Source organism: Bradyrhizobium sediminis, from assembly GCF_018736105.1.
Lineage (GTDB): Bacteria > Pseudomonadota > Alphaproteobacteria > Rhizobiales > Xanthobacteraceae > Bradyrhizobium.
In genome coordinates this window covers 5,339,028-5,396,698 of sequence record NZ_CP076135.1, presented here as the reverse complement: position 1 = coordinate 5,396,698, position 57,671 = coordinate 5,339,028, and the positions used below count along the sequence as shown (strand labels likewise).

General features: G+C 64.1%; 47 protein-coding genes (2 of these 47 cut by a window edge). 26 read left to right on the top strand and 21 right to left on the bottom strand.

Annotated elements, in window-relative coordinates:
* From KMZ68_RS25640 to KMZ68_RS25625, 4 genes are all read right to left on the bottom strand, one after another.
* On the bottom strand, window positions 1–1,622 hold the 5' portion of the coding sequence (locus tag KMZ68_RS25640) for an acyl CoA:acetate/3-ketoacid CoA transferase (protein WP_249779477.1). 424 nt of this gene lie to the left of the window's left edge; only the first 1,622 of its 2,046 coding nucleotides appear in the window; the start codon lies at window positions 1,620–1,622; its stop codon lies off the left edge, out of view.
* Window positions 1,623–1,817: 195 nt separating this feature from the next.
* Complete coding sequence (locus tag KMZ68_RS25635; protein WP_215613863.1) at window positions 1,818–3,263, bottom strand: sigma-54 interaction domain-containing protein; 1,446 nt, start codon at window positions 3,261–3,263, stop codon at window positions 1,818–1,820.
* Window positions 3,264–3,534: 271 nt separating this feature from the next.
* On the bottom strand, window positions 3,535–5,217 hold the full coding sequence (locus tag KMZ68_RS25630) for a putative bifunctional diguanylate cyclase/phosphodiesterase (protein ID WP_249779476.1): 1,683 nt from the start codon (window positions 5,215–5,217) through the stop codon (window positions 3,535–3,537).
* 462 nt (window positions 5,218–5,679) lie between these two features.
* Window positions 5,680–6,642, bottom strand: a complete 963-nt coding sequence (locus KMZ68_RS25625; RefSeq protein WP_215613861.1) for a sensor histidine kinase — start codon at window positions 6,640–6,642, stop codon at window positions 5,680–5,682.
* A 188-nt stretch (window positions 6,643–6,830) separates the two neighbouring features.
* On the opposite strand from KMZ68_RS25625, the gene KMZ68_RS25620 reads away from it, so the two are divergent.
* On the top strand, window positions 6,831–7,673 hold the full coding sequence (locus tag KMZ68_RS25620) for an SDR family NAD(P)-dependent oxidoreductase (protein ID WP_215604081.1): 843 nt from the start codon (window positions 6,831–6,833) through the stop codon (window positions 7,671–7,673).
* Between the two features lie 77 nt (window positions 7,674–7,750).
* Window positions 7,751–8,254, top strand: coding sequence for a cupin domain-containing protein (locus KMZ68_RS25615; protein WP_215613860.1), 504 nt, complete (start codon window positions 7,751–7,753; stop codon window positions 8,252–8,254).
* A 16-nt stretch (window positions 8,255–8,270) separates the two neighbouring features.
* On the opposite strand, the gene KMZ68_RS25610 is transcribed toward KMZ68_RS25615, so the two are convergent.
* From KMZ68_RS25610 to KMZ68_RS25600, 3 genes are all read right to left on the bottom strand, one after another.
* Window positions 8,271–9,647: a cytochrome P450 gene (locus KMZ68_RS25610; protein WP_215613859.1), complete on the bottom strand. Its 1,377-nt coding sequence runs from the start codon at window positions 9,645–9,647 to the stop codon at window positions 8,271–8,273.
* A gap of 212 nt (window positions 9,648–9,859) precedes the next feature.
* Window positions 9,860–11,101 carry an LLM class flavin-dependent oxidoreductase gene (locus tag KMZ68_RS25605; protein ID WP_215613858.1) on the bottom strand — a complete coding sequence of 414 codons (1,242 nt, stop codon included), beginning with the start codon at window positions 11,099–11,101 and terminating at the stop codon, window positions 9,860–9,862.
* Between the two features lie 312 nt (window positions 11,102–11,413).
* Entirely contained in the window at window positions 11,414–11,896 is a 483-nt protein-coding gene (locus tag KMZ68_RS25600; protein ID WP_249779475.1) for an Lrp/AsnC family transcriptional regulator, read from the bottom strand.
* A gap of 211 nt (window positions 11,897–12,107) precedes the next feature.
* Between KMZ68_RS25600 and KMZ68_RS25595 the strand changes: the two genes are divergently transcribed.
* Window positions 12,108–14,366 carry an outer membrane protein gene (locus tag KMZ68_RS25595; RefSeq protein ID WP_215613857.1) on the top strand — a complete coding sequence of 753 codons (2,259 nt, stop codon included), beginning with the start codon at window positions 12,108–12,110 and terminating at the stop codon, window positions 14,364–14,366.
* A gap of 22 nt (window positions 14,367–14,388) precedes the next feature.
* Here the strand turns inward: KMZ68_RS25595 and KMZ68_RS25590 are convergent, their stop codons facing one another.
* Window positions 14,389–15,360, bottom strand: a complete 972-nt coding sequence (locus KMZ68_RS25590) for a formylglycine-generating enzyme family protein (protein ID WP_249779474.1) — start codon at window positions 15,358–15,360, stop codon at window positions 14,389–14,391.
* Window positions 15,361–15,681: 321 nt separating this feature from the next.
* Between KMZ68_RS25590 and KMZ68_RS25585 the strand changes: the two genes are divergently transcribed.
* Complete coding sequence (locus KMZ68_RS25585; RefSeq protein WP_215613856.1) at window positions 15,682–16,905, top strand: extracellular catalytic domain type 1 short-chain-length polyhydroxyalkanoate depolymerase; 1,224 nt, start codon at window positions 15,682–15,684, stop codon at window positions 16,903–16,905.
* 75 nt (window positions 16,906–16,980) lie between these two features.
* Here KMZ68_RS25585 and KMZ68_RS25580 read toward each other — a convergent pair whose 3' ends face one another.
* From KMZ68_RS25580 to KMZ68_RS25570, 3 genes are all read right to left on the bottom strand, one after another.
* A complete protein-coding gene (locus tag KMZ68_RS25580; RefSeq protein WP_215613855.1) occupies window positions 16,981–17,649 on the bottom strand; it encodes an MBL fold metallo-hydrolase in 669 nt (222 codons plus the stop codon).
* A gap of 94 nt (window positions 17,650–17,743) precedes the next feature.
* The gene (lpxD, locus tag KMZ68_RS25575) at window positions 17,744–18,811 is read right to left on the bottom strand and encodes a UDP-3-O-(3-hydroxymyristoyl)glucosamine N-acyltransferase (protein WP_215613854.1); all 1,068 of its coding nucleotides are present in this window, start codon (window positions 18,809–18,811) and stop codon (window positions 17,744–17,746) included.
* A gap of 131 nt (window positions 18,812–18,942) precedes the next feature.
* Window positions 18,943–20,070, bottom strand: a complete 1,128-nt coding sequence (locus KMZ68_RS25570) for a vWA domain-containing protein (RefSeq protein WP_215613853.1) — start codon at window positions 20,068–20,070, stop codon at window positions 18,943–18,945.
* Between the two features lie 158 nt (window positions 20,071–20,228).
* Between KMZ68_RS25570 and KMZ68_RS25565 the strand changes: the two genes are divergently transcribed.
* Window positions 20,229–20,714 carry an MmcB family DNA repair protein gene (locus KMZ68_RS25565; RefSeq protein WP_215613852.1) on the top strand — a complete coding sequence of 162 codons (486 nt, stop codon included), beginning with the start codon at window positions 20,229–20,231 and terminating at the stop codon, window positions 20,712–20,714.
* Between the two features lie 1,500 nt (window positions 20,715–22,214).
* On the opposite strand, the gene KMZ68_RS25560 is transcribed toward KMZ68_RS25565, so the two are convergent.
* Window positions 22,215–22,769 (bottom strand): ActR/PrrA/RegA family redox response regulator transcription factor, encoded by a 555-nt coding sequence (locus KMZ68_RS25560; protein ID WP_215604070.1) that lies wholly within the window; start codon window positions 22,767–22,769, stop codon window positions 22,215–22,217.
* Between the two features lie 108 nt (window positions 22,770–22,877).
* Window positions 22,878–24,197 carry an ActS/PrrB/RegB family redox-sensitive histidine kinase gene (locus KMZ68_RS25555; protein WP_215613851.1) on the bottom strand — a complete coding sequence of 440 codons (1,320 nt, stop codon included), beginning with the start codon at window positions 24,195–24,197 and terminating at the stop codon, window positions 22,878–22,880.
* Between the two features lie 209 nt (window positions 24,198–24,406).
* Between KMZ68_RS25555 and KMZ68_RS25550 the strand changes: the two genes are divergently transcribed.
* From KMZ68_RS25550 to KMZ68_RS25535, 4 genes are all read left to right on the top strand, one after another.
* Window positions 24,407–25,201 carry an ABC transporter ATP-binding protein gene (locus tag KMZ68_RS25550; protein ID WP_215613850.1) on the top strand — a complete coding sequence of 265 codons (795 nt, stop codon included), beginning with the start codon at window positions 24,407–24,409 and terminating at the stop codon, window positions 25,199–25,201.
* Window positions 25,202–25,248: 47 nt separating this feature from the next.
* Window positions 25,249–26,016 carry an ABC transporter permease gene (locus tag KMZ68_RS25545; protein WP_215616477.1) on the top strand — a complete coding sequence of 256 codons (768 nt, stop codon included), beginning with the start codon at window positions 25,249–25,251 and terminating at the stop codon, window positions 26,014–26,016.
* Between the two features lie 129 nt (window positions 26,017–26,145).
* Entirely contained in the window at window positions 26,146–27,474 is a 1,329-nt protein-coding gene (locus tag KMZ68_RS25540) for a polyhydroxyalkanoate depolymerase (RefSeq protein WP_215604067.1), read from the top strand.
* A 241-nt stretch (window positions 27,475–27,715) separates the two neighbouring features.
* Window positions 27,716–28,555, top strand: a complete 840-nt coding sequence (locus KMZ68_RS25535; RefSeq protein ID WP_215616476.1) for a M48 family metallopeptidase — start codon at window positions 27,716–27,718, stop codon at window positions 28,553–28,555.
* Window positions 28,556–28,570: 15 nt separating this feature from the next.
* On the opposite strand, the gene KMZ68_RS25530 is transcribed toward KMZ68_RS25535, so the two are convergent.
* Window positions 28,571–30,814: a PBP1A family penicillin-binding protein gene (locus KMZ68_RS25530; protein WP_215613849.1), complete on the bottom strand. Its 2,244-nt coding sequence runs from the start codon at window positions 30,812–30,814 to the stop codon at window positions 28,571–28,573.
* A 142-nt stretch (window positions 30,815–30,956) separates the two neighbouring features.
* Between KMZ68_RS25530 and KMZ68_RS25525 the strand changes: the two genes are divergently transcribed.
* A complete protein-coding gene (locus KMZ68_RS25525) occupies window positions 30,957–31,382 on the top strand; it encodes a DUF1330 domain-containing protein (protein WP_215613848.1) in 426 nt (141 codons plus the stop codon).
* 60 nt (window positions 31,383–31,442) lie between these two features.
* Here KMZ68_RS25525 and KMZ68_RS25520 read toward each other — a convergent pair whose 3' ends face one another.
* Window positions 31,443–32,669: an ABC transporter substrate-binding protein gene (locus KMZ68_RS25520; RefSeq protein ID WP_215613847.1), complete on the bottom strand. Its 1,227-nt coding sequence runs from the start codon at window positions 32,667–32,669 to the stop codon at window positions 31,443–31,445.
* Between the two features lie 130 nt (window positions 32,670–32,799).
* Window positions 32,800–33,162: a DUF1304 domain-containing protein gene (locus KMZ68_RS25515; protein ID WP_215613846.1), complete on the bottom strand. Its 363-nt coding sequence runs from the start codon at window positions 33,160–33,162 to the stop codon at window positions 32,800–32,802.
* Between the two features lie 127 nt (window positions 33,163–33,289).
* On the opposite strand from KMZ68_RS25515, the gene KMZ68_RS25510 reads away from it, so the two are divergent.
* A complete protein-coding gene (locus tag KMZ68_RS25510) occupies window positions 33,290–33,823 on the top strand; it encodes a methylated-DNA--[protein]-cysteine S-methyltransferase (protein ID WP_215613845.1) in 534 nt (177 codons plus the stop codon).
* Between the two features lie 133 nt (window positions 33,824–33,956).
* On the opposite strand, the gene KMZ68_RS25505 is transcribed toward KMZ68_RS25510, so the two are convergent.
* Entirely contained in the window at window positions 33,957–36,749 is a 2,793-nt protein-coding gene (locus KMZ68_RS25505) for a [protein-PII] uridylyltransferase (RefSeq protein ID WP_215613844.1), read from the bottom strand.
* A gap of 272 nt (window positions 36,750–37,021) precedes the next feature.
* Between KMZ68_RS25505 and KMZ68_RS25500 the strand changes: the two genes are divergently transcribed.
* Complete coding sequence (locus KMZ68_RS25500; RefSeq protein WP_215613843.1) at window positions 37,022–37,531, top strand: OsmC family protein; 510 nt, start codon at window positions 37,022–37,024, stop codon at window positions 37,529–37,531.
* A gap of 132 nt (window positions 37,532–37,663) precedes the next feature.
* On the top strand, window positions 37,664–38,461 hold the full coding sequence (locus KMZ68_RS25495; protein ID WP_215613842.1) for a hypothetical protein: 798 nt from the start codon (window positions 37,664–37,666) through the stop codon (window positions 38,459–38,461).
* A 130-nt stretch (window positions 38,462–38,591) separates the two neighbouring features.
* Here KMZ68_RS25495 and mutS read toward each other — a convergent pair whose 3' ends face one another.
* A complete protein-coding gene (gene mutS, locus KMZ68_RS25490; protein ID WP_215613841.1) occupies window positions 38,592–41,321 on the bottom strand; it encodes a DNA mismatch repair protein MutS in 2,730 nt (909 codons plus the stop codon).
* 207 nt (window positions 41,322–41,528) lie between these two features.
* Here mutS and pcaF point away from each other — a divergent pair, with 207 nt between their 5' ends.
* The 13 genes from pcaF to KMZ68_RS25425 all read left to right on the top strand — a co-directional run bounded on the left by pcaF (window position 41,529) and on the right by KMZ68_RS25425 (window position 53,987).
* The gene (gene pcaF, locus KMZ68_RS25485; RefSeq protein ID WP_215613840.1) at window positions 41,529–42,737 is read left to right on the top strand and encodes a 3-oxoadipyl-CoA thiolase; all 1,209 of its coding nucleotides are present in this window, start codon (window positions 41,529–41,531) and stop codon (window positions 42,735–42,737) included.
* Window positions 42,738–42,848: 111 nt separating this feature from the next.
* Window positions 42,849–43,742 (top strand): dioxygenase family protein, encoded by an 894-nt coding sequence (locus KMZ68_RS25480; RefSeq protein ID WP_215613839.1) that lies wholly within the window; start codon window positions 42,849–42,851, stop codon window positions 43,740–43,742.
* 38 nt (window positions 43,743–43,780) lie between these two features.
* Window positions 43,781–44,779, top strand: a complete 999-nt coding sequence (locus KMZ68_RS25475; protein ID WP_215613838.1) for a Bug family tripartite tricarboxylate transporter substrate binding protein — start codon at window positions 43,781–43,783, stop codon at window positions 44,777–44,779.
* Between the two features lie 6 nt (window positions 44,780–44,785).
* Window positions 44,786–45,691, top strand: coding sequence for a LysR family transcriptional regulator (locus KMZ68_RS25470; RefSeq protein ID WP_215613837.1), 906 nt, complete (start codon window positions 44,786–44,788; stop codon window positions 45,689–45,691).
* A 220-nt stretch (window positions 45,692–45,911) separates the two neighbouring features.
* On the top strand, window positions 45,912–46,883 hold the full coding sequence (locus KMZ68_RS25465; protein WP_215616475.1) for an amidohydrolase family protein: 972 nt from the start codon (window positions 45,912–45,914) through the stop codon (window positions 46,881–46,883).
* 148 nt (window positions 46,884–47,031) lie between these two features.
* A complete protein-coding gene (locus KMZ68_RS25460; protein ID WP_215613836.1) occupies window positions 47,032–48,168 on the top strand; it encodes a 4-oxalomesaconate tautomerase in 1,137 nt (378 codons plus the stop codon).
* Between the two features lie 4 nt (window positions 48,169–48,172).
* Window positions 48,173–49,201, top strand: coding sequence for an amidohydrolase family protein (locus KMZ68_RS25455; protein ID WP_215604052.1), 1,029 nt, complete (start codon window positions 48,173–48,175; stop codon window positions 49,199–49,201).
* Window position 49,202: 1 nt separating this feature from the next.
* Window positions 49,203–49,898, top strand: a complete 696-nt coding sequence (ligK, locus tag KMZ68_RS25450) for a 4-carboxy-4-hydroxy-2-oxoadipate aldolase/oxaloacetate decarboxylase (RefSeq protein ID WP_215613835.1) — start codon at window positions 49,203–49,205, stop codon at window positions 49,896–49,898.
* A gap of 6 nt (window positions 49,899–49,904) precedes the next feature.
* Entirely contained in the window at window positions 49,905–50,828 is a 924-nt protein-coding gene (locus KMZ68_RS25445) for a DUF1932 domain-containing protein (protein WP_215613834.1), read from the top strand.
* A complete protein-coding gene (locus KMZ68_RS25440; RefSeq protein WP_305853269.1) occupies window positions 50,825–51,769 on the top strand; it encodes an amidohydrolase family protein in 945 nt (314 codons plus the stop codon). The genes KMZ68_RS25445 and KMZ68_RS25440 overlap by 4 nt, the downstream gene beginning before the upstream one ends.
* Window positions 51,770–51,782: 13 nt before the next feature.
* Window positions 51,783–52,172, top strand: coding sequence for a protocatechuate 4,5-dioxygenase subunit alpha (gene ligA / locus KMZ68_RS25435; RefSeq protein WP_215613833.1), 390 nt, complete (start codon window positions 51,783–51,785; stop codon window positions 52,170–52,172).
* Window positions 52,172–53,026 (top strand): class III extradiol dioxygenase subunit beta, encoded by an 855-nt coding sequence (locus tag KMZ68_RS25430; RefSeq protein ID WP_215613832.1) that lies wholly within the window; start codon window positions 52,172–52,174, stop codon window positions 53,024–53,026. Before ligA ends, KMZ68_RS25430 begins: the two co-directional genes overlap by 1 nt.
* Window position 53,027: 1 nt before the next feature.
* The gene (locus KMZ68_RS25425; protein ID WP_215613831.1) at window positions 53,028–53,987 is read left to right on the top strand and encodes a Gfo/Idh/MocA family oxidoreductase; all 960 of its coding nucleotides are present in this window, start codon (window positions 53,028–53,030) and stop codon (window positions 53,985–53,987) included.
* 374 nt (window positions 53,988–54,361) lie between these two features.
* On the opposite strand, the gene KMZ68_RS25420 is transcribed toward KMZ68_RS25425, so the two are convergent.
* The 3 genes from KMZ68_RS25420 to KMZ68_RS25410 all read right to left on the bottom strand — a co-directional run.
* The gene (locus tag KMZ68_RS25420; protein ID WP_215613830.1) at window positions 54,362–55,207 is read right to left on the bottom strand and encodes a LuxR C-terminal-related transcriptional regulator; all 846 of its coding nucleotides are present in this window, start codon (window positions 55,205–55,207) and stop codon (window positions 54,362–54,364) included.
* Between the two features lie 915 nt (window positions 55,208–56,122).
* Window positions 56,123–57,355, bottom strand: a complete 1,233-nt coding sequence (locus tag KMZ68_RS25415; RefSeq protein WP_215613829.1) for a benzoate/H(+) symporter BenE family transporter — start codon at window positions 57,353–57,355, stop codon at window positions 56,123–56,125.
* A gap of 147 nt (window positions 57,356–57,502) precedes the next feature.
* A protein-coding gene (locus KMZ68_RS25410) for a DUF1993 domain-containing protein (RefSeq protein ID WP_215613828.1) crosses the window boundary here: on the bottom strand, window positions 57,503–57,671 show its 3' end. It continues 353 nt past the right edge of the window; 169 of the gene's 522 nt are visible here — the last part of the coding sequence; its start codon lies off the right edge, out of view; the stop codon is at window positions 57,503–57,505.

Here is a 57,671-nt window from a genome sequence, read left to right as displayed (position 1 = left end):
GCAAGCATGTCCTTGCGCAGATCCATCGGCCCCTCGCGGAAGATTCGCGGGTCCATGGCAACGGGATCGCGGGGTATCGCCGGCTTGAAATCCATCAGCGCCAGGATATCGCGTTCGATATCGATGCCGGGCGCGACTTCGACGAGCTCGAGCCCGTCGGGCGTCAGCGTGAAGACGCAGCGTTCAGTGACGTAGAGCACGCTCTGCCCGCGCTTGGTCGCATAGGCCCCGCTGAACGTCACGTGCTCGACGGCTTCGACGAACTTGCGCGCCTTCGCCTCCTCCAGGATGGCGAGCTTGCCGTCGGACAGCGCAATGCGCAGGCGGCCGGCGCCGAAGGTGCCGACGAATATCACCTTCTTGGCGTTCTGGCTGATATTGATGAAGCCGCCGGCGCCGGCAAGCTTGGGGCCGAATTTGCTGACGTTGAGGTTGCCGGCGCGATCGACCTGGGCGAGGCCGAGAAACGCCGCGTCGAGGCCGCCGCCGTCGTAAAAGTCGAACTGATAGGGCTGGTCGATCACCGCCTGGGTGTTGATCGCCGCGCCGAAATCGATCCCGCTCGCGGGGATGCCGCCGATCACCCCGGGTTCTGCGGTCATGGTGATGAGGTCGATGATCCCCTCTTCGTTGGCGACTGCCGCTATGCCGTCGGGCATGCCGATGCCGAGATTGACGACGCTGTTGGGCTTCAGTTCGAAGGCGGCGCGGCGCGCGATGATCTTGCGCTCGCTCATCGGCATCGGCGGCAGCGAGCCGGCGCGCACCCGGATCTCGCTGCTGAACGCGGGATTGTACTGCGTGCCGAAGGTCTGCCAGTGATTTTCCGGCTTCGCCACCACGACGCAGTCGACCAGGATGCCGGGGATCTTGACCTGGCGCGGATTGAGGCTGCCGCTTTCGGCCACCCGTTCGACCTGCGCGATCACGATGCCGCCGGAATTATGCGCCGCCATGGCGATCGCCAGCGCTTCCAGGGTCAGCGCTTCCTTCTCCATGGTGAGATTGCCGTCGGGATCGCCGGTGGTGGCGCGGATGATGCCGACGTCAACCGGAAAGATCTTGTAGAACAGGCATTCCTGGCCGCCCAAGGTGACCAGCTCGACCATGTCCTCGGTGGTGCGGGCGTTGAGCTTGCCGCCACCGTTGCGCGGGTCGACGAAAGTGCCGATGCCGACGTGCGAGATGTGGCCGGGGCGGCGTGCCGCGATGTCGCGGAACATGTGGGTGATGACGCCCTGCGGCAGATTGTAGGCCTCGATCTGATTGGATATCGCGAGCGCCTGCAATTTCGGCGCAAGGCCCCAGTGGCCGCCGATCACCCGCTTGACCAGCCCCTCATGCGCGAAATGATTGAGGCCGCGATCCTTGCCGTCGCCCTGTCCCGCGGCATAGATCAGCGTCAGATTGTGCGGCTTGCCCTGGGTGTAGGGGGCGTCGCCTTCGCTGGCGAGATAGAGCTGCTCCAGCGCCAGCGCGATTTCCTCGGCGAACCCGATGCCGACGAAGCCGCCGGTGGCGACGGTGTCGCCGTCGCGGATCAGGCGCACGGCTTCGGCTGCGGTAACGATCTTGCCCTTCTCCGGGTTGCGCAGATAGGGCAGAGCTGGATGCTGGCTCAACGACGTTCCCTCCCTGCTAAGATCGCGCGCATTTGGCATGCATCGTCGAGGAAACAGAGCAAGGTCCGCGCCAAGTGCATTGCGATATATCAAAACGACTGAAAAACCGGCAGTTCAGGCGCCCTGCCGGCGAAGCCGGGTCGGAGGCAGCGCGCGTCAACTGTCCGAGACTTGAGACGCTTCGAGTCTCAAGAATCAGACGGGTGGCGAACCCGATGGCGTGAGCCCGAGCTTGGCGAGCTTCTTGTAAAACGTTGCGCGGGAGATGCGGAGCATCCTGGCCGCTTCGGAAATCTGCCCATTGGTCGCCTGAAGTGCGTGTTCGAGTGTCTGCCTCTCGAACGTCGCTTCGGCCTGCGAATAGGGGACGACGCCTGCCTCCGGCTTTGCCGGCGCCACGGCCCTGACTTCGGAACCGAAGGGCAGAATGCGCGCGAAATCATCGCCGGTCAGACGGCCCGAATCGCTCAGGATCAGCGCGCGCTCCAGGATATTGCGCAGTTCTCTGACGTTGCCGGGCCAATCGTAACGGGCAAGCGCGGCGAGACCCGAAGGCGTGATCCGTGCGCTGAGATAGTTGCCGGAGAGGATGATGTCGTCGAGCAGCCGGGCGCAAATCTCGGGAAGATCGTTGATGCAATCGCGTAACGGCGGCAGCGCGATCGAAAGCACGTTGAGCCGATAGTACAGATCGGCCCGGAACGCGCCTTCGTTGACGCGCTTCTGCAGATCGATGTTGGTGGCGGCGATGACGCGGATATCGACTTTCGAGACCTTTTCCGATCCGAGCGGCTCGATTTCGCGCTCCTGCAGCACGCGTAGCAGCTTGACCTGCAACTGCAGCGGCATTTCGCCGATTTCATCGAGAAACAAGGTCCCGCCGTCGGCGATCCGGAACTTGCCGTCGCGGCCCTTGCGGTCGGCGCCGGTATAGGCGCCCGGCGCTGCGCCGAAGAATTCGGACTCGATCAGCGTATCGGGAATGGCGGCGACATTGACGCTGACGAAAGGTTTGTCGGCGCGCGCGGACGCGTTGTGGATGGCTTGCGCCAGCAGTTCCTTGCCGGTGCCGGTTTCGCCGGTCAGCAGCACCGTCACGCTTTGCCGCGCTGCCCGCCCGGCGAGTTCCTTGGCCCGCGCGATGCCTTCGGTCGCGCCGACGTAGTCGTCGATGGTGAACCGCGCGGTGCGCGGCTGCGACAATTGCCGTTTCGCCACGCGCAGGTCGCTTTCGAGCTGAGCCATCCGCGCAATCAGCGGCTTGAGGCCGTCGAGACGATCGTAAAGCACAAAACCGATCGCGCCGATGACATTCCTGTTCTCATCCTCGATCGGCATGCGCGTGACCACGAGCTGCTCGCCGCCGAGCTCCATGATGTCCAGCAGGATCGGCTCGCCGGTCTCCGCCACCCGGCGCATCAGGCTGTTGGGGATGACTTCCTCGATCGGGCGGCCGATGGCTTCCGATGCGTGATCGAGGCCGAGCGAGGCAAGATACTTCTCGTTGACGTAGACGACGCGCCCGGCGCGATCGATCGCAATGGCGCCTTCGCAAAGACTCTCGAGCCGCTCGAACAGCGTTTCCATGGCGCGCGCGCGAATGATTTCGGGGTCGCTGACGATGGATTGGCGATCGGACATGGCGCGAGAAAAGTCCTCGATGGATGCCGGATGGAGATAGCGACGGTTGGCCAGGCGAACTCCGCTGCGTCCGATTTATCTCATTTTTGGGCCACTGCGAGGTTCATTCGCTTGATATATCTAGCAAATGACCCGAGATTCCGCATAGCGGAATCTGACTCGAAAAGCCGCCTCGCCGGATGCAACTGTGAAGGTGTTCCCCGGGCGCCGGCGCTCGTTCATTTCGCCGACTGGGCGGTAAACGGCGCCAACCGCGATTCCGCAATCGTCATCAGCGGCGATAGCGCTCGCCGCGCGCATAGACCGAGCGGTTTTCCTGCGGTGGACGGCTCGCCAGGCTGGCGCGCGCCGCGCCGGCGAGCGGAATCGCCGGCTTGAGCTCCTCCAGAAAGATCGGCCGGGAGAAGTAATAGCCCTGGGCATAGCGGATCTTGGTGGCGGCCTGCAGATAGGCGAGTTCCTCGAAGGTCTCGATGCCCTCGGCTATCACGGTCATGCCCAGCGCCTCGCTCAGCGACTCGATCGCCCGCAAGATGCCCTGGCTGCGCGGGCGTTTGTGGATGTCGGTGATGAAGGAGCGGTCGATCTTGATCTCGTCGGCGGTAATGTCGGCCAGCGCCGACAGCGACGAATAGCCGATGCCGAAGTCGTCGATCGATATCCCGACCCCGATCTTCCGGAAGATCGGCAGGATTTCATCCTGGAAATGGGTCTTGGTGACGAAGGCGTCTTCCGTCACCTCGATCATGAAACGCTCGGGATAGCCGGTCGCCTCGATGGCGGCCGCAAACGGTCGCATGAATTCCGGATTGCCGGCCTGCCTGGCCGCGACATTGATGCTGATGGTGGCGCCGGGGCCGAAGGTCTCGTTGATGAGATCGATCGATTTGACGATCTCGGCCAGCACCAGGTGCGTGAGCTCGTCGATCAATCCGAGTTCCACGGCAAGATTGATGAAGGTGCCGGGAGCCTGAATGACGCCCTCATCGTCGCGCAGGCGCACCAGCGCCTCGATGCCCTCGATATCCTGGGTGCGGATGTCGACCTTGGCCTGGAAGGCGCAGCAAAAGCGTTTCTCCAGGATCGCCAGCCGCAGCGATTGCTCGACTTTCATGCGCGCCTGCGCCTCGCGCTCCATGCCGGCGTCGAAGAAGGCGGCGGAGCCCTTGCCCTCGTTCTTGACGCGATACATCGCGATGTCGGCGTTCTGGCGCAGCAAATCGTAACTGCGGCCGTGCTCGGGATAGAGGCTGACCCCGATCGAGGTCGATGCGAAAATTTCCGAGCCGTCGATGAAGAACGGCGCCTTCAGGCGCTCCAGCAGGAAGCGAATGTGCTCCGACACTTCGTGTTCGCTCTGGATCGGATTGAGCAGCAACAGGAATTCATCGCCGCTGATCCGCGACAGCATGTCGGATTCGCGCAAGTCCATCCCAAGCCGCCTGGCGACCTCGGCCAGAAGCGCATCGCCGATCGCGTGGCCGTAATAGTCGTTGATGTGCTTGAAATTGTCGATGTCGAGGAACGCCAGCGCGAAGCGGCCGTGCGGCTCGTCGCGCTTCAGCAGCGCGTTGGCGCGATGCTCGATCACGCGCCGCGTCGGCAGGTCGGTCAGTTCGTCATAATAGGCCGACCGGAACAGGTGATCCTCGACGGCCTTCTGCTCGCTGATGTCGGCGGAGCTCGACAGCAGCAGGTTGCGGTCGGCGATGCGAACCGGCCGATGGCTGGTGAGATAGACCTCTTTGGCATGGCCGGTGGCGACGCATTCTTCCGCAACCGCGGGGCGGCCGGTGCGCAGCACTTCGATGCCGGTTTTGCGACGGTGGTCCAGTTCCCTCGAAGCCGGCGCCGCCGGTTCGGCGCCGGCCATCCTGAGCTGGGCCGCGGCGGCGTCATTCACCAGCAGGAAGTGGCCGTGCTCGTCCTGAACCGTCACGCCGGTCGGGAGCATTCGGAAGACGTCCCTCAGAATGCTCAGCTCGGCATCTGCAGCAAGTTCGTTACCGCGTTCCGGTGTGGCGCTCTGCAGGTTGTGGTGGGTGCGGCTTGGCATGCAGCCGACTTTGGCGGAGTCTCTTGTAGTTTTGGTTAAATGGAACCGAAAAAGAGGGCGTCAATCGCACAAAGTTTGCGCTTTGAATTAGCCTCACCTTCATCGTCATTAACAGAGCTCTAACGCGATTTTGCAATGCCGGGCCTTCGGCGATCTTCATGCTCGATGGGCCGAAGGCGGCTTGCCAGTATCCGAAATCGTAAATCGGTAATGCAGCCATCCTTCGAGACGGCCGCTTCGCGGCCTCCTCAGGATGAGGTCCAACTTGTTGATACACAACGACCTCATGCTGAGGAGCGAGCATCGCGAGCGTCTCGAAGCATGGGCAACCAGCGACGCACCGATCATGAATAGTGAGTACTAGCTCGCGGGTATGCGACACTGCAGGGTGCAGTGAACGCCGCTCTTCAGGAAGCTGATTTCGGTCTTGCCGTCGAAGGGCGTGAGCGCCGATTTCAACAGCTTGGTGCCGAAGCCTGCTTCCCCGACGTTTCCGACCGGAGGACCTTCGGTCTCGTCCCAGGTGATGCCGAGGCGATCGTCGGTGACCGTCCATGACACCTGCAAGAATCCGCGCGGAGAGGCAAACGCGCCGTATTTTCCGGCATTGGTGGCGAGTTCATGGAAAATCAGGGCCAGGCTCACCGCCAGCTTGCCGGGGAGAAACAGCGGATCTCCGTTCAGGTTGAACCGGACATGCCCGTAAGGACCGAGTTCGGAGACCAGGAGATCCTTGATATCGCAGCCAAAGCCGTCGACCCTGGCGATCAGGTCGTCGGTCCGCGACAGCGCCCGTATCCTTGGATCGATGCGGGCCCAGATCTGCGGCTGATCGTGCAGCACCTGATGCAGAACCGCGTGAATGGTCGACAGCTTGTTCTTCAGCCGGTGCTGGAGTTCGTCGACGATCAGCTTGCGGTATTCCTCCTCCCGGATCAGCCGCCGTGAGATGTCCCGTTGCCGCAAGGCGATCGATCGATAGTGCGCCACCCCCCAGATCGTCAGTCCGCACACCATCCAATAAATCAGCAGCAGTATCACTCTGGCTGTATCGGCCTTCGCGTCGCTGAAGTTGACGGTCAGGCCGAGCGCCCCTCCGGCCAGCGCGGTTGCAATGCCGATCCGGGAGCCGCCGAAGGCGGTGGCAAAGAACACGGCCGGAAAATACGGGATGAAGAATACGTCCGGCCGAAGCAGTGCAAGACCCCACCGTGCCGCGGTCGACAGCGCGAGGCAGAAGGCTGCAAATCCGATATTAAGTCGCGGCGATGGCTGGGATATTCCTTGCCAGACCAGCCGAAACTCGTCGATCAACTTCCCCATAAGCCATATCAACCGATGAGCGAATCCAAAATAAGGCCGAGCATGGCGGAAAATCCGCGATCAGCGGCCGGAAACGCGCCGGCCGCACTCGGCTCGAGGAAACTGTTTCGCAACAAACCGTGGCTTGCGTAGTTCCGGGAGGCCGGAGATATATTTGAAATCAAAATCACAGGGAATGGGAGAACGACATGGGACGGCTGGACGGCAAGGTCGCGGTGATCACCGGGGCGACGAGCGGCATCGGACTGAGCACCGCGGAGATTTTCGTCGCCGAAGGCGCCAGAATCGTCATTGCCGGACGCCGCGTGCCGGAAGGCGAAGCGCTGGCCAGGAGGCTCGGCGTCAACTGCGTCTTCCGCCAGACCGACGTCACGGTCGAGGCGCAGATGCGCGCGCTGATCGAGCAGGCGGTCGACAAGTTCGGCCGGATCGATTGCCTGTTCAACAATGCAGGCGGCCCGGCCCAGACCGGCGGCATCGAAGGCCTCGAGGTCGACCGCTTCGACGCCGCGATGGCGACGCTGGTGCGCAGCGTGATGCTCGGCATGAAGCACGCCGCCCCCCACATGCGCCGCCAGGGCTCCGGCAGCATCATCAACAATGGCAGCATCGCCGGCAGGCTGGCCGGCTTCTCCTCGTCGGTGGTCTATGGCGCGGCCAAGGCCGCCGTCATTCACCTCACCAAATGCGTGGCGATGGAGCTCGGCGAATCCGGCATCCGCGTCAACTCGATCTCGCCGGGAGCGATCGCCACCGGCATTTTCGGCAAGGCGCTCGGGCTGCCGGTGGAAGCCGCCGAGAAGACGCCGGCCGTGATGCGCGAGGTCTACAAGGCCGCGCAGCCGATTCCGCGCGCCGGCCTGCCGGAAGACATCGCCTACGCCGCGGTGTTTCTGGCCAGCGACGAATCCAGCTTCATCAACGGGCACGATCTGGTGGTCGACGGCGCCATCACCGGCGGCCGCAACTGGACGGCGCAGCAGCAAGGCTATGTCGCGCTGCGCAAGGCGTTCGATCAGGGCGCGGGGTAGGTAGAATTCGTTCATTCCGGGTCTGGTGCTGGCGCACCATCCCGGAATGACAGGAGAGTCAATCGGGAGAGCCATCAATGTCCGCAACATTCGACAAGTCGTTCGGGCGAACCGACGCCCGGCCGTTTCATCTGGCCGTCATTGCCGGCCTTGCCTGCGCCCTCCTGATCGCCAAGGCGTTGCCGCAGACGGTGGACGTCCTCTCGGCGCTGGTCGAGCCGCTTTGCATGGCCGGCAATTCGGCGGGATCGGCGCAGGACACCGTCGAGCCGATCGCCTCGCACGCATTGCCGAATGTGCCGGGCAAGCGCGTGACCATCGTGCGGGTGTCTTATGGCCCCGGCGGATTTACCCGCGCGCATCGGCATGCGGGCTCGGTCACCGCTCATGTCACCAAGGGCGAAATCCGCTCGCAGCTGGCCGGCGGTCCGGTCGAGACCTTCAAGGTCGGCCAGTCGTTCTTCGAGCCGCCGGGCGCCACGCATCTGGTTTCGGCCAATGCCAGCACCACCGAGCCGGCCGAACTGATAGCGGTGTTCGTGGCCGACGAAGGCGCGCAGCTCACGACGTTTATCGATTGACGCTCCAGCGCGGCGGTCACACCGGCTTCAGCGTCACCCGCATTCCGTCGCGCGGTTTCGGGATCGGCCACATCTGCCAGTCCGCCTTGTAGCCCGGCTCGAACGAGACCTCGAGATTCTGCAGGAAATGCCGGGCAAAGCACTTGGCCTGCATGTAAGCGAAGTGCAGTCCGAGGCACATATGCGCGCCGCCGCCGAACGGCACCCAGGCAAAGCGATGGCGGCCGCGTTGCGCCTCTTCGGTAAAGCGCAGCGGATCGAACTTGTCGGGATCGGGCCAGATGTCGGGCATGTGGTGGGTGAACAGCGGATTGACGCCGAGCATGGTGCCGGCCGGGATCGCGTAGCCCATGAATGTGAAGTCGCGGACCGCGCGCCGCGGCATCGAAGGCACCGGCGGCTTCAGCCGCAGCGCTTCCTTGAAGGCCATCTCGGTCAGCGGCATGGCCTCGAGGTTGTCGAAGCTGGTGGGCGCGTCGGCCGCGACGCCCAGCGCGTTCACTTCGTCGCGCAGCTTTTGCTGCCACTCCGGATGGGCGGCGAGTTCGCCGACGAACGAGGTCAGCGACGACGTCAGCGTATCGTGCGCGGCCATCATCAGGAAGCTCATATGGTCGATGATGTCCTGCGTCGACAACAGCGCGCCGTCCTCGTGGGTGGCGTGGCACAGTTGCGAGAACAGGTCTTCGCCGCCGCCCTTGGCGCGGCGGATCGGAATCTGTTCCGAGAAATAGGCCACGATGCGTTTGCGGCCGTTGACGCCGCGCGCCATCGCGGTGCCGGGCAGCGGCTTGCGGATCACGGCGACGGAAGCGGCCACCATGTCGACGAAGGCGCGGGTGATGTCGTCGACCTCGGGTCCGATTTCGGCGCCGAGAAACGAGGTGGCGGCGAGGTCGAGCGTGAGCTGCTTCATCGCGGGATAAAACGGCATCGGCCCCGGTTTCGCCTTCCATTGCGCGACCCGCGCCGCGATGCCGGTGTCGAGTTCACCAAGATAGGATTTCATCGGCCCGGCCTTGAAGGCGACCGACAGCGCGCGCCGGTGCAGGCGATGCTCGTCGAAATCCAGCAGCATCAGCCCGCGCGGAAACAACAGTCCGAGAATCCGGCCCCAGCCGTGGGTCGAGGAGAACAGCTTGGCCTGATCGAACAGCACCAGCTCGTTGGCTTCCGGTCCGAGCAAGGTGAGGCTGGTCTCGCCGAACAAATGGCTGCGATAGACCAGCCCGTATTGCGCCGCCGCCCGCTCGACCTGGCCCTTGGGGTCGGCGAGGACGTGAAGCGTCTTGCCGATGATCGGCCAGCCCTCGTCGCCGGGAATATGCGTCAGCGAATTGCGCTTGGGCGGGTTGAAGGATATCGCGGGGGAAGCCACACTTTGCATCGACATGGCAATTGCTCCGGTTGGTCCCAGTCTACCCGCTTGATCGCGGCTTTGTTACTGACGGCATCGGCATAACCCGGGCTGCAAAATAGCCTTTTGTCTCTTCCGTGCAAAGGCTGAACCGCGGCTGGAAGGGGTTGCGACCGGTCCGGACCGCGCGACAAAGTCGCGCCGTGCCGCGCCGCACAAGGCCGGAAGAAATGCAGTCGCGGTTCGTCTTACGCTTTCCGCTTCGCGGCTTCCTTCTGCAGGTCAGGCGCATTGATGGTCGGGATCGCGACGCGGCCGGGGCCGGTGAGCGAAAGCGCCGCGGCGGCCTTGTCGTTTTCCATGATCTTGGCCATCACGGCCTGTCCTGCGCGCTCGAAGATGGCGCGGTTTTCGATCACGAATTTCTGCGACCTGCGCAGGCCGTCGATGTAGCCGTTGATCTCCGGCACCACGTAGCGCGCCACCATGTCCCAGCTACGCCGGGTGTTCTCCGGATTGGCCCAGTCATGCACGAAGCCGATGATGGTGCCGACGCCGCCGGATACTTCCATCAGGTTCTTGATGGTTTTGACCAGATCGTCGGGGGTGCCGATGGTGGAGGCGGCGCCTTCGCCGCCGGCGGTTTTCTCCACCGCATCCTCCGGCGAGGTGAACGGCACCAGGCCCGGCCGCTGCAGGGTGCGCACATTATACTCGTTGTGCCAGCGCATCAGTCCGGCGCCGGCCTCGCGCTGCGCCTGTTCGCGGGTCTCGGCAATGTGCCAGGACAGCAGCACGCGCCAGTCGGCGCGGTTCACGGTGGTGCCGTGCTTCCTGGCGGCATCCTCGGCAAAGCCCCATTGCGTCCCCAGCGCCATCAGGCCCTGGGTCGACATCGAGCCGAGCGAGATGATGCCGATGCCGTATTTGCCGGCCAGCGTCATGCCGGACGGCGAGATCTGCGAAGCCACCACGAACGGCATCTCTTCCTGCAGGGGCAGGATCTGCAGCGCGGCGTCGTTCATGGTGAACCAGTCGCTCTTCGCGGTGACGCGCTCGCCCTTGAACAGCCGGCTGATCACCGAAATCGCCTCGTCCTGGCGGTCGCGCTGCGTCATCGGATCGATGCCGAGCGTGTGCGCGTCGGAGGCCAGCGCGCCCGGGCCGGAGCCGAAGATGGCGCGGCCGCCGGTCATGTGATCGAGCTGCACCATGCGCTGGGCGACGTTGAAGGGATGATGATAGGGCAGCGAGACTACGCCGGTGCCGAGCTTGATGCGCTTGGTGCGCTCGCCGGCGGCGGCCAGGAACATTTCCGGCGAGGCGATGGTCTCCCAGCCCGAGGAATGATGCTCGCCGCACCAGAACTCGTCATAGCCGAGCGCGTCGAGCTGCTCGACCAGGTCGAGGTCCCTGCGGAATTGCAGCATCGGATGCTCGCCGATCGGATGATGCGGGGCGAGAAAGGCTCCGAACTTCAGGCGCGCCATGGGGTTCTCTCCGGATTTTATTGTTGTTGGATGCTTGGTTCCAAACTACGGGGCGCGCAGCTGCAAGGCAATCGCGTAAAGCCGCCGATCGGGCATGGTTGTCGCGCGTGATCCCGTCGCCCGGAATTCTCCGGCGGCCTTCGCGCCCGGCTGCGGACGGCCAAGGTTGGGCGGATTGGCAACTGGATCGAACTGTCGCAGCGCGCCTCGATCACCGGTTCACTGGAGCCGGGAATCTCTTGAGTTCCGTGGGGGGCATGGGCGCAATCGTTTGGTCGAACCCTGCGCCGCGCTTCGGCTTCACCGACGCGCTCAGGCCTCCGGCAGGCTGACTTTCCAGGTCTCCTTGGCGGAAGACAACGCGATCAGCGTTTCCGTGCGCTCGACGCCGTCGACGCCTTTGACGGTTTCCGAGAGAAACCGCTCGAGGTCGCCGGTCGTTTTCACCCGCACCTTCAGGAGATAATTCCAGGCGCCGGTGATGTGGTGACATTCGAGCACGTCGGGCGATGCCTTTGCTTTCTTCAGAAAAGCGGCTTCGACCTTCGGATTGCTCCAGCTCACCATGATGAAGGCGAGCAAGTTCAGTCCCAGCGCTTCCGGCGCGATGCGGGCGTGGAAGCCGGCGATCATTCCCTGCCGAACCAGCCGCTTGATGCGATCGTTCACGGTCGAAACCGGGATTCCGATTTTCTTGCTGAGTTCCGACAGCGGCAGGCGATCGTCGTCCTGCAGCAGCGTCAGCAATTGGCGGTCGATGTTGTCGAATTTGGCCATGGATTCGGAATCGGGCACTTGGGTGATCCTTTTTTCACCGGTTTCGGTCCGCTTCGCCAGTCCGCCAAACTACCTAGCCCCGCGCACCGCCAGCATGGCCGCCCGGGCAGTTCGTTGCATTTGCGCCACAAGACCATAATATTCGTATTATTTACGAGTTATATAACAATAATCCGTTTTAGAAGCGGGATCATCCGGATATATTTTGGGTGTGAAAACGGAGACATCTATGCGGATTTCGTCGGAACGACCGGTATTTTCGGGGCTCTCGCCCCGCCGGATGACCTCGCGGCTGATCGCGAGCTGCGCGCTTGGCTTGGCCGGCGTGACGGCGGTCTCCGCCGCCGACGTCCCGCTGGCCGCAAAAGCAGCGCCGCCTGCGACCGCTCCGGCGTCATGGGCCGGATTCTATCTCGGCATTCACGGCGGCTATGGCTGGGGCAGGAACGACTTCTCCCTCCTTCTGGCTGATTTCAACTATATCGGCCCGATCAATTCCGCCGGCGCGGTTTACGGCGCTCACGCCGGATACAATTGGCAATTCGGTCGCGCGGTCGCCGGCCTCGAGATTGATTTCAGCGCGGCTGACATCAGCGGCAGCGCGTCGAGGTCCGGATTTGTGCCCAACCAGTTCACGTTCGATCACACCCGAACCGATCGCGCGAAATTCCTCGGCACCGCGCGCGGCAGGCTCGGATGGTCGGCCACCGACAACCTCCTGATCTTCGGCACCGCCGGCGTGGCATGGGAGCGGTTCGAGACGTCGTTCGACGAGCGCGACGTGAGCAACGTCAACGCCTTCCAGAACGGCGCCAACAGCGGCAGGACCCCGTTCGACCGTTTCGGCTGGGTGGCGGGTGCCGGCGCGGAAGCAAAGCTTGCCGGCAGCAACTGGATCGGCCGCCTCGAATACCTGCACTACGATTTCGGTGCGGTCGAGCAGGCCAGCAGCCGGTTCGGGACCTTTCCAAATTTTCCTCCCTTCGCCGAGCGGTCGGGCCGCCAGAGCTACGACATCGTTCGCGCGGCGCTGTCCTATAAGTTCGGCACGCTCGCCGCCGCTGGCCCGCTTCCCTATGCCAAGGCGCCGGTGATCGCGACCTCGATGTCGTCATGGGCGGGATTCTATCTCGGCGTTCACGGCGGCTACGGCTGGGGAGAGAACAAATACAGCGATCCCTGGAGGTTCACGCCGCTGGCGAGCATTACCGGGCCAAGCCTCAAGGGCGCCGTCTATGGCGGTCACGCCGGTTACAATTGGCAATTCGATCGCGCGGTCGCCGGCTTCGAGCTGGATTTCAGCGGCGCCGACATCAAGGGCAATTCGCCCACCAGCTTTGCCGGTGCGGAAAGCGCGTCGAGTTCGACCAATATCGCCTATCTCGGATCGCTCCGCGCCCGACTCGGTTGGTCGGCAACCGACAATTTGCTGCTCTACGGTACCGCAGGCCTCGGCTGGGAGCGTCTCGACAGAAACCTGCTGATCGTCAGCCCCGGTCAGGCCGGCACGCAGCGTTTCGACAGCGTTGCTGCCACCAACCGATTTGGCTGGGTCGCCGGCGCCGGCGTGGAAGCAAAACTGCCCGGCAGCAACTGGATCGGCCGCGTCGAATATCTGCACTACGATTTCGGCACGATCCAGCCTTCCGGCCTGATCAATACCAATATCTTCGTGCCGTCATCCGCCGGCAACCATCATCTCGACATCGTGCGCGGCGGCCTGTCCTACAAGTTCGGCGATCCGGCGGCTGTGGCGGCCGTGCCTTACGCGAAGGCGCCGGCGATGGTGGGCGCGGCAAACAACTGGGCGGGCTTCTATCTCGGCGCTCATGGTGGCTACGCCTGGAAGGACAATGACTTCACCCAGGTCGTGAACTTCGTCGATGTCGCGCAGGCCGGCGGGATCAAGTCGCGCGGCTGGGTCGCCGGCGGACATACCGGCTACAATTGGCAATACAGCCGGGTCGTGACCGGTCTCGAGGTTGACTTCAGCATGAGCGGCCTCCAGGGAAATTCCGCGACCATCGTTGGAACCAACGGATTTCCCGGCTTTACGGAAACCAGCGTGCTCGGCGACCGCGTGAAATACCTCGCGACCGCGCGCGCGCGACTGGGCTGGCTGCCCGCAGAAACCGTGCTGCTTTACGCGACCGGCGGCCTCGCTTGGGAACGGCTGGAGCGAAGCAGGACGACTGTGTCCGCCCAGGCCGGTTTATCCATGACCGAATCGACAAGAACGCCGATCGATCATTTCGGCGGCGTCATCGGCGCCGGCGCGGAATGGATGCCGTGGGGTCCGAACTGGATCGGGCGGCTCGAATATCTGCACTACGATTTCGGCAAGGTGCAGGACACCACGACGTTCACGTCGACCGTGCCGGGCAACCTGCCGTATTCCGAACGTCGTGGCCGTCAGACCATCGAGGTGTTGCGCGCCGGCATTTCCTACAAATTCGGAGCCGACCAGCCGGTCGTCGCCCGATACTGAACCTGAAAACGTGCAGCCGGCATCACGGCTGCACGTTCAGCGTCCGCACCACGCGAAAGCTGTGGCCGAGATACGCCAGCGCACCGTCGCGGTAGCCCGCGCGCAGCATGTTGGCGGACCAGTCCCAGGTGCCGCCACGCGCCATCCGCTTGCTGCAGTCGCCTTCCAGCCAGGCTGAACCGTCGGTCGGCGTGTCCTCATTGTAGCGCTTGTTGAAACAGTCCTCGGTCCATTCGAACACGTTGCCGTGCACTTGATAGAGCCCGAACGGGTTCGGCGGATAGGAATCGACCACCGCCGGTCCCTTGCTGTCGGGACCGTGCGGACCGTTGCCGTAGGGTATCGACGCCTTGTAGTTGGCGTTCTGCGCGGTGACGGTGTTGCCGAACCAGAACGGCGTCGTGGTGCCGGCGCGGGTGAAATATTCGCGTTCGGATTCGCTCGGCAGCCGGTAGCTGCGGCCGACCTTGCGCGACAGCCACGACAGATAGGATTTCGCGGCCTCGAAACTGATGCCCTGGGCCGGCATCCGGCCGCGGCCAAAGCCCTTGTCGTCGCCCTTGTTGCCGCCGCAGCCGCCATCGGCGAGGCAGGCGTCCCACTCGTCGAACGAGATGCTGAAGCGGCCGACCGCAAAAGGCTTTGCGAAGATGACGCGATGGATCGGGTCTTCACCCTTGAAGCGGTCCGGCTCGCTGGCCGGCGTGCCCATCATGAAGGAGCCTTTCGGCACCACCACCATTTCCGGGCAGATATCGCATTCCCTGAAACTGTCTTTCGGTTTCAGGTCCTGTTCCAGCTCCGGGGTCAGCGGCTGCACGCCCTTTGCGGCGAAGAATTGCCGGGGCAGCGCTGGCGGCGGCGGTTGCTTCTGGCTGAGTTGCTCCGGCGCGGCGCGTTGCGGCTTTCGCACCTTGGCCGACGCGGCGCCGGCGAGAGAAACGGTAAACGCGACTGCCGCCAATGCGGCGAGCAGCTTCAACAGGGCAGCCATGAATGGTCCTTCACGCGAGGAGACGACGCTGCTTGGTCGCGTCCGGATCAAGCTGCGTTCATGGGAGGGTGGCCAGCGCCGGCTCGGGTTCGGGGATGTATGGCGCCGCCAAGGTCGCTGCGATTGGCGCTGTTTTCCGCCTCGGCGCTGTTCGTGCTGTCGGTTGCCGCCTGCGCCACATTTCTGACGTGGATGCGGCGCGCGCCGGTTAAGCAATTTGCTGTTAAAAGACTGACAGCACACGGTCTTTTTATTTCGCACTGCAGCAATTATCTGGTCTTGAATGGGGGTTAATAAGCCTCTCTGCCCAAGGAGCTGCCGGTGTCTCTCGCCGCTAATGTCGAATTTCTGCGTCGCCTGCCCAAGCTGAATGGTTTCAATGGCTTGGGAGGTTTCGGACGGAACCTCCGGCCGGCTCAGGGCAGCCCCCTCGTCGAAACCACCGGTTTTGGCTCCAATCCGGGCGGATTGCGGATGTTCTCCTTCGTGCCCGATCACTGCCCGCCGGCACCCGCTTTGGTGTTGGTTCTGCATGGCTGCGGGCAGACCGCGGCCGGCTACGATCTCGGCGCCGGCTGGTCCACGCTGGCGAAACATTACGGCTTCGCGTTGCTGATGCCGCAGCAGCAGGCAACGAACAACGCCAACGGCTGCTTCAACTGGTTCAACCCGGAAGACACCGCGCGCGACAGCGGCGAGGCCTGCTCGATCCGGCAGATGATCGAGCGGATGGCGGTGGATATCGGCATCGACAGGCGACGCGTCTTCGTCACCGGGCTTTCCGCCGGCGGCGCCATGACCTCGGTCATGCTGGCCACCTATCCCGAAATATTCGCAGGCGGCGCCATCATTGCAGGCCTGCCTTTCGGTGTTGCCACCAACATGCGGGAAGCGCTGAGCGGAATGTTCCAGTCGCGATCCCGCCCGGCCGGCGAATTGGGCGATCTCGTGCGCAACGCTTCCGGTCACACGGGCCCGTGGCCGAAGCTGTCGGTGTGGCACGGCAGCGCCGATCGCACCGTCAATCCCGCCAATGCCGACGAGATCGTCAAGCAGTGGCTCGATGTTCATCAACTGCCTTCGGCGCCGATGTCCGAGTCGACCGTCGACGGCTACCCCCGCCAGGTCTGGTGGAACGCGGATGGCGAAACCACGGTCGAATCCTACACCATCACCGATATGGCCCACGGCACGCCGCTCGGCGTCGGCGACAATGACGAGCGCTATGGCGCGCAGGGCGCGTTCCTGATCGAGGCGGGAATTTCGTCGTCGTATCACATCGCGAATTTCTTCGGCCTCACCAACTGGATTCGCCAGTCCAAGGAGGCAGCGAAGGCCGCCGCGCAGGAAACGGCAAAGCAAGCCGCAAAGGCCGCTCCGGCGGCTTCGCCGGCGCCCGAGCGCGCGCCGGATCTCACAAAGGTGCTGTGGCCGCTGACGACGCTCAAGCGCGCTTCCGAGCCGCCGCCGCAACCGCGCCGCCGCGGCATCGACGTCGGCGGCGTCATCACCCGCGCGCTCACCGCCGCCGGCCTGATCAAATAGCTGACGGCGGCAAGCCGTTCGATTTCGATAGTCTGTCGCGGCGGATTCGCAGCCTGGAGTCAGGCTGGCGAAATCTCACATCTCGCCGGTGAGAAACGGATTGGTCATCCGCTCCTGGCCGATGCTCGAGCCCGGGCCATGGCCGCAGATGAAGCCGACGTCGTCGCCGAGCGGCAGCAGCTTGTCGGTGATCGACTTGATCAGCGTGGCGTGGTTGCCGCCGGGAATGTCGCTGCGCCCGACCGAGCCGTTGAACAGCACGTCGCCGACGATCGCAAAGCGCATCTCGCTGTTGAAATACACCACGCTGCCCGGCGAATGCCCGGGGCAATGCAGGATGTCGAAGCTCAATTCGCCGATCGAAACCCGGTCGCCCTCGTCGAGCCAGCGGTCCGGAGCGAAATCGCGCACGCCGGTCATGCCGAAACGTGCGCCGCTGGTGACGACGTTGTCGAGCAGGAACTTGTCGGCGATGTGCGGCCCGATGATCTCGACCCCCAGCGCGTCGCGCAAGTCGGCGGCGCCGCCGACATGGTCGATATGGCCGTGAGTCAGCCAGATCTTTTCGACCGTCACATTCGATTGCTTGATCGCGGCCTGAATCTTGTCGACATCGCCGCCGGGGTCGATCACGGCAGCCCTTCTGGTGGCTTCGCACCAGATCAGCGTGCAGTTCTGCTCGAACAGCGTCACCGGGACGATGATGGCGCCGGCCTTGGCCTTGGTCTGTGCTTGCTGGGTCATCGCCGCACAATGCCGATTTTTTGCGGCTCGCCAAGGGAAAGATTGCGAAAGATTCGAGCATTTTCCTTCGAATTTGAACCGTCCGCGGCGGCAGTCAGGTCTCGTCCGGGCGGTCAGTGGATTTCTTGCGTGGCCGCGCCGCGAGCTGCTCGAGGGCGACCACTTCGCGCAGCCATTGTTTTTTCGGCTTGGCCGGAAAGCCGCCCCAGAATTCGCCCTCCGGCACGTTTCCGTACACCGTGGACCTTGCCGCCGTTATCGCTCCCTTGCCGACCGTCGTGTGCGGGATGATGCCGGTGCGCGGCCCGAGCACCACGAAATCCTCCAGCGTCACGCTGCCGCTGAGGCCGGACTGGGCGACGATGATGCAATGGCGGCCGACGATGCAGTTGTGCCCGATCTGGCAAAGGTTATCGATCTTGGTACCCTCGCCGATCACGGTGTCGCGAATTCCGCCGCGGTCGATCCGCGTTCCCGAGCCGATCTCGACGTCGTCATGAATGACGACGCTGCCGATCTGCGGAACCTTGGTATGCCCCGCGGGATTCAGCAGGTAGCCGAAGCCGTCCTGACCGATATCGCATCCGGGATGGATGATGACGCGGTCGCCGATATGCGCATGGGTGACCGAGCAGTTGGCCCCGATCGCGCAATCGTTGCCGATCCGGACACCCGGGCCGATCACGGCATGGGCTCCGATCAAGGTGCCGGCTCCGATCCTGGCGGACGGCCCGATCACCGCGAACGGATCGACCGTGACGTTGTCTGCGAGCTGCGCCGACGGATGCACCATGGCCCCCGGCGAGACGCCAACGGTGCCGAATGTCGAAGTCGGGCGCAGCGCGACGCTGTAGATCTTGCGTGCGATCGCGACAAAGGCGTCATACGGCTTGCGTACGCGCAACACCGTAACGGCATCGGGGGCCTGCTTTGCGAAGCGCTCGGTCGTGAGCACGGCTCCGGCCCGGGTCGACTTCAACGCCGCGGCGAATTTGGCTTCGGAAACGAAGCTGAGGTCGCCGGCGCCTGCCTGATCGATCGGCGCGATGCCGGTCAACCGGCGCGAGAGATCGGCTCCCTCGGATGGCTCCGCCCCTGTCATTGCGACAATTTCGGCCACGCTGAAGTCCGTAGCGCGCGAAAAAAAACTGAACTCGGTCACATCCCCGCCCCCTCGGGCGGAGCTATAACCCGACAGGGCGCCATTCCCAAGTCGAATCCGGAAGGAGGCGGGTTTCCCTTGTCGTCCCTGCGTGCGCGGGGACGACGATGTTGAAATGATTGTTCGTCAGTTTACCGCTTGATCTGCGCCTTCAGCGTGTCCTCGACGACGCGGTCGAAGGATGATGCCTTCGGCGGCGCCTTTTCGCGCTGCTCCGCAACGAAACGGTCGCGCTTGGCGACCAGCGCAGAGAGTTTTTCGTTCAGCGCCTTGCGCTGGCTCATCTGCTTGTTGAGTTCGTCCATGCGCTGCTCCGGCTTCAGCGCGCGCAGGCCCTCGGGCAAGTCATCGTCTTTGATGGCGGAGAAGCTGGTGCGGCCGGCCGTTACGTCCGAGACCAGGTCGCCGTCGCCGGTGACCGCCTCCGACGATGCCTTGGCGCGCTTGTTGAGATAGCTCGCCATCTCGCTCGCCTGTGCCGGCGCCGCGGCCGCCACCTGCGATAGCTGCCTTGTCTTGTCCTCGGTGCGCTTCTGCAGGGCGCGCGGACCATAGGGGATCACGGTGCCGTTGATTTCCTTCTGCAGGATGATGATGTCGTCGTCGTAGGGCGTCTCGATGATAACGACCTGTCCGCCGTCCTGCGGGATCGGAATGAAGCGGCCGTTGCCGCTCTGGGCGATGTCGCGCCACACCCGCTCGGTGTCGCGCGCGGTGCCGGCGAGCACCGCGTTGACGATGATGTCCTTCTGTTTCGCCACCGACAGCGTGATCGGATATTTGGTGTCCTGGGCGTAATCCATGTGCGGCGGGGCGTCGCCGACCAGGAACACGATCCGCCTGGTGTCGCCGCTGGTCGTCCATTGCAGCTTGTTGACGGCGACGTCGAGCGCCTCGTTGACGCTCTCGGCCCAGTCGCCGCCGCCGCGCGCCTTCAGCTCCAGCAGGTTGGCGTAGAGATCCTGCATGTCGGTGGTGAGGTCGAATTTCCTGGTGACGTAATCGTCGCCGATGTCGCGATAGGCGACGAGGCCCATGCGGATGTCGGCGTCGGGATTGCTATCGACGATCGCGGTCGCGATCGACCAGATCTTGCGCTTGGCGCCTTCGATCAGGCCGCCCATCGAACCCGTGGTGTCGAGCACGAAGGCGACTTCCACGGTGGGCTTTGCAACCGCGCTCGACAGGCTGGCCGACAGCGGCAGGGCAGCCAGCGCGAACGCGAATGCGAGGGCGGGCAGGGTGATGACTGGCTTCATGAGTATGTTCTCCTCCGGTGTTCCGTCCCCTGGAACCGAAGTTCCCCGGGTTTCTCGGTCCCGTGAGGTCGAAAACAAGGCGGGGCGCGTACAAATTTGCGGCCGACTTGGAGCGAACCGGCTGCCGGACGGCCTGAAATCGGTTAGGCTCCCCGGCGATGGAATCGCCAGCCCGCCAGGTCAGCCTCGTGCCCCCGCCGGATCGCCGCCAGTCGGAGACGGCGCTGGCGATCGCGCGCGGCACCGCGCGGCTGTTGCGGTCGCTGGGATTTGCCTGCATCAGCGAATTGCCGCTGCCGTCGGGACGGCGCGCCGATCTGGTGGCGCTGAACGAGCGTGGCGAAGTCTGGATCGTCGAGATCAAATCGTCGGTGGAGGATCTGCGCGCCGACCAGAAATGGCAGGACTACCGGGCCCATTGCGACCGGCTTTTCTTCGCCTTCACGAAGGATTTGCCGTGCGAGATTTTCCCCGGCGATACCGGCCTGATCATCGCCGACGCCTATGGCGCCCATCTCTATTGCGAGGCGCCGGAACACCGGCTGCCGGCGCCGACCCGCAAGCAGATGACGGTGCGGTTCGCACTCGCCGCGGCGCAGCGGATCAACCGGCTGGTCGATCCGCAGGGGCATGGCGAGTTTTAGCAACTTCGTAGGGTGGGCGAAGGCGCGTTCTTCGCGCCGTGCCCACCACTGCAGTTAAGACGGTGGGCACGCTTCCACCTTCCGTCTTCGCTCTGCGAGCTTCGGCGGACGCGTCGCTGTTCGGGCTCCGACGGAAGCTTTGTCCACCCATGTATTAGCGCGAAGTATTATCCTGACATCGTTCCGTGAGGAATGGCCCAGCCCGGGTGGCAGCCCAGAGAGCTAGCTCGCGTCCGAGCCAGGTGCCGGCGCGGGACTCAGCGGAGCGCCCCCTACCGAAACGGGGCCGGCAGGCTTGGGAGTTGGAGGAAGAACCGGAGGAAGAACTGGAGGGAGTACTTTTCGCGACGCCCGGACGACCCGCGCGCGAGGACTTGGACGCGTGGTGCTGGAAGTCGTCGGCGGTGGGATGCTGGAAGTCGTCAGCGGCGGCGTCAACTGATTCTGCAGGGAACTCACCTGCACCGTCAGCAAGGAGAGTTGACGGGCTATTCTTTTCAAGTCCGCCTGCTGGGTTGCGGAGCTCTGCGTGAGCGACACTAGCACATCGGCGTCTTGCTGCTGCGAAGACTGAATGTCCCTCAGTCCCGCCCTGACAACTGGATCCGGTACGAGGACTGGAGCCGGGTTGGGCGGCGGAGCTGCAGCGACGCGATTGAAATTCGGTGGGGAGAAGCGGCTGAAGTCCGGCAAGGAGAACCGATCGGCGTTCGGCAAAGAGAACGGATTGAAATCCGGCAGAGAGAAGCCACCGAAACTCGGCAAGGAATTGGCGGTGGCGGCACCAATGACGGCCAGGGCGGCCAGAGACACCGCTATCGCCGGCACCCGGCTTGGGGCCACCGGCGGCGGCGCCTCGGACTGTTTGTTCCCTTGCGTTTCCATGTCCGGTGCTTCGGTCACCTGCGTTCCCTACGTCACAGCCCAGTCGCGAGATTCCTCCCATCGCCGGTCAGCAAAACAAAAGCGCCGCCGCGGTGACAAACCAGCAATGGCTGGCGCGCGCTTGCCCACCGGAATTCGGCTCAAATCATGGGCTCGTATGGTTAATGATCGGTTATTCAGGAGACCAGCCGACCTCAGTGCCCGTCCGAGCCAGGTCCGTTGATACCCGGATAGTAGACATCGGGAAGCGGCCCCGACAGGTCCGTTTCGTGCCATGAGCGGAAGTCGCGCAAAAAAGCCCGGCGCGCTGGCCGGGCTTTTCGTCTTGTCGATGTCTGGCTGATCAGAACTTCGCGACGACCGGACCGCCGAAGCGATAGTGGGTCATGCACCTAAGTTATGGACGAAGTCGAACTTGTCGGCTTAAGGGTCATTCGCGTCGATTTTGGCATGCCATTCGATGTCCAGTCAGCGGGCATCCTCGGACATGGTGAGGGCCGTAGGGCGGAATAGCGAACCCGCCATCCTACTTCCGTGCATCGGCTAACTCACATTTTGCAACTCAAGCCGTCATCACCCGCGACGGCGGGTGATCCAGTATTCTCGGCAGAAGCGTTACCTTGGCGCCCGCTTCGCCAGAATCCGCTGCAACGTCCGGCGATGCATGTTCAGCCGGCGCGCGGTTTCCGAGACGTTGCGGTTGCACATCTCGTAGATGCGCTGGATATGCTCCCAGCGCACGCGATCGGCCGACATCGGATTGTGCGGCAGCTCGGATTTCTCGGTGCCGCTCGCCAATAGCGCCGCGACCACATCGTCGGCGTCGGCGGGCTTCGAGAGATAATCCACCGCGCCCATCTTCACCGCCGTCACGGCGGTGGCGATATTGCCGTAGCCGGTCAGCACGATGGCGCGGGCATCCGGGCGCTTGCGCTTCAGCGCCGACACCACGTCGAGCCCGTTGCCGTCGCCGAGCCGCAGATCCACCACCGCGAAGGCGGGGGCCGACTTGCCGATTTGCGCCAGCCCGTCGGACACGCTGTCGCAGGATGTCACGGTGAAGCCGCGGGTTTCCATGGCGCGCGACAGCCGTTCCAGAAACGGCTTGTCGTCCTCCACGATCAGGAGCGAGCGGTCGGCTTGATCGGTCAGTTCGGTGCCGGCGTTCAAGGTTCTGTCATCCTTATGTCAGACCCCATTACATATGGCGCGGCAGCGTGGCGCTGCCAAGGCCGCCGATGGTCGATTCTACAGCCATCTGACCGGCCGAGTGCGGCTCTAAGCCGCTGGTTCGGCGTCGGTTTCCACGTCCTCGAAGCGGCTGCGCGGCCACGCGATCTGGACCACGGCGCCGTGATCGGGAAAGGTCCGGTTGGTGAAGGAGACCTTGGCGCCGGTGCGCTCCAGCAGCGTGCGGGCGATGAAAACCCCGAGACCGAGGCCGTGGTGTTCGCTCTCGTCCGCGCCGCGCCGCCGCGACAGATAGGGCTCGCCGATCCGCTTCAGCATGTCGGGTGCGATCCCCGGGCCGTCGTCCGAAATCACGATCTCGACGGTCTCGTTATTCCACCATGCGTTCACTTCCACGGTCTTGCGGGCGAAATCGACGGCGTTTTCCAGGATGTTGCCGACGCCGTAGAGGATCGCCGGATTGCGGCTGCCCACCGGCTCGCGGGTGCCCGCCACCGCAATTCGCACCTTGATCGCGACGTCGAAATCGCGGTGCGGCGCCACCACCTCCTCGATCAGCGTCGACAGCGGCATGCGGTCGAACGGCGCGCCGGTCGCGGACAGTTGGGTGATCTTGGCCAGGATGTCACGGCAGCGCTGCGCCTGTTCGCGCAGGGTCTTGAGATCGGAGGCGAGCTGGCCGTTGCCGGTGACGGTCTTCTCCAGCTCGCGCGAGATCAGGAAGATCGTCGACAGCGGCGTGCCGAGTTCGTGCGCGGCGGCGGCGGCGAGGCCGTCGAGCTGGGTGAGATGCTGCTCCCGGGTCAGCACCAGTTCGGTGGCGGCCAGCGCGTCGGAAAGCTTGCGGGTGTCCTCGGTGACCTGAATCGCATACAGGCTGGTGACGCCGATCGCGAGCAGGATCGAGAGCCAGACCCCGAACAGGTAGATCGGCGGCAGCACCAGCGGTTCCTCGCCCTCCCACGGCAGCGGCAGATGGAAGAACACCAGCGCCGAGGCGCAGGCCACCGCCAGCACGCCGAGCGCGATGGTCAACCGGATCGGCAGCGCGGTGGCCGAGATCAGGACCGGCGCCAGGAACAGAAACGAAAACGGGTTCTGCAGGCCACCGGTCAGAAACAGCAATGCCGCCAGTTCCACGATGTTGAGCGCCAGCAATCCCGCCGCATAGACCGGTTCCAGCCGCTGCATCGGGTTGAAGGCGATCTGCAGCACCAGATTGAGCAGTGCGGACAGCCCGACGACCGTGAGGCAGGGAATCACCGGGACGTCGAATTCGAGCCCCTGCGCCACGACGAAAATGGCGGCGAGCTGGCCGAGCGCGGCAAGCCAGCGCAGCCGGAGGATGGTATCCAGACGGACATGGCGGCGCGGATGGCGGAAATCGGAGGCTGCAACGTCGGTCATCCCGGCAGTTTAGCCGCGCGGGTCCCCGACCACAAATTGGCATCCGGGCCACGGTCTTCCTTACTGTGCATGGGGTTGTTTTCGATATTTTGGTTCGAGGGACCCTCAGGCCGGCGTTGCAGCAGGCTGTTCGGGAAGGTCGGGCCAGCAATCCAGGGGCTCGGCACCGTCTTGCGCTTGCCGCGGCAATGGCCCAAGGAACGCCCCGCATGATCGTTGAAGACGCAGCATTGCCCGGCTTGCCCGCTGCCGATCCGGCAGGATCGGCTGCGATCGACGTTGCGCACCTGGTCAAGCTCTACAAGACCACCCGCGCCGTCGACGACGTATCGTTCCGGATCCGGCCCGGCAGCATCACCGGACTGCTCGGAGGCAACGGCGCCGGAAAGACCACGACGATTGCCATGATCATGGGGCTGGTGCTGCCGACCTCGGGGCGCATCCAAGTGCTGGGCGCTTCGATGCCCGACCAGAGCGCCGAGGTGCTCGGCCGGATGAACTTCGAGAGCCCCTATGTCGACATGCCGATGCGGCTCACGGTGCGGCAGAATCTCACGATCTTCGGCCGCCTCTATGCCGTCGAGAATTTGTCCGGACGCATCGCAAAGCTGGCCGCCGACCTCGACCTTTCCGACTTCCTCGACCGCGCCAACGGCAAACTCTCCGCCGGGCAGAAGACGCGCGTGGCGCTGGCCAAGGCGCTGATCAACCAGCCGGAGCTGTTGCTGCTGGACGAGCCGACGGCCTCGCTCGATCCCGATACCGCCGACTGGATCCGGCGGCATCTCGAGAACTACCGCAAGGCCCATGGCGCGACCATCCTGCTGGCGTCGCACAACATGCTGGAGGTGGAGCGATTGTGCGACCGCGTCATCATCATGAAACGCGGACGCATCGAGGACGACGACAGTCCCGACAAGATCATGGCGCGCTACAACCGGACGACGCTGGAACAGGTGTTCCTCGACGTCGCACGCGGGCGCGTCCAGGAGAGCACGCCGTGAGCCAGCTCGTGCTGCCCGGCGGCATCGCGCCGCATCGCATCAATGCGATGATCCTGCGCTACTGGTACCTGCTGCTGTCGTCGTGGCCGCGGCTGCTGGAACTGATCTATTGGCCGGCGCTGCAGATCATCACCTGGGGCTTCCTGCAGAACTACATCTCGCAGAATGCCGGTTTTTTCGCCCAGGCCGGCGGCACCCTGATCGGCGCGGTGATCCTGTGGGACATCCTGTTCCGCGGCCAGCTCGGCTTTTCGATCTCCTTTCTCGAGGAGATGTGGGCGCGCAATCTCGGCAACCTGATGATGAGCCCGCTGAAGCCGATCGAGTTCCTGATCGCGCTGATGGTCATGAGCCTGATCCGGCTCGCGATCGGCGTCATTCCGATGACGCTGCTGGCGATGTTCTTCTTCGACTTCAATCTGTACGGCTTCGGGTTGCCGCTGATCGCCTTCTTCTGCAATCTGATCTTCACCAGCTGGTCGCTCGGGATCTTCGTCTCGGGGCTGGTGCTGCGCAACGGCCTGGGCGCCGAGAGCATCGTCTGGACACTGATGTTCGGGGTGATGCCGCTCGCCTGCGTCTACTATCCCGTGACGGTGCTGCCGCACTGGCTGCAATATGTCGCCTGGTCGCTGCCGCCGACCTATGTATTCGAGGGGATGCGGGCGCTTTTGATCGACAAGGTGCTCCGGACCGACCTGATGCTGTCGGCGCTGGCGATCAACGCGGTGCTCCTGATTGCGTCATTCGCGATCTTTCTTGCCCTTTTGAAGAGCGCCCGGCGCTACGGCTCGCTGATCCAGAGTGGCGAATAAAGGCAAGGTTATCCCACGGAATCCGTGGATTTACGGCCCTCCCGGCCGGTAGATTTACCGATCTGTGCATTGACGCTTAATTACGCATTATGCAGTATGCTGCGATGCAAAAGGGGATTTGAGGAATACATGCCGATTGGTGAGTTTGGCGGAGCACCGCCACTGGTGGCCGAAGGCAGTCCGGCGCTGACGACGCCGATGTACTGGATGTACGAAATGGCGCACGCGTCGCTCAATCCGGCGCGCGCCGTGACCGACGCCACGAAAATTCTGTTTCAGAATCCGCTCAATCCGTGGTCGCACACCGAGTTCGGCAAATCCATTGCCGCCGGCTGCGAAGTGTTCGAGCGCACCACGCGCCGCTACGGCAAGCCCGAATGGGGCCTCGACGACACCGAGGTCAACGGCATCCGGACGCCGATCGAAATCCGCTCGATCTGGGAAAAGCCGTTCTGCCGGCTGCTGCACTTCGATCGCAAGCTGACCCGCCCGTTGCGCAGCCCCCAGCCGCGGGTGCTGATCGTGGCGCCGATGTCCGGCCACTACGCGACGCTGCTGCGCGGCACCGTCGAGGCATTCCTGCCGACCCACGAGGTCTACATCACCGACTGGGCCGATGCGCGGATGGTGCCGCTGACGGAAGGACGCTTCGATCTCGACGACTACGTCGATTACGTCATCGAGATGCTGCACGTGCTCGGCGGCAACATGCACGTGATCGCGGTGTGCCAGCCCTCGGTGCCGGTGGTGGCGGCGATCTCCGTCATGGAAGCCGAGCGCGATCCGTTCGTTCCCCTGTCGATGACGCTGATGGGCGGCCCGATCGATACCCGCCGCAATCCGACCGCCGTCAACAATCTCGCCCAGGAGCGCGGCATCGGCTGGTTCCGCGCCCACGTCATCACCAAGGTGCCGTTTCCGCATCCGGGCGTGATGCGCGACGTCTATCCGGGCTTCCTGCAGCTCAACGGCTTCATCAGCATGAACTTCGACCGTCACATGGACGCCCACAAGAACCTGTTCAAGGATCTGGTGAAGGGTGATGGCGACATGGCCGACAAGCACCGCGATTTCTATGACGAATATCTCGCCGTCATGGATCTGACCGCGGAGTATTATCTGCAGACCGTCGACACCGTGTTCGTCAAGCATGCGCTGCCCAAGGGTGAAATGACCCATCGCGGCAAGCTGGTCGACCCGTCGAAGGTCACGCGCGTGGCGCTGATGACGGTCGAAGGCGAGAACGACGACATTTCCGGTCTCGGGCAAACCGAAGCGACGCATGCGCTGTGCAGTTCGATTCCCGACCACCGCCGGGTGCATTACGTACAGAAGGGCGTCGGCCACTACGGCGTGTTCAATGGCTCCCGCTTCAAGTCGGAAATCGTGCCACGCATTTCCGATTTCATGACCTCGGCGGCGAACGTGAAGCCCAAATTGGCCTTCGCTGCCGAATAGGCGTTGAACGAATGGGTTCGAAGCAGAGCTGCTGCTTCGAACGGCGAAGCGCGGCGTTGATTCGACGCGATCGGTAACCCTCTGAATTGGCGCAAGGAAACCCGGAATCCCGGCTTGCCGAAGGAATGAGGCTTTCTTCACTCCTTCAAGGCCGTCTCCGGACCCGGTTGCAGCCAAAATTATTTGTTCCAGGCCCATCCTGTAGGGGCGGCCGGGCGGGTTGCCCCTGTATATTGGGCAAATGATTTGTTTTTGCGCCGAGCGATTTCACTGGCGGCGGATATGGCAGAATCCGGGCGAACTCCTGATCCCCGGACTTGCAGACATGGCCACTCGCGCCCTCCTTTATCGGCGGCCCGCCGAACCTTCTCGACTTCTGGTCAAGCACGGCTCGCAGATCTACTCGGTCAGGCTGCGCCGGCACCGCCGCGCGCGGCGTTACACCTTGCGCATCCATCCGAGCGACCGTGAAGCGATCCTCACCATGCCGCCGCGCGGCACCATCGCCGACGCCAAGGACTTCGCCCAGCGTCATGGCGGCTGGATCGCCGCGCGCCTCGGCCGATTGCCGAAGGCCGCCCCCTTTCTTCCGGGAACCGTGGTGCCGCTGCGCGGCGTCGCGCACAAGATCGTGCACCGCGCCGGCGTGCGCGGCACGGTGTGGACCGAAACGCGCGACAGCGGCGAGCGGATTCTCTGCGTTGCGGGCGGGGCCGAGCATATCGAGCGGCGGGTCCACGATTACCTGAAACGCGAGGTGCGCAACGATCTGCACAAGGCGTCGCTGGTCTACGCCGAGGCCTATGGCGTGAAGGTGAAGCGGCTGTCGATCCGCGATCAGTCGAGCCGCTGGGGTTCGTGCACCTCGGCCGGCTCGTTGTCGTTCTCGTGGCGGCTGATCCTGGCGCCGCCTTACGTGCTCGATTATCTCGCCGCCCACGAGGTGGCGCATCTCGTCGAGATGAATCACTCGGCGCGGTTCTGGCGGGTGGTCGCCCGGGAATGCGCCCATGTCGAGCGCGCCAAGAGCTGGCTCGACACCTACGGCAACGACCTGCATCGCTACGGGATCCAGGATTGAACCAACAGCGATCGTCTATCGCCCGAACAGCCGATCCACCAGCCAGCCATCCAGTCCCGCGGCTGCTTCGGGGCGTGCATTCGGCGAGGGCGGCGCCGATGTCCGCGTCGGCGGTGGCCGATACGCTCCGCCCGGCGGAATCGGCGCGAGCGGGACGGGGGCTTGGGCCGCTGGAGGCTGCGCCGATGGCGCGCTGACCTGCGAGGCCGTCTGCATCAGGTTGGAGAGGAAGCCGCCCTGGCGCGAGTTCGGCAAGCCGGCGACCGGCATGCCCTGATGGGCCGCGCGCATGAAGCGGGTCCAGACCTCGACCGGCAGGCCGCCGCCGGTTGCCTTTTTGGTCGGCGAATTGTCGTCATTGCCGAGCCAGACGCCGGTCACGAGCTTGGCGGTGTAGCCGATGAACCAGGCGTCGCGGAAATCCTGGCTGGTGCCGGTCTTGCCGGCCGCGGTCCAGCCCGGGATCTCCGCCTTGCGCGCGGTGCCGCTCAGCAGGGTCTCCTGCATCATCGTGTTCATCATCGCGACATGGCGCGGTTCGATCGCCTGGCCGAGCTGATCGGCGGGCCGCCCGTACAGGACCTTGCCCTCGGCGGTGCGGATCCTGGTCACGACATGCGGCGTCGCCCCTTGGCCGCCATTGGCGAACGGCGCATAGGCGCCGACCAGTTCGGTCAGCGAGACGACCGAGGTGCCGAGCGCGATCGAGGCATTGGCGTCGAGCTTCGAGGAGATGCCGAGCCGGTGCGCGGTGCGTACCACGTTCCTGGCCCCGACCTCGAGGCCGAGCCGTACCGCGACCGTATTGAGCGACATCGCCAGTGCCTGCGTCAGGGTCACCGAACCGAAATATTCGTGGGTGTAGTTCTCAGGTCTCCAGCCCTTGACGTCGAGCGGCGCGTCCTGCCGGATCGTCTCCGGCGTCAGCCCGGCCTCGATCGCGGTGAGATAGACGAACGGCTTGAAGGCCGAGCCCGGCTGGCGCTTGGCGGTGACCGCGCGGTTATACTGGCTCTCGGCGTAATTGCGCCCCCCCACCATGGCGCGCACCGCGCCGTCCGGCGTCATCGCCACCAGCGCGCCTTGGCTGACGTTGAACTTCACGCTCTTTGCCGCCAGTTCGTCGATGATGGCGGCTTCGGCGACGCTTTGCAGTTTCGGGTCGATCGAGGTCTCGACCACGATGTTCTGGTCGATCTGGCCGATCAGGTCGTCGAGCACTTCGCCGATCCAGTCCGCCACATAATTGATGGTGCCGGCCCCTGCCGCCTTCACATTGTAGGAGGGCTGCCCGATCGAGGCCTGCGCCTGCGCGTCGGTGATGAATTTGGCGTCCGCCATCGCCGCCAGCACGGTCTGGGCGCGCTTCTCGGCGCCTTCCGGATTGCGGTTCGGCGCCAGCCGCGACGGCGACTTGACCAGCCCCGCCAGCATCGCGGCTTCCGCCAGCGTCACGTTCTTCGCGGACTTGCCGAAATAGCGCTGCGCCGCTGCCTCCACGCCATAGGCGCCGGAGCCGAAATAGACCCGGTTGAGATAGAGTTCGAGAATTTCCGATTTGGAATGCTTGCGCTCCAGCCAGAGCGCGAGTTCGACTTCCTGCAATTTGCGCTGCAGCGTGCGTTCCTGCGTCAGGAACAGGTTCTTGGCGAGCTGCTGGGTCAAGGTCGAGCCGCCCTGCGAGACGCCGCGATGCATGATGTTGGCCACCGCCGCCCGCGCGATTCCGACCGGGTCGACGCCGTAATGCGAATAGAACCGGCGGTCCTCGATGGCGATGAAGGCCTTCGGCAGATAGGGCGGCAGATCCTTCAGCGCGACATTGGTGCCGGCCATTTCGCCGCGCGTCGCCAGCACGCTGCCGTCGAAGCCGACGATCTGGATGGTCGGCGGCCGCTTCGGAATTTCAAGCGACTGGATCGCCGGCAGATGCGCGCCGACCCAAACGACGACGCCGACCGCCGCGATGAAAGCCCACAGGCCGAGCACCGCCCCCCAGTAGAACAGGCGCGAGATGCCGCCGCGCGCACGGGCCTTCGATTTGCGCTTGCCGCTGCCCCGGCCGGGCCGCGGCTTGCGCTCGCGCGGAGCCTCGTCGCCGGCATCGGCGGCCTTGCGTTTGGAAGATGGCTTCTTCGGCTTGTCGTCGTCGTCGGGGCCGACACGATCCTGCGGGCTGAGGCGCAATTCAGACAGCGCCGCGGCGAGCCCGAATTGCGGCTCCTTGCGCCCGCCGCTCTTTTTTCGTCCCCACGCCATACGCAAACGCCGCTCGCACCGGTCCCGCCGCACGCTAACGGGCGGAATTTAAGGGCTGGTTACGCAAAGATTAACGCGGGATTAGGAGGTGCGGCGGGGCGTGGTAAAAGCGGGCCAGCGCCAGGCGAAAAAGGGAAGCTGCATGGGCCATATCGATCCGACCAAGGAAGTATTCGCGCAGTTCAGGGCCAATGATCGCCCGGGTCCGATTCACATGCTGAATCTGGTCCGGCTGCGGCAACGGGCGGCCTATCCCGACGGCCGCCAGGCCACCGGCGCGGAAGCCTATGCGGCCTATGGCCGGGAAAGCGGGCCGGTGTTCGAACGGCTGGGCGGCCGCATCGTGTGGCAGGGCCGGTTCGAATTGATGCTGATCGGGCCGGCGGACGAGCGCTGGGATCACTGCTTCATCGCCGAATACCCCAGCGTCGCCGCCTTCGCAGAGATGATTCGCGATCCGGTCTACCGCGAGGCGGTGAAACACCGGCAGGCGGCGGTCGAGGACTCGCGCCTGATCAGGCACGCGGTGCTGCCGGTCGGAAAGAACTTCGGCGAAATTCCGAAGTAATATCCCAACGAAATCGGCGGCCCCGAAAGGCCGCCGATCGTGGTTCCGACATGAGAAAGACTAGCCCGCGGGGCCGGCGTCTTCGAGGATCGGGCCGAACAGTTCCCAACGCTCGCCGTTGAACTTCATCATCTGCAACTGCTTGTTGACCCGGTAATCGGTTGGCGTGGTGTTGGCGACGATGCCCGGCAGCGACAGGTCGAGCTGCACGTTCTTCAGGCTGGTCGCCTGCTTCATGACGTTCTCGCGGGTCAGATTGTCGCCGCACTGCTTGAGCACGTGGATCAGCAATTGCGTGGTCGAGTAGCCATAGGCGTTGAAGCTCGAGTCCTTGTCGCCATCGGGATAGTACTTCGCCATGAACTCGAAATACTTCTTCATGCCGGCATCGTTTTTCCAGGTCGGATCGAGCGGATCCTTGCCGTAATTGACGCTGATCACTCCCTTGGAGGCCTCGAGCCCTGCCGGCTTCATCACCGCGCCGACCGAAGTGGCGTTGATGTCGAGGATGTGCACCGGCTTCCAGTTGAGTTCGGCCAGTTTCTTGATCGTCTGCGCCGCCTGCTTGGGCGTCGAGGCGCTGAAGAACAGGTCCGCGCCGGCGTCCTTGATCTTGAGGATTTGCGAATCGACCGTCGGATCGGAGACTTCGTAGGAGGCTTCCGCGACCACCATCTTCGCCGCCTTGTCGCCGAGGCCGGCCTTGATGCCGTTCAGGTAGTCTTTGCCGAGGTCGTCGTTCTGATAGAGGATGCCGACCTTGGCATTCGGATAATTCTTGATGATGTACTGGCCGTAGATGCGGCCTTCCACGAAATAGTTGGGGTTGAAGCCCATCGTCCACGGGAAATTCTTCGGGTCGGTGAACTTCGACGCGCCGGTGGCGGCGAACAGTTGCGGCACCTTCTTGGTGTTGAGATATTTCTGCACGGCGGCATTCGACGGCGTGCCGAGGACCTGGAACGTCAGCAACACCTCGTCGCTCTCGACCAGCTTGCGCACCTGCTCGACCGCCTTGGGCGGTGAGTAGGCGTCGTCATACTGGATCAGATTGATCTTACGGCCGTTTATGCCGCCCTGGTCGTTGATCATCTTGATATAGGCGGCCTGGGTCTTGCCGATGGTGGCATACGCCGAAGCCGGGCCGCTGAACGGATTGGTCTGGCCGATCTTGATCTCGGTATCGGTTGCGCCGGTGTCGTATTTCTTTTGCGCCGATGCGGGCGAAGCCGACAGCGCGATCGCAACCGCCGTTCCGGTCACCAGATGAAAAATACCGTTCCTCATGTCGCTGCTTTCCTCACATGTTTATTGTGCCGACGGCCTTGTCCGGTAGTGGCGGACGCCGTCGCTGCCGGGATACTGGATGAACGCATGTGGCATTGCAATACAATGCCGTCCGTGACGGTGCTCGAACTTACGCCAGCCAGAGCAGGACCAAAGCGACCGCGGCGGGCGCCGCCTGCACATACAATATCCGGCGGCTGACGGTAGCCGCGCCGTAGGCGCCGGCCACGATCACGCAAAGCAGAAAGAACACCTTGATCTGGAATGCGAAGGCCGGCGCGCCGTGAAGCAGTCCCCAGGCAAGCCCCGCGGCGAGGAAGCCGTTGTACAGTCCCTGGTTGGCGGCGAGCACGGCGGAATCGGCCGCCTTCTCGGGTGAATTCCGGAACGTCTTCAGGCCCAGCGGCTTCTGCCAGAGAAACATCTCCAGGATCAGAAAATAGATGTGCAGCGCGGCGACCAGCGCCACCAGCAGATTGGCGATAAAGATCATATTGCCTCCCCCCGAACAACCCACCGCGGGTTTCGGGTGGACGCTAACACGCTCGTCATGAAAAATGCGACGGTCCATCGCTGCATCAGCCCGGAATGATGGCGCCCGAGACCCGCAAGAGGAGCCCATGCGCGCAAAGCCACCCGAAACGGTCGGCCTCGACCGGTTGCGAACGCCGATCGGAACGGCGTTGCTGGTCAGCGACGCCGACGGGGCTCTGCGCGCGCTGGACTGGGAAGACTACGAGCCGCGCATGAAGGCACTGCTGCGGCGGCAATACGGGACGGTGGTGCTGAAAGCGGCGCGGGCGCCTGCCGAGACCAGGGCCGCGCTGACGGGCTATTTCAAGGGCGACCTCGCTCGCCTGAATGAAATCCACTGGCGCATCGCCGGCACCCCGTTCCAGCGCAAGGTCTGGAACGCATTGCCCAAAATTCCGCCCGGTGCCACCATGAGCTACGGCGAACTGGCGGCGAAACTCGGCATGCCCAGGGCGGTGCGCGCGCTCGGTCACGCCAACGGCGCCAATCCGCTCAGCGTCGTCGTGCCCTGTCATCGTCTGATCGGAGCCGATGGTGCGCTGGTCAAGTATGGCGGCGGCATCGAGCGCAAGCGCTGGCTTCTCGATCACGAAGGCGTGGTGCTCGGCGCCTCTCCGTAGCCCGGATGGAGCGCAGTAATCGGTCCTCATCCTGAGGAGCCGCGAAGCGGCGTCTCGAAGGATGAGAGGAATGGTGGCTCTCATGGTTCGAGACGCGCGAAGACGCGCTCCTCACCATGAGGGTCTATCAGCTCTAGGCCGCGGGCTTGGTGACCGCGTCTTCGCTGGAGAGCAGGTGGATCAGCGCGCTCTTGATCGCGGCCTGCCGCGTCGGCGCGGTGATCTGCGCGCCGAGCAGGTCGGTGACGTAGAACACGTCGCGGGCGCGCTCGCCGAAAGTCGCGACATGGGCCGAGGCGATGTTGAGGTTGAGCTTCGAAATCGCGGTCGTCAGTTGATACAACAGGCCCGGCCGGTCGAGGCCGGACACCTCGATCACGGTGTAGCGGTCCGACCACTGGTTGTTGAGGGTGACTTCCGGCTCGACCACGAAGGGGCGCACCTTGCGTCCGGCGGCGCGGCGCGCCACCACTTCGGGCAGGCGCAACTTGCCTTCCAGCACGTCCTCGATCATCTCGCCGATCCGGGTCGCGCGCCGGCCCTCGTCCTCGTCGCGGTCGTATTCCCTCGATATCGCGATGGTGTCGAGCGCGCGGCCGTCGGTGGTGGTGTAGATCTGCGCGTCGACGATGTTGGCGCCCGCCGAGGCGCAGGCGCCGGCGATGATCGACAATAGCCAGGGATGGTCGGTGGCGAGAATGGTCAGCTCGGTGACGCCGCGCGCCTCGTCGAAGCCGACATTGATCGCCAGCTTGTGGCCGGCCTGTTCGCTGGCGCGCAGGAAGCGGGCATGGCGGATCTTGCGCGCCAGTTCGACCTTGAGCCAGTAGGCGGGATAGTGCCGCCCGATATAGGCGTTGAGTTCCGCCTCCGGCCATTCGGTGAAGGCGGCGCGGAACTCCCGTTGCGCCACCTCGATGCGCTGCGCGCGATTGACTTCGGAGAAGCCGCCGGTCAGCACCGGTTCGGTTTCGTAATACAGCGTGCGCAACAGCTGCGCCTTCCAGCCGTTCCAGACGCCGGGACCGACGCCCCGGATGTCGGCGGTGGTCAGGATGGTCAACAGCTTCATCTGTTCGACCGATTGCACCACGGCTGCGAAATTCTCGATGGTCTTGCGGTCGGAGAGGTCGCGTGACTGCGCCACCGTGGACATCGTCAGATGTTGCTCGATCAGCCATGCGATCAGTTCGGTATCGGCGGCGCTGAAGCCGAGCCGCGGGCACAGCCGCCGCGCCACCCTGGCACCGGCGATCGAATGGTCCTCGGGACGGCCCTTGGCGATGTCGTGCAAGAGCGTGGTGATGTAGATCACCGCGCGGTGCTCGGGTTGGATCTTGCGCATCAGGTCGCTGGCGACGGTGAACTCGTCGTTGCCGCCGCGCTCGATGTCCTGCAGGTAACCGACGCAGCGCAACAGATGCTCGTCGACCGTGTAGTGGTGATACATGTTGAACTGCATCATCGACACGATCTTGCCGAAGGCGCGGATGAAATGACCGAGCACGCCGGTCTCGTTCATGCGCCGCAGCACGATTTCCGCGTCGTTCGAGGTCAGGATCTCCATGAACAGCCGGTTGGCTTCGGGATTTTCGCGCAGCGGCGTGTTGATGAGCTTCAGCGACCGCGTCACCGTGCGCATGGCATCCGGGTGGAAGGCGAGATTGTTCTTCTGCGCCAGCCGGAAAATCCGGATCAGGTTGACGGGGTCGTGCTTGAAGACGTCGGGCGCGGCGAGATTGATGCGGTTGTTGTCGATGATGAAATCGTCGCTCTCGGGCACCCGCCGCCGGTTGTTGGAAGGCCGCAGCCGCGCCATCACCCGGCTCAGCACCGGCGCCGGCTTGGCCTGCTGGTCTTCCAGCTTGGCGCACAGGATCGCGGTGAGATCGCCGACGTCCTTGGCGACCAGGAAGTAGTGCTTCATGAAGCGCTCGACATCCTGCATGCCGGGATGCGAGGTATAGCCGAGGCGGATCGCGATCTCGCGCTGCATGTCGAACGACAGCCGCTCCTCGGCGCGGCCCGAGAAGAAATGGATGTTGCAGCGTACCGACCAAAGGAAGTCGGCGCAGCGGCGGAAGGTGCGATATTCCTGGGCGTCGAACACGCCGCGTTCGACCAGTTCGTTGGTCTCGCGCACGCGGTAGACATATTTCGCGATCCAGAACAGCGTGTGCAGGTCGCGCAATCCGCCCTTGCCGTCCTTGACGTTGGGCTCGACCAGATAGCGCGACTGGCCGGCGCGGCGATGCCGCTCCTCGCGTTCGGCCAGCTTGGCGGTGACGAATTCGGCGGCGGTGCCCTGCACCACTTCCTTGTCGAACCGCCCCACCAGTTCATCGTAGAGCGGCTGGTCCCCGGTCAGGAACCGGGTCTCGAGTATGGCGGTGCGGATCGTCATGTCGCCGCGCGCCTGCCGGATCGATTCGTCGACCGAACGGGTGGCGTGGCCGACCTTCAATCCCATGTCCCACAGGCAATACAGGATGGCCTCGGCGACCTGTTCGCCCCAGGCGGTCTGCTTGTAGGGCAGGATGAACAACAGATCGATGTCGGATTCCGGCGCCATCAGTCCGCGGCCATAGCCGCCGGTGGCGACGACCGCCATGCGCTCGGCCCCGGTCGGCACCTGCGAGCGATAGAGATGGCGGGTGGCCGCGGCATACAGGATGCGGATGATCTCGTCCTGCACGAAGCACAGCCGTTCGGCGCAACGCCGTCCGTGACGGTCCTTCAGCAGCACCGCCTGCGCCACCGCGCGCGCCTCGACCATCTCGGCCTTCAGCAGTTGTGCCACGGCCGTTCGGAAAACATCCTCGCGGCCGGAATGTTTTGCGGCGAGCGCGTCGACCGCCGCGGTGATCCTCGCGGTATCGAAACGGTCGTCGGCGACGGAAGGGGTCGGGGTCACAACGCTGTCCATGACCTAACCGGATAACGGACGATGCCAGCGCTGTCACGGGAGATTCCGGGAGATAACGGCAGGTCGATGCTGCTTTGCTCCGGCTCTCGACCAAGCTGTTCTCGCCACGAGGCGCGGGGTGTATGCATTTTTGCGCCATATCGCCAATTAACTTATTGAAAGAAAAAATGAATTTTCAAGGCTGACGGAAATCGCGCCGCCGCCGGAAATGGTGACATCCACCCGCCGACCCGGTACATCAAGCAGGTAATGATATCGGGGAGGGAAGAACAATGGACGCCGCCAAACTCCGCGCCACCCAGGCTCCGATCAAGGAGCGTTACAAATCCGATCCGAAGGCCGCGATGATCAGGCTGACCGCGCGGGGCTCGATCGAAAACGAGGGCATCGCCTGCAAGGTCGAGACCGGCCGCGCGCTGGCGGTGGCCGGCCTGCACCCGGCGACCGGCGGCTCCGGACTTGAACTGTGCTCCGGCGACATGCTGCTCGAAGCCCTGGTCGCCTGCGCCGGCGTGACCTTGAAATCGGTGGCGACCGCGATCGAGGTGCCGCTGAAGAAGGGCGACGTCACCGCCGAGGGCGATCTCGATTTCCGCGGCACGCTCGGCGTCGACAAGGAAGCGCCGGTCGGCTTTGCCGAGATTCGCCTGAAGTTCGAGGTCGAGACATCGGCGCCGCAGGACAAGCTCGATCTGCTGTTGAAACTCACCGAGCGCTATTGCGTGGTGTACCAGACCATCAAGAACGGTCCGAAGGTTTCGGTGTCGATGCAAAGGGTGTGACGGCTTGTCGTCCCTGCGAACGCAGGGACCCATACGCCGTGTCCTCTCGTTTCAAGTGCCGCCGTTCGACGGCTTTCGCGCCACACGAATAGTTGTGGTTATGGGTCCCTGCGTTCGCAGGGACGACAGGAAATGTCCCCCGAACTTGCCTTCATCCTCACGCTCCTGCTGCGCATGGCGATCACGGCTGCGTTCGTGGTCACGGCGTCCGTCATCACCGAGCGTTCGGGGCCAGTGATCGGCGCGCTGGTCGCGACCTTGCCGATTTCGGCGGGGCCGTCCTACGTCTTCCTCGCGCTCGATCACGACGCTGATTTCATCGCCGAGGGCGCGCTGGCGAGCCTGCCGATCAATGCCGCGACGATCTTTCTGGGGCTGACCTATGTCGTGCTGGCGCAGCGCCGGAGCGCGCTGGTCTCCTGCGCGGTTGCGCTCGCGGTGTGGATCGCGCTCGCCTCCGTCATCCGCATGTTCCAGTGGACGCTTCTCGCCGGACTGGTCGCGAATGCCGTCACCTTTGCGATCTGCGTGCCGCTGTTGCAGGGCTATCGCCACGTCAAGATGCCGCTGATCACGCGGCGCTGGTACGACGTTCCGTTGCGCGCCGGACTGGTCGCGACGCTGGTGGCAACGGTGGTCACGACATCGGGCTGGGTCGGCCCCAGGATCAGCGGCATCATCGCGCTGTTCCCGATCGTGTTCACCAGCCTGATGCTGATCCTGCATCCGCGCATCGGCGGTCCGGCGACCGCCGCCGTCATTGCCAACGGCGCCTGGGGCCTGATGGGATTTGGCATTGCGGTTGCGGTGCTGCATCTCGCCGCACTTCGCTTCGGCTCGACGGTCGCCCTCAGCCTGGCGCTGATGACCTGCATCGGCTGGAATCTCGGGCTGTGGTGGTACGGGCGGAGGAAGCCGGTGCGCCAATAGACCCTCATGGTGAGGAGCGCATCTTCCCGGCAGCGCTTGCGCTGTCCGGCGCGCGTCTCGAACCATGAGAGCCCCGCTGCATCCATCCTTCGAGACGCGCGCAAGAGCGCGCTCCTCAGGATGAGGGCTGTTACCGTTTCGGCAGTTTCGCCTTCAGCGCATACAGCGCCTCCAGCGCCTCGCGCGGCGACATTTCGTCGGGATGCAGCGCTTTGACGGCTTCGAGCAGCTGTTCCGCCTCGCTCGGCGGCGCCGGTTCGGCTGATGCGCGCGACGGCACCGCGAACAGCGGCAGGTCGTCGGCGAGCGCGCGTGCGGTCTGGCCGCGGTCCTGCGCCTCGAGCTTGGCCAATACCGATTTGGCGCGGGCGATGACAGGGGCGGGGAGGCCTGCGAGCTTTGCCACCTGGATGCCGTAGGAACGGTCGGCCGAGCCCGGCAGCACCTCGTGCAGGAACACGACGTCGCCCTGCCATTCCTTGACCCGCACCGTGGCGTTGAACAGCCGCGGCAGTTTTGCGGAAAGCGCAGTCAGCTCGTGATAGTGCGTCGCGAACAGCGCGCGGCAGCGGTTGGCCTCATGCAAATGCTCGATCGCCGCCCAGGCGATCGACAACCCGTCGAAGGTCGCGGTGCCGCGGCCGATCTCGTCCAGGATCACCAGCGAGCGCTCGCTGGCCTGATTGAGGATCACGGCGGTCTCCACCATCTCCACCATGAAGGTGGAGCGGCCGCGCGCCAGATCGTCGGCGGCGCCGACCCGCGAGAACAGCCGGTCGACGATGCCGATGCGGGCCCGCGTTGCCGGCACGAAGCTGCCGATCTGCGCCAAGAGAGCGATCAGCGCGTTCTGGCGCAGGAAGGTCGATTTACCCGCCATGTTGGGACCGGTGATCAGCCAGATCTGACCGGACTTTTGCGCCGGTCCGGGGGAAAGATCGCAGGCGTTGGCGATGAACGGCTGGCCGTCGCGCTTCAATGCCTGCTCGACCACCGGATGCCGGCCGCCTTCGATGGCAAAGCCGAGCGAGCCATCGACCTCGGGCCGCACGTAGTTGTCATCGACCGCGAGCTTGGCCAGCGCGGTTGCGACATCGAGCAGCGCAAACGCGTGCGCGGCGGCGCGCAAATCGTCGCTGGCGGCCATGACGTCAGCCGAAAGCCGCTCGAAGATCTCCAGCTCCAGCCCGAGCGCGCGGTCGCCGGCGTTGGCGATCTTGGCTTCGATCTCGCCGAGTTCCGACGTGGTGAAACGGACCTGTCCGGCCAGGGTCTGGCGATGAATGAACGTCGCATTCAGGGGCGGGGCCATCAATTTGTCGCCGTGTTGCGCGGTGACCTCGACGAAATAACCGAGCACGTTGTTGTGGCGGATCTTCAGGCCCTTGATGGAGGTCACGTCGGCGTAGCGCGCCTGCATCGCGGCGACCACGAGGCGGGAGGCGTCGCGCAGATTGCGGGCCTCGTCGAGCGCGGCCTCATAGCCCTCGCGCACGAAGCCGCCGTCGCGCTTGATCAGCGGCAGCTGTTCCGAAAGTGCGCGCTCAAGTTCGCGCGCCAGCCCGCGCGACGGGCGGCGCAGCGCCTCCATGACCCCGGCAATCTCCGGCGGCGGATTGTCGAGCTGTGCCAGCCGCGCCAGCGCGGAATCGGCCGCGACAATGCCGTCGCGCAACCCGGCGAGATCGCGCGGGCCGCCGCGTCCGACCGACAACCGCGCCAGCGCGCGCGACATGTCGGGCGCCGCGCGCAAGCTGGCGCGGAGTTCGTCGCGCGCCGCGCTGTCGGCGACGAAGGTGGCGATGGCATCGAGCCGCCGCGCGATCGCGGCGCTGTCGGTCAGCGGCGCCGCCAGCCGCTGCGCCAGCAGCCGCGATCCGGCCGCGGTCACGGTGCAGTCGATGGCGTCGAGCAGCGACCCGCGCCGCTCGCCCGAAAGCGTCCGCGTCAGTTCGAGATTGGCGCGGGTGGCGGGATCGATCGCCATGGTGGTGCCGGCGGCCTCGCGCGACGGCGGCGACAGCGGCGGCCGCTTTCCGACCTGGGTGCGGTCGATATAGGTGACGGCGGCGGCCGCGGCGGTGGCTTCGAGCCGCGACATCGCGGAAAGCCCGTCCATGGTGGCGACCGCGAAATAATCACACAGCCGCCGCTCGGCGGTGGCGCCGTCGAAGAAGTCGCGGGTCAGCGGCGTCACCGCCGGCAGTTCGCGTAAAGCAGGCCCCAGCTCCGGATCGCCATAGAGCGCGTCGGTGACGATGGCTTCATTGGGATTGATGCGCGCCAGGGTCGCCGCGAGTTCGCCGGTGGAACATTCGGTGACGATGAATTCCGCCGTCGAAATGTCGATCCAGGCGAGCCCGATGCGGTCGGCGCCCGCCGAACCGCGCGCGCGCGCGATCGCCAGCAGGTAATTATTGGTCTTGGCGTCGAGCAGGGTGTCTTCGGTCAGCGTGCCCGGCGTCACCAGCCGCACCACGCCGCGGCGGACCACGCTCTTGTTGCCGCGCGCCCGTGCCGCCGCCGGATCTTCGGTCTGTTCGCAGACCGCGACGCGATGTCCTGCCTCGATCAGCCGATGCAGGTAGTCCTCGGAACGCTCCACCGGCACGCCGCACATCGGGATATCCAGGCCCTGGTGCTTGCCGCGTTTGGTCAGCACGATGCCGAGCGTGCGCGAGGCGATTTCGGCGTCCTCGAAGAACAGCTCGTAGAAATCGCCCATCCGGTAGAACAGCAGCAGCCCGGGATGGGCGGCCTTGATCTCGAGGTATTGTTCCATCATCGGCGTGACGCGCGCCGCCGCCTCGGCAGCAGGCTGAGCGTCTTGTGGCACGGGAATGGATTGCTGGATCGTCATCGGGTGCGGAAACTACAAAATTTTCGTCCGCGGTCCTATCGGTTTGGCCCTGCATTATGCGTTTTCCACGTTCTCCGCTGCCCCTCTCCCGCAAGCGGGAGAGGGGGCGATAGAACGGTCAATTGACCTGCCGCGCCCTCGCTCCTAAAACTCGCCGTCAATTCCGGCAATCAGCGCCGAAAAACGCGGCATTCAGGGAGAGAGTAGATGCGCGATGTGTTTGTTTGCGATGCCGTACGTACCCCGATCGGCCGCTTCGGAGGTTCGCTGGCCAAGGTCCGCGCCGACGACCTGGCGGCGACCCCGATCAAGGCGCTGATGGCGCGGCATCCCGGGCTCGATTGGGCTAATGTCGATGAGGTCTATTTCGGCTGCGCCAACCAGGCCGGCGAGGACAACCGCAACGTGGCGCGGATGGCGCTGCTCTTGGCGGGGCTGCCGGAATCGGTTCCCGGCCTCACGCTCAACCGGCTTTGCGCCTCGGGGCTCGATGCCGTCGGCGCCGCCGGCCGCGCGATCCGCGCCGGCGAGATCGACTTCGCCATCGCCGGCGGCGTCGAATCGATGACGCGGGCGCCGTTCGTGATGGGCAAGGCATCGGAAGCGTTTTCGCGTTCCGCCGAGATCTTCGACACCACCATCGGCTGGCGCTTCATCAATCCGCTGTTGAAGGCGCAATACGGCGTCGACGCCATGCCGGAGACCGGCGAGAACGTCGCCGAGGAATTCCAGGTGTCGCGCGCCGATCAGGACGCGTTCGCGATCCGCTCGCAGCAGCGCGCAGGTGCGGCGATCGCGGCGGGCTATTTTGCCGAGGAGATCACGGCGATCTCGGTGCCCGGCGGCAAGGCCGGGCCGATCAGCGTCGACAAGGACGAACACCCGCGGCCGGAAACCACGCTCGAAGGTTTGACGAAACTGAAGCCGATCGTGCGCAATCCCGGCACCGTGACGGCGGGCAATGCCTCCGGCGTCAATGACGGCGCCGCCGCGATGATCCTGGCTTCCGAAGCGGCAGTGAAGAAGCACGGGTTGACGCCGCGGGCCCGCATTCTCGGCCTCGCCTCGGCCGCGGTGCCGCCGCGCATCATGGGCATCGGTCCGGTGCCGGCGACCCGCAAGCTGATGGAGCGGCTCGGGCTGAAGATCAGCGATTTCGATCTGATCGAACTCAATGAGGCCTTCGCCAGCCAGGGCATCGCCTGTCTTCGGCAATTGGGCGTCAAGGACGACGCCGATTTCGTCAACCCGCATGGCGGCGCCATTGCGCTCGGCCATCCGCTCGGCATGAGCGGCGCGCGGCTGGCAATGACCGCGGTGCACGGCATGGAAAAGCGCGGCGGCAAGTGTGCGCTGGCAACGATGTGCGTCGGCGTCGGCCAGGGCGTCGCGATGGCGATCGAGAAGCTGAACTGACGGCGATTGCCGCGAGGGTCATTGCGAGGCGCGCTGTGGCGAAGAGCCTCCGTCATTCCGGGTTTGGTCCTTCGGACCATCCCGGAATGACGGCTTCCCAAGAGGTGCGGAATGATCATCGAGCGTCAGCAGGATGTCACGGTCGCGGCGACGGCCGTGATGGAAAGGACTTCCGACCCGCGGCTGCGTGAAATCATGGTGTCTCTCGTCAGGCACCTGCATGGCTTCATCCGCGACGTCCGCCTGACCGAGGCGGAATTCCGCGAAGCCGCCGCCATCCTGGCGGAGATGGGCAAGCTCACGACCGACACCCATAATGAAGTCGTGCTGATGGCCGGCTCGCTCGGGGTCTCGTCGCTGGTCTGCCTTCTGAACAATGGCGATCAGGGCAATAGCGAAACGGCGCAGTCGTTGCTCGGGCCGTTCTGGCGGCTGAACTCGCCCCGGGTCGAGAACGGCGGGTCGATCGTCCGGTCCGATACGCCGGGTGTGCCGCTGTTCGTCAACGGTCGGGTGGTGGACCCTGCCGGCCGTCCGGTGGCTGAAGCGGAAGTGGACGTGTGGCACGCCTCACCGGTCGGTCTTTACGAAAACCAGGATCCCGAACAGGCGGAGATGAACCTCCGCGGCAAGTTTACAACCAACGCCGACGGACGCTTCTGGTTTCGCACGGTGATGATGACGGGTTATCCGATTCCGGCTAACGGCGTCGTCGGCCGTCTGTTGAAGCTGCAGAACCGGCATCCCTATCGGCCGGCGCATCTCCACGCGCTGATTTTCAAGCCGGGTTTCAAGGTCCTGGTTTCCCAGGTCTATGATCCTGCCGACCCGCACATCGACAGCGACGTGCAGTTCGGCGTAACCAAGGCGCTGATCGGCAATTTCGTGCGCCATGAAGAGCCCCATCCGACGGAGGCCGATGCCGGCACGCCCTGGTACTCTCTCGACTACGTCTACAGGATGGAAGCAGGCGAGGCCGTGCTTCCGCGTCCGCCCATCAAGTAACACTGCGACGAATTCATCCACGGGAATCCGGGCTGCCCATGACATTCCTCGATTGCGTCTCCCGGATTTCCGCGCGGATGCCGCTCGCTTTGCTGCTGCTGGCGCTCGTCCTTCCCCAGCGTCAGGCCGGCGCCGAGACCAAATACCCGGGCAAGGCGGTGCGGATCGTCGTGCCGTTTGCGGCCGGCGGCGTTGCCGATATCACGGCGCGGGTGATCGCAGAGCGGCTCGGCGTCAAGCTTGGGGGGCGGGTTTACGTCGAGAACCAGCCCGGCGCCGGCGGCATTGCCGCGGCCCGAACCGTGATTTCCTCTCCGCCCGATGGCCATACCCTGGCATTGCTGTCGAACGGAACCGCGATCAGCGTCTCCCTGTTCGGCAAGTTGCCCTACGATCCCCTGAAGGATTTCGTTCCGGTCTCGAGTCTCGGTTTTTTCGATTTCGTCTTTGCCACCAACGCGGACTCGCCATTCAAGACGCTGGCGGACTTCATCGCGGCCGCAAAGGCAAAGCCCGGCTCGCTCAATGTCGGGACCATCAATGTCGGAAGCACCCAGAATCTGTCGGCGGAGCTCTTCAAGACCGCAGCCGGCATCGATTTCGTGATCATCCCCCATCGGGGAACGCCCGAGGTTCTGGTCTCCACCATGCAGGGCAACCTCGCCCTCATGATCGACAGCTACTCGGCGATGAAGGGCAATCTCGCCGACGGGAAGATCCGGGCGTTGGCGTCGACCGGGCCGATACGTTCGGAAAGCGCGCCGGATATTGCGACCGTGCGGGAATCCGGCGTTGCGGATTACGACGTCGTTTCCTGGAATGCATTGTTTGCGCCCGCCGGCACGCCGCCGGAGATCGTGAAGATCCTCAATCAGGCCCTGCAGGAAATACTCGCCGAACCGGACGTCAGGAAGCGGCTTCTCGAACTCGGCATCGAGGCCAGGGCAAGTACGCCCGAAGAGATATCGGCCAGGCTGAAGTCTGATATCGAGAAGTGGCGTAAGGTGATCGACAAGGCCGGCGTTCAGAAGCAATAGGGACCCATGAACCTCAAGCAGCTCGAATACTTCGTGCAGGTGGCCGAGCTGGGCAGCTTCAGCAAGGCGGCGCTGGTGCTCGACATCGCGCAGCCGGCGCTCAGCCGCCAGGTGCGCAGCCTCGAGACCGAGTTGCACCAGCAGCTGTTCCTGCGCAACGGCCGGGGCGTGGCGTTGACCGACGCGGGCAAGCGGCTGTTCGACCACAGCGTGGCGGTTCTGCAGCTGATGGCGCATGCGCGCGAGGATCTGGGGGCGAGCCGCGACGAGCCGGTCGGGCGGGTCATCATCGGGCTGCCGCCGAGCATCGGCCGTCAACTCACGCTTCCCCTGATCGACCGCTTCAAGAAGGAGCTTCCCGCCGCCAGGCTGGCGGTCGTCGAAGGGCTGTCGACCCACATCGTCGAATGGGTCACGACCGGCCGCATCGATGTCGGCCTGGTCTATAACCCCGAGGCACAGGCCGGGCTGGAGATTACGCCGCTGCTTCAGGAGCCGCTCGGACTGGTCAGTCGTGCGGCCAAGGGCCAGCGGAGACGGGCCGCATTGCCGCCGCTGCCGATGAAGGAGCTGTCGCGTTACCCCCTGATCGTTCCGGAGCGGGTGCATGCGATGCGCCGCCTGCTCGAGACCCAGGCGGCCCTGGCCGGCATCAAGCTCGACATTGCCTGGGAGGTGTCGAGCGTCCCCTCGATCATCGAACTGGTCTGCGCCGGCTACGGCCACGCGGTGCTCACCGCCAGCGGCGTTGCCGCTTCGCCGCGCTCGGGAGAATTGGCGGTGCGCCGGCTGGTCGAACCGGCGCCCGTCAGCGTGCTTTGCCTGGCCATCTCGGCGCACCGGCGTCCGACGCCGCTGACCCAGCACACAATGCGGCTCTTGACCGCGCTGGTGCGGAAGCTTCCCGCCTGATCATTTCGCGCATCGCTGGTGCCGGCAGGCCATGCCGGATTGCGATAGCTGTTATAGGCGGCGGGCGCTGGCGAAACGCCGGACGGCTGGCCACAGTGAGGGCGGCGAACAGCCCGTTTCCGTCACGGCCGCCTCGCCGCGCCTGAGGAAAGCCCGACCCGGCCGGCGCCAGGAAATGCTCGGTCAATCGAGCCGGATTGCAACATGGGAGCGCGCCAGCATGCATAGACGGACGTTCCTCGGGGGGGCCGCATACCTCGGTTCGATGTCCGCGCTTGCCGGGAGCCGGTCGCAGGCGGCAGAAAATCCGGCGGCTGAGCCGAGGCAAATTCCGACGATTGCCGGCCCGGACAAGAATACCAGAACGCCGGTCTTCAAGGCGCCGGTGGGCGCGATCGACACCCACTGTCACATCTTCGGCCCCGCCGCCGAATATCCGTTCTCTCCGACCCGGCCGTACACTCCACCCGAAGCGCCGCTGCCGATGTTTCGCGAACTGCACGAAAAAATCGGCGTCCAGCGCGCCGTCATCGTCAATGCGACCCTGCACGGATTCGACAATCGCGTCGTTACCGATGCCATCGCGCAGAGTGGCGGCAAGTATAGAGGCGTCGCGAATATCAATAATGCGATGTCGGATGCGGATCTCGTGGCCCTCGACAAGGCCGGGATCAGGGCTTGCCGCTTTGCCTTCCTCAAGAGGCTGGGCGGCGTCGGCGACATGAACGTGTTCAGGCGGCTCGTGGAAAGGGCGGCAGCGATCGGCTGGCATGTCGATGTCTATCTCGAGCCTGGAACCGTGCGCGAGTTCATACCGATCCTCAACGCGCTGCCGACCACCTATGTGATCGATCACATGGGCACGATCGCCGCCGCCAGGGGCCTCGACGACCCGGAATTCAAGGCGCTGCTCGATCTTCAGAAGAATGACGGGAAGTGCTGGGTCAAGATCACCGGGCTTGAGCGTGCCTCGGCCTTGGGGCCTCCGTTCCACGATGCGGTTCCGTTTGCCAAGGCCCTGATCGACAGCGCGCCGGACCGCGTGATCTGGGGAACGGACTGGCCGCACCCGAACGTCAAGGCGATGCCGAATGACGGCGATCTGGTCGATCTCATACCGCTGTACGCGCCGGAGCCCGCGATCCAGCAGAAGCTGCTGGTCGACAATCCCGTTCGTCTGTTCAAATTCTAGGACCGGGCGAATGGATCCAGTAACGGCTATTGTAGGAATACGCGTTGACTCATGGCAAACTGGCAGAGCAGTCGCGGGCGAGCCGGCGTTGCCGGACGCGCCGATCGGCCGGCTCGGCCTTGCCGTTCAGTAAGTGAGCGAGGGTCCCATGCAAACCGCCATTCCCTGCCTGTTCATGCGCGGCGGCACCTCGCGAGGTCCGTTCTTCAATGCCGCCGACCTGCCCGCCGACATTCCGACCCGCGACAATGTGCTGCTTGCGGTGATGGGTTCGCCCGACAAGCGCCAGATCGACGGGCTCGGCGGCGCGCATCCCTTGACCAGCAAGGTCGGCATCGTCTCCAGGGGTTCCCAGCCCGGCGTCGATCTCGAATTCCTGTTCGCGCAGTTGCAGCCGGACAAGGACACCGTCGATACCACACCCAATTGCGGCAACATGCTCGCCGCGGTGGTGCCGTTCGCGCTCGAGACCGGTCTGGTCAAGCCACAGGGCGATACCACCACGCTGCGCGTGCTGACCCTCAATACCGACATGCAATGCGACATCACCGTGCAGACGCCGAACGGCCATGTCGAATATGAAGGCACGGCCCGGATCGACGGCGCGCCGGGCACGTCCGCGCCGATCACGATCAACTTTCTCGATACCGCCGGCTCGGTCGCGCCGGGACTGTTGCCGACCGGCAATGTCCGCGACGTCATCGACGGCATCACCGTGACCTGCATCGACAACGGCATGCCGCTGGTGATCTTCAAGGCCGCCGATGTCGGCCGCACCGGCTATGAGAGCGTCGATCAACTGAACGCCGATACCGAATTGAAGGCGCGGATCGAGCGGCTGCGGATCGCCTGCGGCCACGCCATGAAACTCGGCGACGTCACGGCCAAGAATTACCCGAAGATGACGCTGATTGCGGCGCCGCGCGCCGGTGGCGCCATCAGTACGCGCAGCTTCATTCCGCATGTCTGCCACGACGCCATCGGCGTGCTGGCGGCGGTGACTGTGGCTACTGCCTGCGTGCTCGACGGCTCGACCACGCAGGGCATCGCTGAGGTGCCGGGTCAGAACGTGAAGACCATCTCGGTCGAGCATCCGACCGGTGAATTCAGCGTCGAGATCGAGGTCGACCCCGCCAACCCGCAGAACGTAATCCGCGCCGCGCTGCTGCGCACCGCGCGGCTGCTGATGCGCGGCGAGGCGATGGTGCCCGCTTCGGTATGGGCCGGTCACCGGGCCGGCGATTTCAGCGCAACCCCCGAACCCCGTCGCGCGCGGCAAGGATAGTACGATGATCATCGACGTACACGGCCACTACACCACCGCGCCGAAGGCGCTCGAGGACTGGCGCAATCGCCAGATCGCCGAAATCAACGATCCCAAGGCCGCGCCCAAGGCCAGCGAACTCAGGATCAGCGACGACGAACTGCGCGAGAGCATCGTCAACAACCAGCTCAAGAAGATGCAGGAGCGCGGCAGCGACCTCACCATCTTCAGCCCGCGCGCCAGCTTCATGGCGCACCACATCGGCGACTTCAACGTATCGTCGACATGGGCCGCGATCTGCAACGAGCTGTGCGCGCGCGTCGCCGGCCTGTTTCCGGACAGTTTCATCGGCGCCGCGATGCTGCCGCAGTCGCCGGGCGTCGATCCGAAGACGTGCATTCCCGAGATGGAGAAATGCGTCAGGGACTACGGCTTCGTCGGCATCAACCTCAATCCCGATCCGTCGGGCGGGCACTGGACCTCGCCGCCGCTGTCGGACCGGCACTGGTATCCGATCTACGAGAAGATGGTGGAACTCGACATACCCGCCATGATCCACGTCTCCACCAGCTGCAACGCCTGCTTCCACACCACCGGCGCGCATTATCTGAATGCCGACACCACGGCTTTCATGCAGTGCCTGACCTCGGACCTGTTCAGGAATTTTCCGACGCTGAAGTTCCTGATCCCGCATGGCGGCGGCGCGGTGCCCTACCACTGGGGCCGCTTCCGCGGCTTGGCGCAGGAGTTGAAGAAGCCGCTCTTGAAGGAGCACCTCTTGAAGAACATCTTCTTCGACACCTGCGTCTATCACCAGCCCGGCATCGACCTGCTGACCAAGGTAATCCCGGTCGACAATATCCTGTTCGCCAGCGAGATGATCGGCGCGGTGAAGGGGATCGACCCTGAAACCGGCTTCTATTACGACGACACCAAGCGCTACATCGAGGCCTCGACCATCCTCAGCGCGCAGGACAAGCAGAAGGTTTACGAGGGCAATGCGCGGCGCGTGTTCCCGCGTCTCGACGCCGCCCTGAAGGCGAAAGGCAAGTAGCATGAGCGTTCCCTTGAACAATCTCGGCGTCGTCAAGCGCAACATCGTTCGCGCGGACAAGGCGGCGGTCGAGAAGCTGTCGCGCTTCGGCGTCGCCACCATCCACGAGGCGATGGGACGGGTCGGCCTGATGCAGCCCTATATGCGGCCGATCTACGCGGACGCGCACGCCTGCGGAACCGCGGTCACCGTGCTGCTGCATCCCGGCGACAACTGGATGATGCATGTGGTCGCCGAGCAGCTGCAGCCGGGCGACGTGGTGGTCGCCGCCTGCACCGCAGAGAACACCGACGGCTTCTTCGGCGATCTGCTGGCGACCAGTTTCCGCGCCCGTGGCGCCAGGGGCCTGATCATCGACGGCGGCGTGCGCGACGTGAAGGACCTGACCGAAATGCAGTTCCCGGTGTTCTCCAGGGCGATCAGCGCCAAGGGCACGGTGAAGGCGACGCTGGGTTCGGTGAACATCCCGGTGGTCTGCGCCGGCGCGCAGGTCCATCCGGGCGACGTGATCGTCGCCGATCCCGATGGCGTGGTCGTGGTGCCCGCGGCCATCGCCCAACAGGCGGCGGACGCCGCCGAAGCGCGCGAGGCCAATGAAGGCGACAAGCGCGCCAAGCTCGCGGCCGGCGTGCTTGGGCTGGACATGTACAACATGCGTGAGCCGCTGGCGAAGGCCGGCCTCAAATACATAGATTGATCGCCGATGTCGGTTGCTTCCAACCAATGGCATGTCGGCCTCGTCGGCTACGGCGAGGTGGGCCGGATTCTGGCCGAGGACCTGCGCAAGGACGGCATCCGCGTCAGCGCCTATGACATCAAGCTCGGCGACGACAGGGCCAGGCCGCTGCAGGAGCACGCCGCCGGCATCGGCGTCGCACTGGCGTCGTCGCATGCCGATCTTGCCGCGCAGGCCGACTTCATCGTTTCCGCTGTCACTGCGAGCCAGGCGGTGCCGGTGGCGCAGGCTTGCGCAGCGGCAGTGAAAAACGGCGCCTGGTTCCTCGACTTCAACTCGGCCTCGCCGGGCGCGAAGCGGCGCGCCGCGGCCCTGATCGACGGCGCCGGCGGACGCTATGTCGAGGGCGCGGTCATGACCTCGGTTCCGCCCTACCGCATCAAGGTGCCGTTGCTGCTCGGCGGCTCCGGCGCCCGCGAGCTTGCGCCGTTGCTGGTGGAACTCGGCTTCGACGCCAAGGTCGCCAGCGACCAGCTTGGCGTCGCCTCTGCCGTCAAGATGTGCCGCAGCATCATGATCAAGGGCATGGAAGCCATGGTGATCGAGAGTTTCACCACGGCGCGCGCCTACGGCGTCGAAGACGCGGTGCTGGCCTCGCTGGCGGAGACCTTCCCAGGCATCAACTGGGAGAAGCAGGGCGCCTACTTCTTCCAGCGCGTCATCGAGCACGGCCGGCGCCGCGCCGAAGAGGTGCGCGAGGTGGCGGAAACCGTCCGCGACATCGGCCTGACGCCGTGGTCGGCACAGGGCACCGCCGAACGCCAGGCCTGGGTAGCCGATCTCGCCGACGAGGGCCTGTTCGGTCCGAAAGGCACCAAGGAGTTTGCGCGCAGCCCCGACTGGCGCACCGAGGCCGACCGGATCCTCGGCAGGCTCAAGCCAAGAGAATGAGACAGACCGCGATGGAATTGCAGAACACCCAATTCACCAAGACCCCGGGCTGGCTGGACTGGTACGCCGGCCCCTCGAAACCCCGGTTCAAGGTGCCGGCAGGCTCGGTCGACGCGCATTGCCATGTATTCGGACCGGGCGCCGAGTTTCCGTTCGCGCCGGAGCGGAAATACACGCCCTGCGACGCCTCCAAGCAGCAGCTCTATGCGCTGCGCGATCATCTCGGCTTCGCGCGCAACGTCGTGGTGCAGGCCACCTGCCACGGCGCCGACAACCGCGCCATGGTCGATGCGCTCATCCATTCAGGCGGCAAGGCGCGCGGCGTCGCCACCATCAAGCGCAGCGTCGGCGACGCCGAGCTGCGCGGGATGCACGACGCCGGCGTGCGCGGCGTGCGCTTCAACTTCGTCAAGCGCCTGGTCGATTTCACGCCCAAGGAGGAGCTGATCGAGATTGCCGGCCGCATTGCGAAACTGGGCTGGCATGTCGTGATCTATTTCGAGGCGGTGGATCTGCCTGAATTGTGGGATTTCTTCACCGCGCTGCCGACCACTGTTGTCGTCGACCACATGGGCCGGCCCGACGTCGGCAAGCCGGTCGACGGTCCGGAATTCGAGCTGTTCGTGAAATTCATGCGGCAACATCCCAACGTCTGGTCCAAGGTCAGCTGCCCGGAGCGGCTGTCGGTCAACGGGCCGCCGGCGCTGAATGGCGAGCAGAACGCCTACCGCGACGTGATCCCGTTCGCGCGGCGGATCGTCGAGACGTTTCCCGATCGTGTGCTCTGGGGCACCGACTGGCCGCATCCCAACCTGAAGGACCACATGCCCGACGACGGCCTGCTGGTCGATTTCATTCCGCACATTGCGACGACGCCGGAACTGCAACGCAAGTTGCTGGTCGACAATCCGATGCGGCTGTACTGGCCCGAACTCTCCTGAAGGAGGCAATCCCATGTCACTCGACAAACCCTACAAGGATGTCCCCGGCACCACGATCTTCGACGCCGACATGTCGCGCCAGGGCTATCACCTGAACCAGTTCTGCATGTCGCTGATGAAGGCGGATAACCGCGCCCGCTTCAAGGCCAATGAGCGCGCCTATCTCGACGAATGGCCGATGAGCGAGGAGCAGAAGCAGGCGGTGCTGGCGCGCGACCTCAATCGCTGCATCGCGCTCGGCGGCAACATCTACTTCCTCGCCAAGATCGGCGCCACCGACGGCAAGAGCTTCCAGCAGATGGCCGGCAGCATGACCGGCATGAGCGAGGAAGAATACCGGAACATGATGGTTGGCGGCGGCCGCTCCGCCGAAGGCAACCGCTACATTGGGGAGAAGAAGTGATGGCCCGTATCTCAGCGAGCGTCTACACCTCGCACGTGCCGGCCGTCGGCGCGGCGCTCGACCTTGGCAAGACCGCCGAGCCGTATTGGCAGCCGGTCTTCAAGGGCTACGAATTCTCCAAGCAGTGGCTGAAGGATCAGAAGCCGGACGTGATCTTTCTGGTCTACAACGATCACGCCAATGCGTTCAGCCTCGATATCATCCCGACCTTCGCGATCGGCACGGCGCCCGAGTTCGCAGTGGCCGACGAGGGCTGGGGCCCGCGTCCGGTGCCCAAGGTGATCGGCCATCCGAAACTCGCAGGCCACATCGCTCAATCGGTGATCCAGGACGATTTCGACCTCACCATCGTCAACAAGATGGACGTCGACCACGGCCTCACGGTGCCGCTGAGCCTGATGTGCGGCCAGCCGCAGGCGTGGCCGTGCCCGGTGATTCCGTTCGCGGTCAATGTGGTGCAGTACCCGGTGCCGTCGGGCCGGCGCTGCTACATGCTCGGCAAGGCGATCCGCAAGGCGATCGAGTCCTACGACGAGCCGCTCAACGTGCAGATCTGGGGCACCGGCGGCATGAGCCACCAGCTGCAGGGTCCGCGCGCCGGACTGATCAACAAGGAGTTCGACACCGCCTTCCTCGATCGGCTGATCTCCGATCCCGAGGGGCTCTCCGCGATGCCGCATATCGACTACGTCCGCGAGGCCGGCAGCGAGGGCATAGAGCTCGTGATGTGGCTGATCGCCCGCGGTGCCATGAGCGATGTCAACGGCGGCAAGCCGCCCACCGTGCGGCATCGTTTCTACCATGTGCCCGCCAGCAACACCGCGGTGGGCCATCTGATCCTGGAGAACAACTGACGTGGCCAAGACCATCAAAGTGGCGCTCGCCGGCGCCGGCGCGTTCGGCGTCAAGCACCTCGACGGCATCAGGAACATCGACGGCGTCGAGGTGGTGTCGCTGGTCGGCCGCAGGCTGGAGCCGACCAAGGAAGTCGCCGCCAAATACGGCATCGCACATGTCTCGACCGACCTCGCCGACAGCCTCGCGCTGAAGGAGGTCGACGCGGTGATCCTGTGCACGCCGACCCAGATGCATGCGGAACAGTCGATCGCCTGCATGAAGGCCGGCAAGCATGTCCAGGTCGAGATTCCGCTCGCGGATTCCTTGCGCGACGCGCAGGCCGTCGTCGACCTGCAGAAAAAGACCGGGCTGATCGCGATGTGCGGCCACACCCGCCGCTTCAACCCCAGCCATCAATGGGTGCGCAAAAAGATCGTCGCCGGCGAATTCAACATCCAGCAGATGGACGTGCAGACCTTCTTCTTCCGCCGCTCGAACATGAACGCGCTGGGCCAGCCACGCAGCTGGACCGACCATTTGCTGTGGCACCATGCCGCGCATACGGTCGACCTGTTCGCCTACCAGGCCCGCTCGCCGGTCGTGAAGGCCAACGCGGTGCAGGGGCCGATTCATCCGGCGCTCGGAATCGCGATGGACATGTCGATCCAGCTCAAGGCCGCCAACGGCGCGATCTGCACGCTCAGCCTGTCGTTCAACAATGACGGTCCGCTCGGCACCTTCTTCCGCTACATCGGCGACACCGGCACCTACATCGCGCGCTACGATGATCTGTTCAACGGCAAGGAAGAAAAGATCGACGTCAGCAAGGTCGACGTGTCGATGAACGGCATCGAGCTGCAGGACCGCGAGTTCTTCGCAGCCATCCGCGAGGGTCGCGAGCCGAACTCCAGCGTCGCCCAGGTGCTGCCCTGCTATCAGGTGCTGCACGATTTGGAGCAGCAGCTCGCCACCAACTGAGGCCGCCTATATGGCGGTGACGAAGCTCTGGGTGCTCCGGCACTTTTTGCACTCGTAGACGTGGTGGACAAACCCAGGCTTCTCAATCTCGGTGCAGGAAAACCACATCTTCCCACCACACTTGATGCAGCTTGGTGGATTGCGCAGCGGCTCAAGATCATTCATGCCAAGCTTATCCAAGCAACTAAACGTCGATGCCGTGAGGGGCCAAGACTGGACTTCGCCGTCTCGCCAATTCCGAACCTGTAAGGCTGACAACGCACCATGTGCCGCGAGGGCTCATCGATCTGCAGTCTCCGTTACATGAATTGATGACGCGACGATTCTGAAAGTAAATCTCACGCCCGATCAGGCTGGGCAATAGCCCGAAACGACTATTTCTCAGGCGTCGCGCCCGCGTTGACTTCGGCGTTGCGGTCTTGCCATAGCATTGATGAAACAAGAGCCGCTTGAGTGCGACTCCGGAGCTTCAAACGTTCCAGGATCGCTGACACGTGCAGCTTGATAGTGTTAGGTGAAAGAAAGAGCGCCATCGCAATTTCTTTGTTGGTCTTGCCCTCGCCCAGCAGACGCAGAACGTGCATCTGCCGTTTGCTCAACCGAGTAAGAGCGGCCTTCATCTGACCGTCGTTCCCTTGCGTGGCCTCCTTCTCGCGCGTGGCAGGACCGGCGAACATTGTGTTCAGTTGTGACGAAAGCGTTTCCAGCACGGAGCGTTCCAGGACGCCGCCAATCGCGGCTAGATTGGCCCCGGGGCGAATTGGCTTTTTCTCTTCCTTGGCTCGCGCTCGTCGCGCACCGATCGGAAGCGGCAACATTGTTGTGAGGTCCACATGCAGGAGGGCCACGCCGGACGATTTATTCAGCGATAGCGGCAGCCCGATGAGGCAGAACCATCGTGCCTGCGTCCGCGAATGGCATGGATAAATAAACGTCAAGAGATCACGCTTGCCCGCGAGCAATGCTCTCAGCTCACTTTCGAACCGACGTGAGTTCGGTTCATCGGACCGACAATATTGCAGGTAGTTCGAGCCAATTGCGGAATCGGGAACACGCAATCCGTTTCGTCGACCGAATTGCTTCCAGGTATCGTTGACCGCCACAATTGTTCCGGAAGCGTCGAGAATCGCCACGCTCGCGGGAAGCGATTTCAATCCCTCGAACGTCGCAACCTTATGTTTCATGAAAATCCCTGCTGCCTCTGGCGACATCGTACGCATGGCGTTTGCCACGATGCTCGGAAAAAGCGGATTGCGCGGCACAAGGATAGTCGCTTTGGGCTATTGTCTATTTTTACGAGGTATGAAATTCCATCGATTGACGCAGATCAAAGGCGATCGGACGAATGGAATCAATTCGGAAGCGTGTTGAAACTGCTCCGTCAAACCTCGAGCGGTTTGTCAGAGAACAAAATATTGAAAGATATCGAAAGCTGCTTGGGGAGAGCAAAGATGAGACCCAACGTCTGACGATCGCCAAGTTGCTGGCCGATGAAGTAGCAAAGCTGCGGAGTATGTGAAGCTGTTCGCGCTGACGCCTGTCGATACAATCACGCCTTTCTGCAATCTGTTCCACGCAGACCCAGCGTTTCGACAAGGAATTTCGACGATCCCGGTCGTGTTGCCCCCTCGCAGGCCGGGTTCCCCCCCCGGCCGGCCCTCCACCCGAGGGCCGGCACGGGGTTTGTGTTTTCCAACGGGCTGCTTGTGATGGATGACAAGGTCACACAATGTCGGGCGATGGCGGCGTTCTGTCGTCAGCGCGCGAGGATGGAGGGTGAAAACGAGGACTTCTGGCTGACAGAAGCCGATAGCTGGGCGACGCGCTTATCAAGCGTATCCGTTGACCCGCTGCAGAAGAAAGCAGTCGTGCGCGGCGCTGGAGGCCGGAAGGTATCGGACCCGTCGCAAACCCCGCCGGCGTAAGACGTCCAGGTCATGTTCACGATCCCCTCAATCGTTACGGCAATATCGCGCCGCCTCGCCTGATGCGATTTGCCAAACAGGTTGGAGGTTCGGATGGTCCCGTTCGCCGCGCTTCCCGCGTCACGCCCCGCCCTGCGTTGGGGCGCGGCATGACCGGAAAATCGAGGCGTCGACCAAGCGCAGGCCTCGCATTCCCTTGACGCGGCGCGATTACGATCGCGCCTCCGCTGCAAAATCGGACCGCTCCAGCAGCCATGAGATGGCGAAGCCGGACACGAGACCCCAGAATGCGGCGCCGACGTTCAACAAGGGCACATCGGCGACGGTGACGAGGAAAGCCAGCAGCGCGCCGAGTGAGAAGCGCTCCTTGAACGCGGTGATAAAGGCCGTCTGCAGGACGCGCAGCATCGCGAGTCCTGCCAAGGCCATCACCAGCGACTTGGGCGAAACCAGCAGCAACCGTGTAAATGTCGGCGCCAGCAGTCCGAACACCAGCGCCAGACAACCAACGAACATGGCGGCGCTATATTGGCGTTTCTGCTCACCACCCGAGACCACGATGGCATTGGTCGGTCCCGTCAGGCAGGAACTGACTCCGCCGACGACGGCGCTGATCACCGAGCCGATGCCGCAGGCCATGGTCACGGCGTTGATCGGCGGCGTATGCCCTGCTGTCCCGAGCACCGCAAAACCCTGGCCATTCTGGACGACGAGGACCGTGATCGCGAGCGGCACCACGAGTTCGACCATGGCCGCGATTGACCAGACTGGAGCCTGGATGACCGGGCGGATCAGTTCGAATTGAAGCGTTGCAGTGGCGTCGAACCGGCTGAACAGCACCGTCGTCGATGCGCCGACCAGCAGGGCCCCGATGATCGGCGGAATACGCCGGCCAAGGCGCGGGATCGCCGACAGGATGAGCCAAATTGCGACCATCGGTCCGACGATGATGGTGTCAGCAAACACAGCGCGGACGAGCTCAAGACCAAAGCGCAGAAAAACGCCGGCGACCATGCCCATGACGATCGGCATCGGAACGAGCTGCATGGCGCGCTTGACCCAGCCGCTCGCACCCAACACCAGCATCAGCAGGCCCGTAGCGTAGAACGCACCGACAACCTCCGGAAACGTCAGATGGGTCAGCGACTGCCCAACCAGGACCGTACCGGGGATAGTCCAGAAGAAGACGAGCGGCTGACGATAAAGCCCGCTGAGCAGGAGCGTGATCAGGCCGTTGAAAAAGAAGACGCCGAAGATCCAGGACGCGATCTCTCTTTCGGAGAGCCCTCCGTTCGAGCCGACCGCCAGAATGATCGCCACAGGCCCGGTCACGGCGAACAGCCAGCCAATGAAACCATTCGATGCGTAGAGGAAGCCGAAAGCCGAAATAATCCGCCCAACGCCGGGCGGCCGTTCAGTCGGTCGTTCGATCTGTATGAACATCGAGGAGGCGGGCGCCAACCTTCCGAAGCCAGGGGACGTTGATCCGGGTAGGACAACTCCAAGGATGCCTCATCCTCCGAATACCTTCAACATGCAATCTCATTCAAGAGTGACGCCGCAGGCAAGGACTGGTCGGGCAACGGGCCATCACCCTTTCAATTTCATCCTGCCCATGAAATCGCGTTTTCCGAGCGGCGCGCCGTTGTGGCGGAGAATGTCGTAGGCCGTGGTCGCGTGGAAGAAGAAGTTCGGCAGCGAGAACGACATCAGGAAGCCTTCCGACGTGAACGGGAGCGTGCGGTCGCTGTGCTTGAAG

What these genes read in the sequence shown, in the direction of transcription:
- KMZ68_RS25430 (WP_215613832.1), top strand. Translation starts at nt 52,172, where the DNA reads ATGGCCCGTATCTCAGCGAGCGTCTACACCTCGCACGTGCCGGCCGTC.
- KMZ68_RS25570 (WP_215613853.1), bottom strand. Translation starts at nt 20,070, where the DNA reads ATGAAGCCAGTCATCACCCTGCCCGCCCTCGCATTCGCGTTCGCGCTG.
- KMZ68_RS25630 (WP_249779476.1), bottom strand. Translation starts at nt 5,217, where the DNA reads ATGCTCCCGACCGGCGTGACGGTTCAGGACGAGCACGGCCACTTCCTG.
- KMZ68_RS25545 (WP_215616477.1), top strand. Translation starts at nt 25,249, where the DNA reads ATGATCCTGCGCTACTGGTACCTGCTGCTGTCGTCGTGGCCGCGGCTG.
- KMZ68_RS25460 (WP_215613836.1), top strand. Translation starts at nt 47,032, where the DNA reads ATGCAAACCGCCATTCCCTGCCTGTTCATGCGCGGCGGCACCTCGCGA.
- KMZ68_RS25495 (WP_215613842.1), top strand. Translation starts at nt 37,664, where the DNA reads ATGTCCCCCGAACTTGCCTTCATCCTCACGCTCCTGCTGCGCATGGCG.
- ligA (WP_215613833.1), top strand. Translation starts at nt 51,783, where the DNA reads ATGTCACTCGACAAACCCTACAAGGATGTCCCCGGCACCACGATCTTC.
- KMZ68_RS25440 (WP_305853269.1), top strand. Translation starts at nt 50,825, where the DNA reads ATGAGACAGACCGCGATGGAATTGCAGAACACCCAATTCACCAAGACC.
- KMZ68_RS25605 (WP_215613858.1), bottom strand. Translation starts at nt 11,101, where the DNA reads ATGGCGCGCCTGAAGTTCGGAGCCTTTCTCGCCCCGCATCATCCGATC.
- KMZ68_RS25610 (WP_215613859.1), bottom strand. Translation starts at nt 9,647, where the DNA reads ATGTCGATGCAAAGTGTGGCTTCCCCCGCGATATCCTTCAACCCGCCC.
- KMZ68_RS25530 (WP_215613849.1), bottom strand. Translation starts at nt 30,814, where the DNA reads ATGGCGTGGGGACGAAAAAAGAGCGGCGGGCGCAAGGAGCCGCAATTC.
- KMZ68_RS25615 (WP_215613860.1), top strand. Translation starts at nt 7,751, where the DNA reads ATGTCCGCAACATTCGACAAGTCGTTCGGGCGAACCGACGCCCGGCCG.
- KMZ68_RS25595 (WP_215613857.1), top strand. Translation starts at nt 12,108, where the DNA reads ATGCGGATTTCGTCGGAACGACCGGTATTTTCGGGGCTCTCGCCCCGC.
- KMZ68_RS25475 (WP_215613838.1), top strand. Translation starts at nt 43,781, where the DNA reads ATGACATTCCTCGATTGCGTCTCCCGGATTTCCGCGCGGATGCCGCTC.
- KMZ68_RS25540 (WP_215604067.1), top strand. Translation starts at nt 26,146, where the DNA reads ATGCCGATTGGTGAGTTTGGCGGAGCACCGCCACTGGTGGCCGAAGGC.
- KMZ68_RS25550 (WP_215613850.1), top strand. Translation starts at nt 24,407, where the DNA reads ATGATCGTTGAAGACGCAGCATTGCCCGGCTTGCCCGCTGCCGATCCG.
- KMZ68_RS25620 (WP_215604081.1), top strand. Translation starts at nt 6,831, where the DNA reads ATGGGACGGCTGGACGGCAAGGTCGCGGTGATCACCGGGGCGACGAGC.
- KMZ68_RS25525 (WP_215613848.1), top strand. Translation starts at nt 30,957, where the DNA reads ATGGGCCATATCGATCCGACCAAGGAAGTATTCGCGCAGTTCAGGGCC.
- KMZ68_RS25465 (WP_215616475.1), top strand. Translation starts at nt 45,912, where the DNA reads ATGCATAGACGGACGTTCCTCGGGGGGGCCGCATACCTCGGTTCGATG.
- KMZ68_RS25480 (WP_215613839.1), top strand. Translation starts at nt 42,849, where the DNA reads ATGATCATCGAGCGTCAGCAGGATGTCACGGTCGCGGCGACGGCCGTG.
- ligK (WP_215613835.1), top strand. Translation starts at nt 49,203, where the DNA reads ATGAGCGTTCCCTTGAACAATCTCGGCGTCGTCAAGCGCAACATCGTT.
- KMZ68_RS25555 (WP_215613851.1), bottom strand. Translation starts at nt 24,197, where the DNA reads ATGACCGACGTTGCAGCCTCCGATTTCCGCCATCCGCGCCGCCATGTC.
- KMZ68_RS25420 (WP_215613830.1), bottom strand. Translation starts at nt 55,207, where the DNA reads ATGCGTACGATGTCGCCAGAGGCAGCAGGGATTTTCATGAAACATAAG.
- KMZ68_RS25470 (WP_215613837.1), top strand. Translation starts at nt 44,786, where the DNA reads ATGAACCTCAAGCAGCTCGAATACTTCGTGCAGGTGGCCGAGCTGGGC.
- KMZ68_RS25445 (WP_215613834.1), top strand. Translation starts at nt 49,905, where the DNA reads ATGTCGGTTGCTTCCAACCAATGGCATGTCGGCCTCGTCGGCTACGGC.
- KMZ68_RS25505 (WP_215613844.1), bottom strand. Translation starts at nt 36,749, where the DNA reads ATGGACAGCGTTGTGACCCCGACCCCTTCCGTCGCCGACGACCGTTTC.
- KMZ68_RS25565 (WP_215613852.1), top strand. Translation starts at nt 20,229, where the DNA reads ATGGAATCGCCAGCCCGCCAGGTCAGCCTCGTGCCCCCGCCGGATCGC.
- KMZ68_RS25510 (WP_215613845.1), top strand. Translation starts at nt 33,290, where the DNA reads ATGCGCGCAAAGCCACCCGAAACGGTCGGCCTCGACCGGTTGCGAACG.
- KMZ68_RS25520 (WP_215613847.1), bottom strand. Translation starts at nt 32,669, where the DNA reads ATGAGGAACGGTATTTTTCATCTGGTGACCGGAACGGCGGTTGCGATC.
- KMZ68_RS25625 (WP_215613861.1), bottom strand. Translation starts at nt 6,642, where the DNA reads ATGGGGAAGTTGATCGACGAGTTTCGGCTGGTCTGGCAAGGAATATCC.
- KMZ68_RS25535 (WP_215616476.1), top strand. Translation starts at nt 27,716, where the DNA reads ATGATTTGTTTTTGCGCCGAGCGATTTCACTGGCGGCGGATATGGCAG.
- mutS (WP_215613841.1), bottom strand. Translation starts at nt 41,321, where the DNA reads ATGACGATCCAGCAATCCATTCCCGTGCCACAAGACGCTCAGCCTGCT.
- pcaF (WP_215613840.1), top strand. Translation starts at nt 41,529, where the DNA reads ATGCGCGATGTGTTTGTTTGCGATGCCGTACGTACCCCGATCGGCCGC.
- KMZ68_RS25455 (WP_215604052.1), top strand. Translation starts at nt 48,173, where the DNA reads ATGATCATCGACGTACACGGCCACTACACCACCGCGCCGAAGGCGCTC.
- KMZ68_RS25515 (WP_215613846.1), bottom strand. Translation starts at nt 33,162, where the DNA reads ATGATCTTTATCGCCAATCTGCTGGTGGCGCTGGTCGCCGCGCTGCAC.
- KMZ68_RS25415 (WP_215613829.1), bottom strand. Translation starts at nt 57,355, where the DNA reads ATGTTCATACAGATCGAACGACCGACTGAACGGCCGCCCGGCGTTGGG.
- KMZ68_RS25580 (WP_215613855.1), bottom strand. Translation starts at nt 17,649, where the DNA reads ATGACCCAGCAAGCACAGACCAAGGCCAAGGCCGGCGCCATCATCGTC.
- KMZ68_RS25590 (WP_249779474.1), bottom strand. Translation starts at nt 15,360, where the DNA reads ATGGCTGCCCTGTTGAAGCTGCTCGCCGCATTGGCGGCAGTCGCGTTT.
- KMZ68_RS25635 (WP_215613863.1), bottom strand. Translation starts at nt 3,263, where the DNA reads ATGTCCGATCGCCAATCCATCGTCAGCGACCCCGAAATCATTCGCGCG.
- KMZ68_RS25500 (WP_215613843.1), top strand. Translation starts at nt 37,022, where the DNA reads ATGGACGCCGCCAAACTCCGCGCCACCCAGGCTCCGATCAAGGAGCGT.